Raw genomic sequence first — 57,158 nt, 5'->3', positions numbered from 1 at the left:
TTTGAAAAGCAGCCACGGGGCGAAAGTGGACGAGCCGCGCAAGATCACCTTGCAGCGTAAGACCACTACCAAACTCAAGGTTGGCGGTAGCAAGACCATCAGCGTTGAAGTGCGCAAGAAGAAGACCTTCGTCAAGCGCAGCGCCGAGGAAATCGAAGCCGAACAGCGTCGCGAAGCCGAGGAGCAGCGCGCGGCTGAAGAGGCTGCTCGCCTGAAGGCCGAGCAGGACGCGCGCGAGCGTGCCGAAGAAGAAGCACGCCGTCAGGCTGAGTCGGTCAAGCCTCAGGGCGAGGCCTCTACGCCAGCAGCTGTTGAGCCGGCGATGAGCGCCGAACCTGCACCGGTTGCGGTCGAGCCTGTAGCTCCTGCGCCTGAGCGTAAGAAGGAAGAGCCTCGTCGTGTCGAGAAGCCACGCAGTGATGACGACGAGCGTCGTGATCGCAAGCATGCGCAGCATCGTCCTTCGCTCAAGACCAAGGCTCCGCTGGCGCGTACCGTACGTACCGGTGAAGACGAGGCCGATGGTTTCCGTCGCGGCGGCCGCGGCAAGTCCAAGCTCAAGAAGCGTAATCAGCATGGGTTCCAGAGCCCAACAGGACCTGTAGTGCGCGAAGTGTCGATCGGCGAAACCATCACTGTGGCCGAACTGGCCCAGCAGATGTCGGTGAAAGCGGCCGAAGTCATCAAGTTCATGTTCAAGATGGGCTCGCCCGTCACTATCAACCAGGTGCTGGATCAGGAAACTGCTCAGCTGGTTGCCGAAGAGCTGGGCCACAAGGTCAAGCTGGTCAGCGACAACGCTCTGGAAGAGCAGTTGGCCGAGCTGCTGAAGTTCGAAGGTGAGTCGGTCTCGCGTGCGCCGGTCGTGACCGTGATGGGTCACGTTGACCATGGCAAGACCTCGCTGCTCGACTACATTCGCCGCGCCAAGGTGGCTGTCGGCGAGGCTGGTGGTATCACCCAGCATATCGGTGCCTATCACGTCGAAACCGAGCGTGGCATGGTCACCTTCCTCGACACCCCAGGTCACGCGGCGTTTACCGCCATGCGTGCTCGTGGTGCCAAGGCCACCGACATCGTGATCCTGGTGGTCGCGGCGGATGACGGCGTGATGCCTCAGACGCAGGAAGCCGTCCAGCACGCCAAGGCTGCCGGCGTACCGATCGTGGTCGCGGTGAACAAGATCGACAAGCCGGATGCGAATCCGGACAACATCAAGAACGGCCTGGGCGCGCTCGACGTGATTCCGGAAGAGTGGGGCGGCGACACGCCGTTCATTCCGGTCTCCGCGAAGATGGGTACCGGCGTCGACGAACTGCTCGAAGCCGTTCTGCTGCAGGCCGAGCTCCTCGAGCTCAAGGCAACGCCGTCTGCGCCTGGTCGCGGAGTGGTGGTCGAGTCGCGCCTTGACAAGGGGCGGGGTCCGGTAGCCACCGTGCTGGTTCAGGACGGTACCCTGCGTCAGGGTGACATGGTCCTGTGTGGCGTCAACTTCGGTCGCGTTCGTGCGATGCTCGACGAGAACGGCAAGCCTGTTAAGGAAGCCGGCCCGTCGATTCCGGTCGAGATCCTCGGCCTGGATGGTACGCCGGAAGCCGGTGACGACCTGACCGTTGTGGCCGACGAGAAGAAGGCTCGTGAAGTTGCGTTGTTCCGCCAGGGCAAGTTCCGCGAAGTGAAACTGGCTCGTGCCCATGCCGGCAAGCTGGAGAACATCTTCGAGACCATGGGTCAGGACGAGAAGAAGACGCTCAACATCGTGCTCAAGGCAGACGTGCGCGGCTCGCTCGAAGCGCTGCAGGGCTCTCTCAACGGTCTGGGCAACGACGAAGTGCAGGTTCGTGTGGTGGGTGGCGGTGTCGGTGGTATCACCGAATCCGATGCCAACCTCGCACTGGCCTCCAACGCCGTGCTGTTCGGCTTCAACGTTCGAGCTGATGCGGGGGCGCGCAAGATCGTCGAGGCCGAAGGTCTGGACATGCGCTACTACAACGTCATCTACGACATCATTGAGGACGTCAAGAAGGCGCTCACCGGTATGCTCGGCAGCGACGTTCGCGAGAACATCCTCGGCATCGCCGAAGTTCGTGACGTGTTCCGCTCGCCGAAGTTCGGCGCCATCGCCGGTTGCATGGTCACCGAGGGCTTGGTGCATCGCAATCGCCCGATCCGCGTCCTGCGCGACGATGTCGTCATCTTCGAAGGCGAGCTGGAATCGCTGCGCCGCTTCAAGGATGACGTCGCGGAAGTCCGTGCCGGCATGGAGTGTGGTATCGGCGTGAAGAGCTACAACGACGTCAAGGTCGGCGACAAGATCGAAGTGTTCGAGAAGGTCGAAGTGGCGCGTTCGCTGTAAGCAAGCGTCAATCTGAAAGCTGGAAGCAAGGAGTCGGTGGCCGCCTGAATGCGGTTACTGCTTCGAGCTTCCAGCTTTCGGCTTTTAAACGGGTGGAAATTTATGGCCAAAGAATTCAGTCGTACCCAGCGTATCGGCGATCAGATGCAGCGCGAACTGGCGCTGCTCATTCAGCGTGAGATCAAGGATCCGCGTTTGGGTCTGGTCACCATCACTGCGGTCGACGTCAGTCGTGATCTTTCCCACGCGAAGATCTTCATCACCATCATGGGGCAAGATGACGACCAGGAGGCGGTCAAGGGCAACCTGCGCATCCTTAACGACGCTGCCGGATTCCTGCGCATGCAGCTGGGCAAGAGCATGAAGCTGCGCACTGTTCCGCAACTGCATTTCAACTACGACGCCAGCATTCGTCGTGGTGTCGAGTTGAGCTCGCTGATCGAGCGCGCAGTGGCGGAAGATCGCAAGCACAGCGACGAGCGCGGAGAATAAGCGTGGCACAGGTCAAGCGTGTACGCCGTAACGTCAATGGCATCATCCTGCTCGACAAGCCGCGCGGGTTCACCTCCAATGCTGCGTTGCAGAAGGTCCGTTGGTTGCTCAACGCGGAAAAAGCTGGGCATACCGGAAGTCTCGACCCTCTTGCCACTGGTGTGTTGCCGCTGTGTTTTGGCGAGGCCACCAAGTTCTCGCAGTACCTTCTGGACGCGGACAAGGCCTACGAGACGGTCATGCAGCTGGGGGTCACCACGACCACTGCTGATGCCGAAGGCGAGGTTCTGGAGCGCAAGCCGGTAGCGGTTACCGTCGAGCAGTTGGAGGCGCTGTTGCCGCAGTTTCGCGGTGACATCCTGCAGGTGCCGCCGATGTATTCGGCACTCAAGCGCGATGGCCAGCCGCTGTACAAACTGGCGCGTGCCGGAGAGGTGGTGGAGCGCGAGCCGCGTTCTGTTAATATTGCGCGCTTGGAGTTGCTCTCGCTCGACGGCGACAAGGCGCGACTGGTCGTTGCGTGCAGCAAAGGCACCTATATCCGCACCTTGGTCGAAGACATCGGCCAGTTGCTCGGCTGTGGTGCGCATGTTGCCGAGCTGCGGCGAACCCAGGCTGGGCCGTTCGACCTGTCGCAGACGGTAACGCTCGAAACGCTTGAGCAGTTGCATGGTGAGGGTGGTGCCGAGGCGCTGGATAGTCTCTTGCAGCCGGTGGACAGCGGGCTTGAGCATTGGCCGTTGTTGCAGCTGTCCGAGCACAGTGCCTATTACTGGCTGCATGGACAACCGGTGCGGGCGCCAGAAGCTCCCAAGTACGGCATGGTTCGTGTAAAGGATAACAATGGTCGCTTCATCGGCATCGGTGAAGTGAGCGAAGACGGGCGCATCGCGCCACGTCGGTTGATTCGGTCGGAATGACCGTTACGCGGCGCGTTCGCGCGTTGCGTCAGAGGGTGGCTGTCAGCAGGCACGGTCATTTCTCTTTATTAAACACGGGATGATTCCCGGCCTGTTCACTCAAGGAGCCCTATCATGGCACTGAGCGTTGAAGAAAAAGCCCAGATCGTTAACGAGTACAAGCAAGCTGAAGGCGATACCGGTTCTCCGGAAGTGCAGGTAGCCCTGCTGACCGCCAACATCAACAAGCTGCAGGACCACTTCAAGGCCAACGGCAAAGACCACCACTCGCGTCGTGGTCTGATCCGCATGGTTAACCAGCGCCGCAAGCTGCTGGATTACCTGAAGGGTAAGGACACCACTCGTTACAGCACCCTGATCGGTCGTCTGGGTCTGCGTCGCTAAGACGCGCCCGCGCTGGAAGCCGGAAGCTGGAAGCCTGAAGTTGAAAGTGGGATATCCCCTCGATCAGCTTCGGTCTTCCAGCTTTTGGCTTTCTTGCAGGCCGTTCCGGGCCGACTCCCGGGCGTTCTGCCAATTTCCCCAAGGCAACAAAGAGAAGGAAAAACCGTGAATCCGGTAATCAAGAAGTTTCAATTCGGTCAGTCGACCGTAACCCTGGAAACGGGTCGTATCGCTCGCCAGGCCTCCGGCGCAGTGCTGGTCACCGTCGATGACGACGTCACCGTGCTGGTAAGCGTGGTTGGTGCCAAGACCGCCGATCCGAGCAAGGGGTTCTTCCCGCTCTCCGTGCATTACCAGGAGAAGACCTACGCAGCCGGCAAGATCCCTGGCGGCTTCTTCAAGCGGGAGGCGCGTCCTTCCGAGAAGGAAACCCTGACCTCTCGCCTGATCGATCGTCCGATCCGTCCGCTGTTTCCGGAAGGTTTCCAGAACGAAGTGCAGGTCATCTGTACCGTCGTTTCCACCAGCAAGAAGACTGATCCGGACATCGCCGCGATGATCGGTACTTCGGCCGCCCTGGCTGTTTCCGGTATTCCGTTCGACGGCCCGATCGGCGCGGCACGCGTGGCCTTCCATCCGGAAACCGGCTACCTGCTGAACCCGAACTACGAGCAGCTCAAGGCTTCCAGCCTGGACATGGTCGTGGCCGGCACCAAGGACGCCGTACTGATGGTCGAGTCGGAAGCCAAAGAGCTGACCGAAGACCAGATGCTGGGCGCCGTGCTGTTCGCCCATGACGAGTTCCAGGCCGTGATCAAGGCTGTCGAAGAGCTCGCCGCCGAAGCCGGCAAGCCGCGTTGGGACTGGGTTGCTCCGCAGGCCAACACCGCGTTGCTGGATGCCATCCGTGCCGAGTTCGGCGAAGCCATCTCCCAGGCCTACACCATCACCATCAAGCAGGACCGCTACGCGCGCCTGGGTGAGCTGAAGGACCAGGTCGTTGCCAAGTTCTCCGGTGAAGAAGGCCAGCCGTCTGCCGGCGAAGTGAAGGATGCCTTCGGTGAGATCGAATATCGCACCGTTCGCGAGAACATCGTCAATGGCAAGCCGCGCATCGACGGTCGCGACACCCGTACCGTTCGCGGGCTGAACATCGAAGTCGGCGTGCTCGACAAGACCCACGGTTCGGCACTGTTCACCCGTGGCGAGACCCAGGCCCTGGTCGTTGCGACCCTCGGCACTGCCCGTGACGCGCAGCTGCTCGACACCCTGGAAGGCGAGAAGAAAGACCCCTTCATGCTGCACTACAACTTCCCGCCGTACTCGGTCGGTGAGTGTGGTCGCATGGGCGCTACCGGTCGCCGCGAAATCGGCCACGGTCGCCTGGCCCGTCGTGGCGTTGCCGCCATGCTGCCGAGCGCCGATGAATTCCCGTACACCATCCGTGTGGTTTCCGAGATCACCGAGTCTAACGGTTCCAGCTCCATGGCATCGGTCTGTGGTGCCTCGCTGGCACTGATGGATGCGGGCGTGCCGATGAAGGCGCCGGTAGCCGGTATCGCCATGGGCCTGGTCAAGGAAGGAGAGAAGTTTGCCGTTCTGACCGACATCCTCGGTGACGAGGACCACCTGGGCGACATGGACTTCAAGGTTGCTGGTACCGCCAAAGGCGTAACCGCGCTGCAGATGGACATCAAGATCCAGGGCATCACCGAAGAGATCATGGAAATCGCTCTGGGCCAGGCCCTGGAAGCGCGCCTGAACATTCTCGGCCAGATGAACCAGGTCATCGCCCAGTCACGCAGCGAGCTGTCGGCCAATGCCCCGACCATGCTGGCGATGAAGATCGACCAGGACAAGATCCGTGACGTGATCGGCAAGGGTGGCGCCACCATTCGCGCTATCTGCGAAGAGACCAAGGCCTCGATCGACATCGAAGACGATGGCTCGATCAAGATCTTCGGCGAAACCAAGGAAGCCGCAGAGGCGGCCAAGCAGCGCGTACTGGGCATCACCGCTGAAGCCGAAATCGGCAAGATCTACGTCGGCAAGATCGAGCGCATCGTCGACTTCGGCGCGTTCGTAAACATCCTCCCGGGCAAGGATGGCCTGGTGCACATCTCGCAGATCAGCGATCAGCGTATCGAGAAGGTCACCGATGTGCTGAAAGAAGGTCAGGAAGTGAAGGTGCTGGTGCTGGACGTCGACAACCGCGGCCGTATCAAGCTCTCCATCAAGGACGTTGCCGCCGCTGAAGCCTCTGGCGTCTGACAGCTGGCAGTTGAACAGAAGGGGCCTTCGGGCCCTTTTTGTTTGGTCGTGATATTTATTCAATGCCTGTGCGAGATTGCAAGATGCACGCAGCAGCCGGGGGAAACTTGCAATGTGCAAGTAAACTGTGAATTGCTGGTGTGCATAACTTGTTGATTGTTAAGGATAAAAAAAATAACTTCAAGTTGGCACAGCGCTTGCGCTGTTATTCGTGCATCTGAGGCCGGAGTCATGCCCCAGAAACCACGAGAACAGGAGTGACATCTATGAAGACTACTCAGACACTTACTGCCGCTGCCATCGCCGCTGCTCTTAGCCTGCCGTTCGCCGGCGCCGCTCTGGCCGATACCACGCCTGCCATCGACAAGACCGATACCGTCATGCTGGCCGCCAACACTATGGACGATGCCGGTGATGCTGCTTCCGATACTTGGATCACCACCAAGGTGAAATCCACCCTGCTGGCCGAAGACGCGACTCCCGGCATGGACATCGAAGTGGAAACCAAGGATGGCGTCGTCTCGCTGTCCGGGACCGTAGCTACCGAAGCCGAGAAAGAAGCTGCCGTGGCCAAGGCCAAGGGCATCAAAGGCGTTCGTGAAGTCTCTGCCGACGGCCTGAAAACCGCCGAATAACAGAGCTCTCCTCGCCAGTCGCTGGCGGGGCGCAAATCAGAAAGCCCCACTCTATAGTGGGGTTTTTTGTGTCCTAGTTTCCTCGCTCACTGGTGATCTGCCGGAGACGATTGCCTTCGAATCGCAGGAAATGGAGCATGCCGTTGTTCGGCCCGTAGACCCATTCCTCGACAGGCACCTCCTGTTGGTAGCCATGATCATCAACGATCTCCTTGTAACCGACCAATGCGGCGCTGGATGGCTCGCCGCATTTGCTGCGAACCTCGGCCGTGGTGGCTTCCAGGCTCACCAGGCGGCTGTTGCAGCGATAGGTAGAAGAGGCCTGCGCTTGCAGGGTGACCAGCAACAGGCAAAACAGAAGTGTGGCGGGAACGCGACGGTCCATCGGTATGGCTCCAGGGGATCAGTTGGCTCTGCGGGTTTCGATGCGAACCAGGCGGTTGCCTTCGAAGGTCAGGATGCTGAGCATGCCATTACGCGGACCGTAAACCCATTCCTCCAGCGCGAACTCCTGGCGGTCGTTACGGCTGAGCGTGTAGCCGACAAGATCACGGTGCTGCGGCACGCCGCACTTGCTTTCCACTTCGAAGGCGCGGTTACCCGTGGTGACGAGCTGGCTCCCGCAACGCAGGGTATCGGCGTGAGCCCCGGAAAACGCGGCCAGCAGTACACAAGCAACAACGTATTTACGCGAGATCATCATTCACTCCCCAGGTGCATCGCCGTCGCGACCTTACCGTCGCTTCCCTGTTCGGTTGTGCCAGTGTCCAGCAGGTACACCCGCTCCGAGTCCAGGCCCACGTCTACCAGATAGCCCTTTATCGCGGCCGCACGTTCGCGGCTGAGGCGGCGCAGCAACGCTGCACTGTCCCTCCAGGAATCGAGCACGGCCTTGCGCATCTGTGCGGCGCGCTCTTCGTCGTCGAGTTCGCGCCACTCGGCTGGCGGCTGCTGCTTGAGGCGACTGCGGTAGATGCCTTCCAGCAACGCGGCCTCGTCTTCCGCTTCGACCTGGATCTGACTGGCGTCCGCGGGCACCTTGTCGCCACGACGCTGCAGGATTCGATACTGGGTTTCGCGGAACTCCTGCTGTAGGCGTTGCTCGGCCAGCAGCGCGCCATCGACGGCAGCGGCGCTCATGCCTTCCACCTCCAGGCGTAGAGCCGGACGTTGCTTCAGGGCCGAGGCCAGCGTGCCCAGACGTTTGCGCGCTTCGCTATCCAGCTCGCTGCTGGCCGGTTCGAAGCCGACATGGCTGAGGTCGGCGTCGCTTCCGCCGGCCAGTCCGGCTATGAACTTGAACGGCGCCTGGGCTGCGCGAACCACCAGATTGCGCAGCGTCTGCCAGACGATCGGCATGACGCTGAACTGCGGGTCGTTCAGGTTGCCCTGCACCGGCAATTCGATGGAGATGGTGCCCTTGCTGTCCTTGAGCAGGGCGACCGCCAGCCGAACAGGCAGATCCACGGCATCAGGACTGTCGACCTTCTCGCCAAGTTGCAGCTGCTCCAGAACGACCTTGTTTTCTGCGTTAAGACGACCCTGCTCAATCCGGTAATGCAGATCCAGATTGAGGCGGCCCTTGCGAATCCGGTAGCCGGCGAATTTGCCGGAGTAGGGCGTCAGCGTGGTCAACTCGACCTGGCGGAAGCTCGTGGCGATGTCGAGGCTCTGCAGTGGATCGAAAGGCGTCAGGCTGCCCTTGATGCTGACCGGCGCATACTGATCCACCTTGCCGGCGACATTTACCGAGGCGGCTTTCTGCTCGCGGTTGTCCAGGGTGCCGATATCTCCGTTGAGCGACTGGATGGCGGTGACGAAGGGCGGTCGCAGGCTGAAGTCGGCAAAGTTCGCCGAGCCGTCGGCAATGGCAATGCCGCCGATATGGATAGCCAGCGGCTCGGAGGAGTCTTGTGCCTGTGCGTTGTCATCCCCAGCCTCACTGCGCTCGACCAGCAGGTCGTTGATGTTGGTGCTCAGGTCCGGGTTGATGATGAAGCGCGCATAAGGCTGGCTGAGGTCGACGCGCTCGATTGCCAGGCTGCTCGGGTGCTGGTAGTCGAGGCCGCTGAGTTGCAGGCGCTGCCATTTGACGAAATCGCGATTGTTGATCGTGTCCAGCGTATGCAGCTGAGTGGCGTCTACGCTGCCCCGAACGCTGAAGGCGAGCGGCTCGGTGGACTTCAGCTCGACCTCGAGTTCGCTGGCCAGCAGGCCGCTGCGCACTTCCAGATGGACCAGTGGGCTGAGATAGGCCTGAGCGATGCGCAGGTCGATATCTCGCGTCGTCACCGCCAGCTTGCCGCTCACGGGGCTCATCTGAAGTTGCCCGTTGGCCTGGATGGCGCCTTGCTTACCGACTCCGGTTTCCAGTTCCAGGGAGAAGGGGCTGGTGCCGAGGCTGTCGAACTCGCGGATGTTCAGATCTAGCGGGCCCAGCTCCAGCGCGACTTCATCGTCCGGGACGCGATCGACGAGATGGACCCGGTAGTCGCGCAACTGAGCGTCGCGTAACAACACCTGCCAGGGTGCGTTGGCTCCCTTTGCTGTGTCGTCCGTGGTCGGCGCGTCGGCATCTGTCTTGTCGCTGGTCGAGGCGAACAGTTTCTGCCAGTCGAGTTCTCCGTCCGCTTCCCGGGCCGCCCAGGTTTCCAGATTGCGGCTGCGCAGTTTGCCAATGCTGATCTGCTGCCTGGCCAGGTCCAGCGACGTTTCGCTCAGCTCGAGTCGCTCCATGCGGATCAACTTGTGCCCATCGGTGCTGTCGAGGGCCAGTGGGCCGAGTGCGGCCTTGGCATTCTCCAGTCGCAGCGCGAGGTTATCGCTGAGGTCCAGGCGATAGTTCGTGCTGAACTCGAGACTGCCATCCTTGAGTGTCAGCGGCACGGCATCGCGTACATAGGGCCACAGGTCCTTGAGCTGGAGATCGCTGATCTGCAACTGACCGCTGGATGTCAGTGGTTGCAGGCCGATATCGCCCTGCCAGTCGATGCGCCCACCGCTCGGCCCGCTGGCGGTTAGACGGGCATCGGCGCTGCCGTCGCTGCGGGTGGCGAGGTCGTGCAGTTCGAAATCGAGTGAATCGTAGACCAGGGCAATCGGCTCGCTCGGGCGCTGGTCCAGGAAGGCGAGGCGGCCGCCTGCCAGTTGCAGACGATCCATGCGCAGCGGGAAGATGTCACCGCCCTCGCTGGTCGTCGGCTCTGATTCAGGCACCTCGAACAGCTGGCTGAGATTGAGCGTGCCATCTTCGGCGAAGCGCACCTCGACGTCCGGCTCGATCAGCTCGACATTGGCCAGGTGCAGCGTGCGTTGCCAGAGGCTGTCCCACTGCAGGTCGAGAAAGAGCCGCTCGAAGGCCAGCTGACGATCGTCCTGCTCGCCGATGCGCAGGCCGAACAGCGAGAGCTCGAGGCTGAACGGGTTGAATTCGATACGTTGCAGGCTGGCCGGCACGGTTGCGTAGGCCGCAAGCTGCTGATTGGCGATGCGCTGGGCGATACCCGGCAGGATCAGAAAGCCAAGCAGGCTGTAGCAGATCAGCACGAGCGCCACCCCGGTGAACGCACGCTTCATTCCATTGGGCATGACCGGAAGTATTCCTGGCGGATGGTTGCCTTGGAATATGGCACGCGTACACGGTTCCCCGAATCGAGCGATACGGGCAATGCGCTCAAAGCCGCAGAATCAGGGTCTTCAGTGGGGGCAACCCATCGCGCGAGGGGAAGTCGGCAGCCGGTGCCAGCGCCTGCCATTCGCGTACCGGCCTGCCGGCCTTCTCGGCGCAGCGCAGCACCAGGGGCCGCCACTCATCCATCGATACCTTCGCCAGGTTGTTGCAGCAGATCAGCACCCCATCTTCAGCGGTTGCCAGTAACGCCGGTTTGAGCAGGCTCTGATAGTCGCGCAGCAGGTCCACCGTGCCGAAGGCGCTGCGTGCCCAGGCGGGCGGATCGAGCAGTACCAGATCGAACTGACGTTGTACCAGGCGCGGGTAGTCCGGCAAGGCTCGTCCGCGACGGGCGCTGACCGGCAGACCGGCCAGTTGGCGGATCGCCGGGAAGTAGTCGGAATGTACGAACTGCATTGGCGGCAGGGAAGGGTTCAGCTCGCCGTTTTCCCGGCCCACTGCCAGGTTGCGCTCGGCGAAATCGACATTCCAGACTTCCGACGCTCCGCCTGCGGCGGCGCACAGGCCGACGCCGCAGGTGTAGGAAAACAGATTGAGTACCGACTTGCCGGCGCTGTGTTGCTTGACCCAGCCGCGGGCGTTGCGCAGGTCGAGGAACAGCAGTGGGTCCTGCCCGCTGTGGCGACCTCGCACGCGATAGCGCAGGCCCCACTCATGGGCGACCTGATCTTCCAGCGCCCCGTCCTCAGGTTGATGCGCCTGGTTGCTGCGGTCGATCCGTGAGTTGCTCTGCGAGCGATCGTTGTAGATGAGCTGGAGCGGTTGCCCGAGAAAGTCGGTGGATTCGTCATGGATGCTCTGCAGCGCTTGCGCGTCGAGCGCTTGATGGAAGCTTTGCACCATCAGCTGCGGGCCGTAGCGATCGACCGTCAAGCCGGCCGCGCCTTCCTGGCTGCCATGGAACAGCCGGTAGCAATCGGTGCCTTGCTGCTGCAATTCGTCGAGCAGTGGGCGGCGGCTATCGAAGGCGGCGCGCAGCGCCTGGACGAGGGATGACATGCGCGGCGACTCGAAATAGAAGGGCGCGCAGTCTATCAAGAATCGCTGCGCTGGTTGCCTGGCGCTAGCGTGGCGGCAGGCCCATGCGTCGACGCGCGCGGTGTACGGAGCCGCTGCGTACGGCCCAGCGCACTACCGGCGCGGTGCTGCGAACCCCGGTGCGGATCAGCTGGCGTCGGCTTTCGCTCAGTGTCAGGCCAAGCATTTCCTGAGCCCATTCGGGCAAGAGCTCGACACCAGCGTGCAGCATCAGCGTTCCGAAAGGCCTGAGCAGGGGGCTGGGCGCCGGGGCGGTACGCAGTGTCTGCAGGATTTCCAGCGCACGCTCGTCGCTCCGGAGCTGGGGGCTGGTGCGCTCGAGATAAGCCTCGATCTGCGCGCGCGAACGCGGCACGTCACCGGCGCCGAGGCGCTCGGCGATCAGCGCCACTTCGGCGTAATAGCGATCCTGCTCGGCAGCGGGTAGATCCGGATTGAGGTAGCGCAAGTGGGACTTGAGAAAGCTGCTGACCTCGGCGACGTGCACCCAGGTCAGCAGGTCGGGATCCGACGCGGCGTAGGGACGACCATCCGGCGCCGTACCGGATACGCCTGCATGAATCCGTTTGACCCGCTCGATCAGCCGGTCGGCATCGGCGTGGCTACCGAAGGTAGTGGCGGAGATGAACTGCCCGGTGCGCCGCAGGCGGCCGAGCAGGTCCTCGCGAAAATTAGAGTGATCCCACACACCGGACAGCGCCAACGGGTGCAGCGCCTGCAATAGAAGTGCGGAGATTCCGCCAACCATCATCGAGGTGAAGTCGCCATGCACGCGCCAGCACACGGACTCAGGCCCGAACAGGCCGGGATCGCCCGGAGGATTTTCGTAATCGACACCGCCGATCGCCAGCCCGGTAAGGCTGAGCACGCGGGTTTCGATATGACGGCGAATGAATTCCATGGCGACAGCGCTGTTGGCTTGGCAAGCGGCGATGTTACCTGAACAGACGCAGAGGGCTCGCCAATTGGCGGTGGTAACGGGGGAAGGAGGAGAGACCGGACAGCAGCGCCGCACTGTTGTCCGGTCGAGGGGCGATATCAGCCGCGGTGGCGGCCGCGGAAGAAGTCGATCAGGCCCTGGGTGGAGGCATCCTCTGCGGGCGCAGCATCGAAGCGGGTCATCTGGTTGTAGACGGCCTTGCCCAGATCCTTGCCGAGCTCCACGCCCCACTGGTCGAAGGAGTTGATCCCCCAGATCACGCCTTGGACGAAGACCTTGTGCTCGTACAGCGCGATCAGTGCGCCGAGGCGGCCGGGGCTGATGGTTTCCATCACCACGGTGTTGCTCGGGCGGTTGCCGGGGATCACTTTGTGCGGGGCGAGACGCTGCACCTCGGCTTCGCTGAGGCCCTTGGCGCGCAGTTCAGCCTCGGCTTCTTCGCGCGTCTTGCCGCGCATCAAAGCCTGGCTCTGCGACAGGCAGTTGGCGTAGAGCCACTCGTGGTGATCGGCGACAGGGTTGTGGCTGACCACGGGCACGATGAAGTCGGCCGGGATCAGCGGTGTGCCCTGGTGCAGCAGCTGGTGGTAGGCGTGTTGGCCGTTACAGCCGACACCGCCCCAGATCACCGGGCCGGTGGTGCAGGACACCGGTGTGCCGTCCTGGCGCACGCTCTTGCCGTTGGACTCCATGTCCATCTGCTGCAGGTGTTTGACGAAGTTGCGCAGGTAGTGGTCGTAAGGCAGGAACGCGTAGCTCTGTGCACCCCAGAAGTTGTGGTACCAGACGCCTAGCATCGCCAGCAGCACCGGCATGTTGCTTTCGAACGGCTCGCTGAGGAAATGCTGGTCCATGCTGTAGGCGCCGGACAGCAGATCCTTGAAGTTGGACATGCCGATCGCCAGGGCGATGGGCAAGCCGATCGCCGACCACAGTGAATAGCGACCACCGACCCAGTCCCACATCGGAAAGATGTTCTTTTCGCGGATACCGAATTCGACCGCCGCCTGCTTGTTGCTGGTGACGGCGATGAAGTGGCGGTAGAGCTTCTCTTCGGTGCCGCCCTTGCCCAGATACCAGGTGCGTGCGGCCTGGGCGTTCTTCAGCGTCTCGAGGGTGCCGAACGTCTTGCTGGAGATGATGAACAGCGTGGTTTCGACATTCAGCTTGGCGGTCACTTCGCGGAATTCGCTGCCGTCGATGTTCGCCAGGTAGTGCGTGCGTACGCCGTGCTGGGTGAACGGCAACAGCGCCTCGGATACCAGCTGCGGGCCGAGGAACGAGCCGCCGATGCCGATGTTCACCACGTCGGTGATGGTCTTGTCGCTGAAGCCGCGCCACAGGTTGTTGTGGATGCGGGTGACGATGTCGGTCATCTGCGCCAGCGCGGTGTGCACGTCACGCATGATGTTCTTGCCGTCGACCATCACCGATTCGCCCATCGGGCGGCGCAGGGCGGTGTGCAGCACTGGACGGTTTTCCGAGGCGTTGATGCGCTCGCCTTCGAACATCGCATGGGCTGCCTGCTCGACGCCGGCCTCGCGGGCCAGGTTCACCAGCAGGGTGCGAGTCTCGGGCGTGATGAGGTTCTTCGAGTAGTCGAGAAACAGGCCGCTGCAGGAAACCGACAGATCATCGAAGCGCGTCGGGTCGGCCTTGAATGCTTCGCGCATGCTGAAGTTCTGCATGGCCAGGCGGTGTTCTTCCAGGGCCTTCCAGGACGGCAGGCCGGTGACATCGAGCGGATGCTGGTAGTAGCTCATGGTGATGCGGCTTCCTTTGCTTTGACAGGCCGCTGAACCCCTGCAGTTGCACGCGCAGGCGCGCGTTGGTCGCGACGGGATTCAGTAATGTGTATGACCGTGCGGGCGCGCCGGCACTCCTCCTGAATGCTGCGGATGCTGGCCGAACCCGGCTTTCACCGAGCCGGTGAAGGCACATCCTATGCCATCAGAGTCAGCTCAGACAGGGGAAACCCCCACTCCGTTCCGGACCATTGCCTTCTATTCTGCCCGGGCCTGTGCTTTGGTTCGTCCACCTATCGGCCGTTCAGCCATGTTCAAACGAAAAAGCCCGAAGTGCAGAACACTTCGGGCTTCTATTCGACGACACCTGAACGGTGACTCAGGCGACCTGAACCGGGATGGCGTTGCTGGTATGGCTCAGCTCGCCGTCTGCGCCCATATAGAGCACATGCGGTTTGAAGCTGGCCAGCTCGGCCTCGCTGTAGTGCGCATAGGCGCAGATGATCAGGCGGTGGCCGACACCGGCCTTGTGAGCAGCGGCACCGTTGACCGAGATGATCTTCGAACCTTCCTCGCCGCGGATGGCGTACGTGGTGAAGCGCTCGCCATTGTCGACGTTGTAGATCTGGATCTGTTCGTATTCACGGATGCCGGCCAGGTCCAGCCATTCGCCGTCGATGGCGCAGGAACCTTCATAATCGAGCACCGAGTGAGTTACCTGGGCGCGGTGCAATTTGGCCTTGAGCATGATGGCGTGCATGGCGGGGTCCTCCGGGGGCGCAAGCGGCGCAGAGTGTGCCTTAAGCCTCGAACGTGATCAAGGCTGCGGACAAATGGCTGGGATCAGGCCGATGTGTGGATGTCCACCAGCAGGTTGTCGATCAGCCGCGTCTTGCCCAGGTAGGCGGCGGCGAGGATGACCAGCTCGGTGGAGCCCTCGCTGACCGGTTGCAGGTCGATTGCGTTGCGAATCTCCAGATAGTCCGGACGCAGGCCGGCAGCCTGCAAAGCGCTCAGGCCTTCGGCGATCAGCGCCGGGTAGTCGCGGCGACCGCCCCGGATCGCTACGTCCAGCTGGCTCAGGGTGCGGTACAGCGATGGAGCCGTGGCGCGCTCGTCTGCACTCAGATAGCCGTTGCGTGAAGACAGCGCCAGGCCGTCGGCGGCGCGAACGATCGGCTCGGAGAGGATCTGCACTGGCATGTTCAGATCGCGGACCATGGTGCGGATCACCGCCAGCTGCTGGAAGTCTTTCTGACCGAATACGGCGAGGTCCGGCAGCACCATGTTGAACAGCTTGCTGACCACGGTGGATACACCGTCGAAATGCCCGGGGCGGCTGCCACCGCAGAGACCTTCGGAAACGCCGGGCACGCGAACGATGGTCTGCTGGGCCTGGCCGTGCGGATAAATCTCTTCGACGCTCGGCGCAAAGAGCAGGTGGCAGCCGGCTTCGAACAGCTTGTCCTGATCCGCAGCGAGGGTGCGCGGGTAGTTGTCCAGGTCTTCGTTGGGGCCGAACTGCAGTGGATTGACGAAGATGCTGGCGACCACGAAGTCGGCGCGCTGCCCGGCCTTCTTCACCAGCGCGATGTGGCCGGCGTGCAGGTTGCCCATGGTCGGTACGAAGCCGATGCGCTTGCCTTCCCCACGGGCGCGGGACACTGCGGCACGCAGGTCGGCGATGGTCTTGACGATGTTCATGCGGAGAAACCGTGTTCGACTGCGGGGAATTCGGTGGCCTTGACGGCTTTCACGTAGCCGGCGATGGCGGATGGGATGTCACCGTGCTCGCGCATGAAGTTCTTGACGAACTTCGGTACGCGGCCACCGAGCGAGAGCCCGAGCATATCGTGCAACACCAGCACCTGGCCGTCGGTGTCGCTGCCGGCGCCGATGCCGATCACCGGAATCTGCACCGCCCGGGTGATGCGCGCAGCCAGTTCGCTGGGTACGCACTCGAGCAGCAGCATGGCTGCACCGGCGGCTTCCAGCGCCTTGGCGTCCTCCAGCATCTGAAGTGCCTGGGCTTCCTCGCGGCCTTGTACCTTGTAACCGCCGAAGATGTTGACCGCCTGTGGCGTCAGGCCCATGTGTGCGCAGACTGGAATGCCACGCTCGGCCAGCAGGCGGATCGACTCGGCCAGCCAGGCGGTGCCCTCCAGCTTGATCATGTGTGCGCCAGCCTGCATCAGCACGGCCGAATTGTTCAGGGTCTGCTCGGTGGTGGCGTTGGCCATGAACGGCAGGTCGGCGACGATCATCGCGCCACGATTACCGCGTTTGACGCTGGCGGTGTGATAGGCCATGTCGGCAACGGTGACCGGCAGGGTGCTGTCGTGACCTTGCAGGACCATGCCGAGTGAATCGCCGATCAGAAGCATCTCGACGCCCGCATCGCAGGCGGTCTTGGCGAAGGTGGCGTCATAGCAGGTGAGCATGACGATCTTTTCGCCCTTCTGCTTGAGCCCTTGCAGCGTGGTCAGGGTTACGTCTGGCATGAATGCCGTCCTCTTCGAGCCTCGGAGGTCAGGGTTGCCGCGCGGCGCACCGGTTGGGTGCATGGGGCCGCGGATGGCAGAGGGCGCTTATAGTCCCGGCGGCGACAGAGTAAGTCAATCGCGAGTGTTACCCGCGCGTTACGTTCGTTACCGCGGCGGTGACACCGTCATCGCCAAGCCTCTCGAGACCGCTGAATGGGCAGGCGGTGAGCAGGTCGACGAGTCGGCGACCATCGGCCAGCAGCAACTCCGCCGGAGCGACTTCAGCGAGCGGGTAGAGCACGAACGCGCGGGCTTGCAGGTGATAATGCGGAACCTGCAGACGGGGTTCGGCGATCAGGCGATCGCCGAACAGCAGGATGTCCAGATCCAGCGTACGCGGACCCCAGCGCTCCGCCTTGCGCTCACGGCCCTGGGCCTGCTCGATGCGTTGCAGGGCGTCGAGCAGATCGAGCGGCGCGAGACTGGTGTCCAGTGCGGCCACGGCGTTGACGTAACGTGGTTGGTCGGCTGGTCCGAGTGGGTCGCTGGCATAGAGTGACGATACTGCTGCGAGACTGCTCTGTGGCAAGTCAGCCAGCGCTTGCAGGGCGCCGCGCAGTTGCTGTTGCGGATCGGCCAGGTTGCTGCCCAGGCCGATGTAGACGCGTTCCATTTTACTCGGCCGGGTTGGCGGCGTTGTCGCCCGGACCACGGCGGCGGCGCCCCCCACGACGACGCTTCTTCGCTCCGCCGGCTTCTTCCTTGTTGCTGAGGCCGCGAATCATGTTGCGACGTTCGCTGTCGCTAGCTTCCTGATATTCGGTCCACCAGTCGCCGAGGCCGTTGGTTTTCTCTCCGGCGCTTTCGCGTAGCAGAAGGAAATCGTAGCCGGCGCGGAAGCGCGGATTTTCCAGCAACTGATCGGCGCGGCGCCCCTGGCGACGCGGCAGGCGCTCCTGCATGTCCCAGATCTCGCGCATAGGGATGGTGAAGCGTTTTGGAATCGCGGTGCGCCGGCACTGCTCCCAGATGATGTCGTGCGCCGCTTCCTGCATCGCTGGGATCGGCGGCATGCCACGGTCCTGCAGTTCCAGTACGCGGGCGGGCAGGGCGGGCCAGAGCAACGCGGCAAAGAGGAATGCCGGCGTCACCGGTTTTCCCTGCTGAATGCGCAGGTCGGTGTTCGCCAGGGCGTTGCGGATCAGCGTGCCGGCGTATTCCGGGTTGCGCTCGAGTGCTGCGGCGCTCGCCGGGAACAGCGGGGCGAATAGGTCGTATTCGAGCAGCAGCTCGAAGGTGCGCTCGGCCTTGCCGCCGAGGAATAGCTTGAGCACTTCGTCGAACAGGCGTGCCGAGGGAATGCCGTCGAGCAGGTCGGCGAGGTCGACGATGGGTTCGGCGCTATGCCGTTCGATCTCGAAGTCGAGCTTGGCGGCGAAACGCACGGCACGCAGCATGCGCACCGGGTCTTCCTGGTAGCGCTGCTCGGGGTCGCCGATCAGACGGATCAGGCGATTGCGGATGTCGTGTACGCCACGGGTGTGGTCGAGGATGCGCTCGGTAGTCGGATCGTAATACAGCGCATTGATGGTGAAGTCGCGGCGCTGGGCGTCGTCTTCGAGGGTGCCATAGATGTTGTCACGCAGGATGCGGCCGCTCTCGTTGCGCGAAGCGAGATGGCTGGCGTCGTCGTCATCCTCTTCCGGATGGTTGGCGCGGAAGGTGGCGACCTCGATGATCTCGCGACCGAAATGCACATGCACCAGCTTGAAACGGCGTCCGATCACGCGGGCGTTGCGGAATTCGGCGCGGACCTGTTCAGGGGTCGCGCTGGTCGCGACGTCGTAATCCTTGGGATTCAGCTGCAGCAGCAGGTCGCGCACGCAGCCGCCGACCACATATGCCTCGTAACCCGCCTGCTGCAGTCGTTCGACCACGCTCACCGCGTAACGACTGATCTCGTTGCGATGCAGGGAATGCTGCCGGCTGGACAGAATTTCAGGTGTGCGGCGGGGATGCGGGATGCGGCGCAGAGGAAGACGAAAAGACTGGAACAGCTTTTTCAGCATGGGGGGCAACTGTGTGGCGGAAGACGGGCCGGTGTCGCGAATGGCCGCGAAACCTGCGCGGATTCTAGCACCGAGAGTGCTGGATGTTGAACGATGCGTAGGGAGGTGTCAAAAAGCATCGTGCGCCGCGTCACGCAGGCAGTGCTTGGCGCAGGGCGGAGGCCACGCGATTGTCGAGCAGTAAGACTGCTGTGAAGGAAAATGGGTAAGCCCCGGATAGCACAAAGGGGAGCCGAAGCTCCCCTTTGAATACTGTTGCGTGCTTTATTGTTATTAGTCGCTCAGGCGTTGCTGTTTTTGTTGTTCGCCTGTTCCATCGGGCCGTGGCCGTCAGGAGCACTCCACACTGGGAGCTAATAGCAAACGGATTTCTTTGGTCGCTGACTTTGCCTTGATCTTCGATCCAACCAGTGCGGGCCCTGCTGATGCAGTTTTTTGTTGTTCTCGGCCTGGTCGTGGGGCGAACCCCGTGGCAAGTCCTCTCCAAAAGAATCAGTTAGCTGCGCCTCCGCCTTCTTGTCGTTATTTTGCTGGAGCCGTTACGTCTTGTTCTTATTGTGGGGTCTGCTTGTTATTGTTGTTGTTCCTGTACGTAAGCAGTTGCCGTGCCAGCTTTAGAAAATCCTTATTTATCAACGGCTTGGTAATTATCTAGACTGAGGGGGCAATAAAAAACCGGGGCAGCGTTACCGTTGCTCCCGGTTTTTGTTACGAGTCATGGCGGGCGGTAACAGATTACCCGGCCGCGCTACTCGACTTGCGCCGCGGAATGCCCAGGCGCTGGCGGCGTTCCCACAGACATTTGCGGCTGATGCCCAGCTTGCGAGCCAGCTCGGTCTCGGTCATGTGATCCTGATGCTCGAGCACGAAGTGCTGGAAGTAGTCCTCCAGCGACAGATCCTCGGTCGGCTCGTTGCCCGTGGCAATGCCGCGAATGGTGCCAAGGGGCTCGTCGAAATCGTCGTCCAGTTCGTCCAGCTCGATATCGATGCCCAGCAGCTCGGCATCGATCTCCGGGCTTTCGCTGAGAATGGCTGCGCGCTCGATCGCGTTTTCCAGCTCGCGAACGTTGCCCGGCCACGAGTAGTGACGGATCGCCTGCTCGGCATCGCGGGAAAAATGCAGCTCGTCGCTGCTCATGCGCTCACCCTGGCGTGCCAGGAAGGCTTTGGCGATCTCCAGCACGTCACCACCTCGCTCACGCAGCGGCGGCAGCTTGAGCGCGATGACGTGCAGGCGGTAATAGAGGTCTTCACGGAACTGGCCGGTCTTGGCCAGGGTTTTCAGGTCGCGGTGCGTGGCAGCGATCAGGCGTACGTCGACCTTTTGTGACTGCACCGAACCAACCCGGCGGATCTCGCCTTCCTGCAGGACCCGGAGCAGACGTGCCTGTGCCTCAAGCGGCAGTTCGCCGATCTCGTCGAGGAACAGCGTGCCACCGTCAGCGGCTTCGACCAGCCCAGCGCGGCCAGCGCTGGCGCCGGTGAAGGCGCCTTTCTCGTGTCCGAACAGTTCGGATTCGATCAGCGTTTCCGGGATGGCCGCGCAGTTGACGGAAATCATCGGGGCCTTGGCGCGGCGCGAGAGGTTATGCAGCGCGCGAGCGACCAGTTCCTTGCCGGTGCCCGATTCGCCCTGGATCAGCACGTTGGAGTCGGTCGGGGCGACCTTGCGGATCTTGCCGAACAGGTCCTGCATGGGCGCGCAGTGGCCGATGATGCCGATGTCTTCTCGGTCGGTTGTCGCTGAGGCGGCGCTTGCGCCACGGGAGGGCTGCGCTTGTGTCGCTGCGTTGTGCTGATGGTCGGTGAGGATGCGTGCCACGGTCTGCAGCATCTCGTCATGGTCGAACGGTTTGGCGATGTAGTCGACTGCGCCCATCTTCATCGAGTCCACGGCCGAGCGCAGGCTGGCGTAGCTGGTCATGATCAGCACCGGGGTACCTTCGGCGAGCTTGATCAGCTCGGTGCCGGGGGCGCCGGGAAGTCTCAGGTCGCTGACGATGAGGTCGAAACCCGGGATGCTGTAGCGCTCCTGTGCTTCCTGCACCGAGCCGGCTTCGCTGACCTCGTACTGGTTACGCTCGAGGAGGCGTCGCAGGGCGGAGCGGATGATGGTTTCGTCTTCGACGATCAGAATGTGTGACATCAGTACTCTCTCGACGGTCTGGAGGCATAACCGGCAAAGGGCCGGCACGGCAGTCGCCTCTTCAACTTACGGCATGGGACGCTTCGACATGCCGCGGCAGGGTGATGCGAAAACGGGTGCCGCGCTGTGTTTCCGGGTCGGCCGGGCTGTCGATATCGATCTGGCCATAATGCTCTTCAATGATCGAATAGACCAGCGCGAGGCCCAGGCCGGTGCCTTCGCCAGGGTCCTTGGTGGTGAAGAATGGCTCGAACAGCCGGTCCTGGATGTCCTTCGGAATGCCGCTGCCTTCGTCTTCCACCGTCAGGTACACAGTCTGTTCGGCAACTTCGCTGCTGATGCGGATCAAGCCGCCTTGCGGCGACGCGTCGCGGGCGTTGGATAGCAGGTTGATCAGCACCTGGGCGAGCCGCTGTGGATCGCCCTCGGCGAAGTGCGTCGGATCGCAGATGTTGATGAACTGCACTTCGGTGCGGTTGCGGTTGAGCGAGAGCAGGCCGATGGCGTCCTGCGTCACCTGCGCCAGGCTCACCGGATACAGCTGGTGCTGTCGCTCGCCGGCATGGGCGAAGCTCATCAGCGATTGCACGATGCGCGATACGCGTTTGGTCTGCTCGATGATCTGGCCGCTGATCTCGACGATCTCCCCGTCGCCTTCGCGTTCGTCCCGCAGGTTCTGCGCCAGGCAGGCGATGCCGGTGATCGGGTTGCCGATCTCGTGCGCCACGCCGGCGGCCAGGCGGCCAATGCTCGCCAGGCGTTCGGAGTGAACCAGGCGGTCTTCGAGCTGCTGTGTTTCGGTCAGGTCCTCGACCAGCAGCACGAGGCCGCTGTTGCCCGGTGCCAGTGGCTCGGCAATGGCTGCCTTGTGCAGGTTGAGGCAGCGGCGATGGCCGTTGTGCGCCAGCCGCTGCTTGTGCAGGTGTTCATCGGCCTGCTCGATGAAGTCGCTCAGCAGGCTGCGCCAGGGTTCGGCGATGGTCGTCAGGCGCGAGCCGACGACTTGCAGCGCGGGGATCTCGGTGAGTTCCTCGAGCGCACGGTTCCACATGAGGATTTCCTGATCCTTGGCCAGCGAGCAGACGCCCATGGGCAGCTCCTGCAGTGTTTGCCGGTGATAGCGGCGCAGGGCGTCCAATTCTGCGGCCAGGCCGGTCAGGCGCGAGTGATACTCCTCCAGCCGGCTTTCGATGAAGTGGATGTCCTCGGTGATGTAGCCGTCGGCACCGTTCTTGTAGGCCAGGAAATTCTCGACGATGTCCTGGGCTACGCTGGGGCCCATCAGGCCGGAGAGATTGGCTTCGATACGATCGCGCAGGCGGCGCAGCGCGTAGGGGCGATGCTCGTCGAACGGTAGCTGCAGATCGCGCAGGGCCTGTTCCACCTCCCGTTGCGCGGTCTTGGCGCCCAGTGGCTTGGCCAGCTGGGTGGCGAACTCCTGTGGTGAGGCGGCGATCAGTTCGCGCCGTTGCGGGCGGCGGACGTTCTCTACGGCGCAGGCCTCGGCAGCGCTCTGCTCCTCGGGGCTGGTTTCACTGAAGATCGAGAACAGCGAGAACGCCAGGACGTTGACCGCCAGTGACGCGATTGCCGCCAGGTGCCAGCTGGTGTCGTCCAGTACATAGACGACGTTGAACAGCGGAATGTAGAAGCCGTCCAGGTTGCCCACCAGCGGTAGCAGCATGGTCACTACCCAGACGCCGATGCCGGCCAGCAGGCCCGCGATGTAGCCGCGGCGATTGGCGGTCGGCCAGTAGAGCACGGACAGCACGCCCGGCAGGAACTGCAGGGTGGCGACGAAGGCGACGATGCCGAGGTTGGACAGGTCCTGCTCGGCACCGAGCAGCAGGTAGAAGCCGTAGCCGGCCATGATGATGGCGAAGATCAGGCTGCGGCGCGTCCACTTCAGCCAGCGGTAGATGTTGCCTTCGCTGGATGGCTGATACAGCGGCAGCACCAAGTGGTTGAGCGCCATGCCCGACAGTGCCAGGGTGCTGACGATGATCAGCCCGCTGGATGCCGAGAGACCGCCGACGAAGGCCAGCAGCGCCAGGATTTCGCTCTGTGCGGCGATGCCCAGACCTAAGGTGAAGTACTCGGGGTTGGTGCTGACCCCCAGCTTGAGTCCGGCCCAGAGGATCAGCGGCACGGCCAGGCTCATCAGCAGCAGATAGAGTGGCAGGCCCCAGCTGGCGCCCACCAGGCCGCGAGGATCGAGGTTCTCGGTGAAGGTCATGTGATACATGTGCGGCATCACGATGGCCGAGGCAAAGAACACCAGCAGCAGTGTGCGCCAGGGCCCTTCCTGCAAGGGCGTGTGCAATGCCTGCAGCGCCGACTGGTTCTGCAGCAGCCAGATCTCCAGCTGATGCGGGCCGCCGAATACCACATACAGGGCGTAGAGGCCGATGGCACCGAAGGTCACCAGCTTGACGATGGATTCGAAGGCGATGGCGAACACCAGGCCTTCGTGCTTCTCCCGCGTGGCGATGTGGCGGGCGCCGAAGAGGATGGTGAACAGCATGATCATCAGGCAATAGCCCAGCGCCACGCGCTCCTGCAGCGGCTCCAGAGTGAGAATGCCGATGGCGTCGGCCACCGCCTGGATCTGCAGGGCGAGCAACGGCAGCATGCCGATCAGCATGACCAGCGTGGTCAGCGCCCCGCTCCAGGTGCTGCGAAAGCGGAAGGCGACCAGATCGGCCAGTGACGAGAGCTGGTAGGTGCGGGTGATCCGCAGGATCGGATAGAGCAGCACCGGCGCCAGCAGGAACGCGCCGCAAACCCCCAGATAGGTGGCGAGAAAGCCGTAACCGTACTGGTAGGCCAGGCCAACCGTGCCGTAGAAGGCCCAGGCGCTGGCGTAGACGCCCAGCGACAATGTGTAGGTCAGCGGGTGGCGGATCACCCAGCGTGGAATCAATCCGCGCTCGCTGACCCAAGCGACGCCGAACAGCATGATCAGGTAGGCAACGCTGATCAGGATCAGGTGGCTCAGGCTAAAGCTCGTCTGCATCACGCTGGCTCTGGAGGATGAAGGTCACCACGATGAGGATCAGCCACAGCACGTAGGGCCGATACCAGGCCCCGTTGGGGTCGATCCACCAGTCCATGATGGCGGGGGAGAACAGATAGATCCCCACCACCAGGAGCAGCACCAGTCGGTAGATATACATGCCGGGTCTCGTGTCGGAAGTGGGGCGATGGTAGAGCAGCGGCGGGCGGCAAGCCACCTGCGGCAGGCAAAAGCTGGCGCAGCGTGGCAATCCGCCTAGCGCAGCTGCGATTCGGCCAGTGTCCGTGTGCGAGGGATGCGCTGAGCGTCCCAGTGCAGCACCGCCCAAGCGAGGATGTCGGCTGGCAGTGCGTCGTTCAGCTCTGTGGGCGGTTGCTGGCCCAGCGCGCGCAAAGCACGCAGCAGCAGCGGACAGGCCTCGTGAGGCTGCAAGGGTGGCGAGCGGTAACTCTTGCCCAGCTTGTGTCCATCCGGCTGGATGATCAGCGGCAGATGCAGATAGCGCGGCTGGGGTAGACCGAGCACTTCCTGCAGGTACAGCTGGCGCGGCGTGGAGTCGAGCAGATCGGCACCGCGTACGACGTCGGTTACTCCCTGCCATGCGTCATCCAGCACCACCGCCAGCTGATAGGCGATCAAGCCGTCGCGACGGCGGATCACGAAGTCGCCGACCTCGCGACCCAGATGCTGGCGGAATTCGCCCTGCACGCGGTCGGTGAAGCCGTACGCGCTATCAGGCACCTGCAGGCGTATGGCGGCGTCGTCGAGACCGTGGCCGGCGTTGCGGCAGAAACCCGGGTAGGGGCCCGGATAGCTTTCGAGCTGCTTGCGCGAGCAGGTGCAGGCATACGCCAAGCCTTCATCCAGCAGGCGCTCGATGGCGGCGCCGTAGGCGACCTGACGCTCGCTCTGGCGCAACATTTCGCCGTCCCATTCGAATCCGTAGCTCGACAGCGTCTCGACGATGGCTCGCTGGGCGCCGGGCATCTCCCGTGGCGGGTCGATGTCTTCCATGCGCAGCAGCCAGCGGCCGCCGACCGCGCGGGCGTCAAGATAGGAAGCGAGGGCGGCCACCAGTGAGCCGAAATGCAGATAGCCGCTGGGTGTCGGGGCAAAACGGCCGACGTAGCGATGGGCTTGGGACGGGGCAGGAAAGGGCATGTTGGGGCCGGCGCTATCTGGGATGGCGGGGCGGATGAAACGCTGCAGAGCCTGGAAATGAAGCGGGGCGCCGAAGCGCCCCGTTCGGGATCAGGAACCGATCTGCTTTTCCTTGATCTCCGCCAGCGTCTTGCAGTCGATGCAGAGCGTAGCGGTAGGGCGGGCTTCCAGTCGGCGGATGCCGATCTCGACGCCGCAGGAATCGCACCAGCCGTACTCGTTGTCTTCGATCAGCTGCAGCGTCTCGTCGATCTTCTTGATCAGCTTGCGCTCGCGGTCGCGGGCGCGCAGTTCCAGGCTGAACTCTTCTTCCTGGCTGGCACGGTCGGCCGGATCAGGGAAGTTGGCAGCCTCGTCCTGCATGTGGTGCACGGTGCGATCGACCTCTTCCATCAGCTCCTGTTTCCACTTGTTCAGGATGCCGGTGAAATGGGCGCGCATCTTGTCGCTCATGTATTCCTCGCCCTTGCTTTCCTTATAGGGCTCGAAGGCGCGAATCAGTTGCTTGCTCGACGGTGTTTCTTTGGTAATGGGCATGGATGAACGCCTCTCGCTATGTCCATTGCGCAGGATGATTTGTCCCTTGCCGGCCCGTGCCGGCCCTGCGGCTGCAAGCGGGCGAACTTACCAGATCGGATCGGGGCGCGCTACTCCCGAATCCAACAGTAACTGCAGCGGTATCGGGACCTTGGGTAGAATTCACGTTTCGTTCTCAACAGGAAGGTCAGATGACCTCGTCATACAGTGCGCGCAGCCGCGCAATCGAACCTTTCCACGTCATGGCGCTTTTGGAGCGGGCCAACCAGTTGCAAGTTCAAGGCCACGACGTCATTCATTTGGAAATCGGCGAGCCGGACTTCACCACCGCGGCGCCCATCGTGGCGGCAGGGCAGGCCGCGCTGGCCGCCGGGCACACGCGCTATACCCCGGCGCGCGGCCTGCCGCAGCTGCGTGAAGCTATTGCCGGTTTCTATGCGCAGCGCTACGGATTATCCATTGACCCCGAACGCATCCTGATTACGCCCGGCGGCTCCGGCGCGTTGCTGCTGGCTGCCAGCCTGCTGGTGGACCCCGGCAAGCACTGGCTGCTCGCCGATCCGGGTTACCCCTGCAACCGGCATTTTCTGCGCCTGGTCGAAGGTGCCGCGCAACTGGTGCCGGTCGGCCCGGAGGTTCGTTATCAGCTGACTCCGGAGCTGGTCGAGCGCTACTGGGATCGCGACAGCGTCGGTGCGCTGGTCGCCTCGCCGGCCAATCCCACCGGGACGCTGCTGGATCGCGAGGAGCTGGCTGGGCTTTCGGCAGCGCTGAAAGCGCGTGGCGGCCATTTGGTGGTCGATGAGATCTACCACGGGCTGACCTATGGCGTGGACGCGGCAAGCGTGCTGGAAGTCGACGACGACGCCTTCGTGCTCAACAGCTTCTCCAAATATTTCGGAATGACCGGCTGGCGCCTGGGCTGGCTGGTGGCGCCGCCGGCAGCCGTTCCGGAGCTGGAGAAGCTTGCGCAGAACCTCTACATCAGCGCCCCGAGCATGGCTCAGCACGCGGCCCTGGCGTGTTTCCAGCCGGCGACGCTGGAGATTCTCGAGGCGCGCCGCGGCGAGTTCGCCCGCCGCCGTGATTTCCTCTTGCCAGCCTTGCGGGAGCTCGGCTTCGGTATCGCGGTCGAGCCGCAGGGCGCGTTCTATCTGTACGCCGACATCAGCGCCTTTGGCGGCGATGCCTATGCGTTCTGCCAGCACATGCTGGAAACAGAGTTCGTCGCGATCACCCCAGGCCTGGATTTCGGTCGTTTCCAGGCCGGACATCATGTGCGTTTCGCCTACACCCAGGACCTGCCGCGCCTGGAACAGGCTGTCGAGCGCATTGCCCGCGGCTTGCGCAGCTGGCAATCCTGATGCGTTTCGCGCAACCGCTGGAGCAGGGGCGACTGGTCAGGCGCTACAAGCGTTTTCTTGCCGATATCATCACCGACGAGGGCGAAGCGCTGTGCATCCACTGCCCCAACACCGGCTCGATGCTCAATTGCATGGGCGAGGGTGCGCGGGTGTGGTTCCAGCGCAGCAGCGATCCACGGCGCAAACTGCCGGGGACCTGGGAGCTGGTCGAAACCCCGCAGGGGCGGTTGGCGTGCGTGAACACGGCGCGGGCTAATCCGCTGGTCGAGGAGGCGCTGCTGAACGGGCAGATTGCCGAGTTGGCCGGTTTCACGACGCTCAAGCGCGAGGTGGCTTATGGTGTGGAGAACAGCCGAGTGGATTTTCGTCTCGACTACGCCGGGACTGCCGCCTTCGTCGAGGTGAAGAGTGTCACCCTCGGCTTTGCTGAAACGCCAGTGGCGGCCTTTCCCGACGCCGTAACGACACGCGGCGCCAGGCACCTGCGTGAGCTGGCGACGCTGGCCCGTGCCGGTGTGCGTGCGGTGCAGCTGTACTGCGTCAATTTGAGCGGCATCGAAGCAGTGCGGCCGGCCGAGGAGATCGATCCGGCCTATGCCGCTGCGCTGCGGGAAGCGCAGGCGGCAGGCGTGGAAGTACTGGCTTACGGCGTCGATATTTCCGTCGAGGAGTTGCGTATTACTGGCCGATTGCCGGTATTGCTCTGATGGGCGGACGGTCGTGACGGTTGGAAAATTTTTCTGCCCGGCTCGGGAACAAAGCGCCTTTCGTCTGGCCTCAACGAGGCTGGAAACCACATCCATCACTTACGGGAAGGCTCTGCTCCGCTGTTCGACGCGGCGTTACGACGCGTTCCAGCCCGTTTTCGATGGCTCCTGCGGCGACAGCGCGACATCTCTGATGCGCGTGTAGCACCGTGGATGAAACTAATTTCGGACGCTCGCGCCTGGCGCGGGCGTCGTCGATGAGGCTACAAAGAATGCGAATCCTGGTTTGCGGTGCCGGCGGCCAAGTGGGTCGAGAACTGGTGGAACGGGCAGCAAGTTTCGGGCTGGAGGTGCTGGCGCCTGCACGGGCCCAGCTGGACATCGCGCAACCCGAGCAGGTTGCGGCAGTGATGCGTCAACGTCCTGGGCTGATCATCAATGCGGCCGCCTATACCCATGTGGACAATGCCGAATCTCATCGTGAGCAGGCCTATGCGGTAAACCGCGACGGCGCACGCCACCTCGCCGAGGCGGCCGAGCACGCTGGCGTTCCGTTGTTCCATATATCCACCGACTATGTGTTCTCCGGTGAGGCCGATCGCCCCTATACCGAGAGCGACGAAACCGGTCCGACCGGCGTCTACGGAGCGAGCAAGCTGGCGGGCGAGGAAGCGATCCGAGGGCGTCTGCAATCGCATCTGATCCTTCGCACCAGCTGGGTTTATGGCGTGCACGGGCACAACTTCGTCAAGACCATGCTGCGGCTCGCCCGGCAGCGCGATGCGCTTGGTGTGGTGAGCGACCAGATAGGCTGCCCCACCCAGGCTGGCAGCATCGCTTCGGTGTTGCTCGAACTGGCACGCCGCTACGCAGCCGGCGCGGATCTCGCCTGGGGGGTGTACCACTACAGCGGCGTACCGGCTTGTTCGTGGTATGACTTCGCCGTGGAAATCTTCCGTCAGGGCGAAGGCGCCGGGCTGATCTCGCGGCAGCCGACGGTGTCGCCGATTGCCACGGCGCAGTACCCGACTCCCGCCCGGCGGCCGGCCTGGTCGGTGCTCGACTGCAGCCGCTTCGAGTCGACCTTTGACCTCGCGCCCCGTCACTGGCAGGAAGACCTGGCCGATGTGCTGGCGATCCTGCGTCAGCAGGAGCACCCGGCGATCAGCCGTGAGCGGTCCTCCCGCGCCTGACAGAAAGTGCACGGCAGTTACCCGGCGCCGTGCGATTTCCCTGACCTCCGGTGTATTCTTGCGCCCCCGCGCCAAGGCGTGGCCTGACGTTCGGCTCTAGAAGGGGCGCAGCATGGTAGTGGTGTTGGCAATCCTGCCGATCTTCGGTCTGATCACGCTCGGCTATCTGTTCGGCTGGCGGCAATGGCTCAACAACGAAGGAGCGGCCGGGCTGGCCAGTGTCACCTTCAAGCTGTTCATGCCGGCAGTGCTGTTTACCGGGATCGCCCGCGCCGAGCTGAGTAATGGCATGTCGCCAATGCTGCTGCTGGCCTATTTCGTACCGGTGCTGCTGGTGTTCCTGCTGGTCAATCTGGTCGCTCACCGCCGCGCCGGGCGCGCCACTCCGCTTGGTCTTACGGCCGCCTACTCGAACAACGTATTGGTCGGCATCCCGCTGGTGACCACGCTGCTTGGCGCTGAAAGCCTGGTCTATGTGTTCGCCATCCTGGTGTTTCACAGTCTCGTCCTGTTCTCGCTGCAGAGCTTCTACGCGGCACTGGGTGACGGCGACAAGGTCAGCGCTCCGGCGCTGCTGAGGAATCTGGCGAATCCGCTGATCATCGGTCTGGTGCTCGGTGCCCTGTTGAATCTATCCGGGCTCGAGCTGCCCGAGCCGCTCTGGCGCGTCGCTGTATGGCTGGCGCAGGCGGCATTGCCCTGTGCGCTGATGGTGCTGGGCATAAGCCTGTCGCGCTATCGCCTGCGGCCAAACGGGACGGCGCTGCTGCTGACGCTGGTCAAACTGGCGGCGTTTCCGGCACTGGTCTGGTGGCTGAGCGGGTTGCTGCCAGGGCTGAATCAGGATGCACGCAACGTGCTGGTGCTGCTTGCAGCCTGCCCGAGCGGCGTTAACGTGCTGGCGTTCGTCAAGCATTCCGAGGACACGCGAGCGGTCAGCTCGACCGTGTTTCTCTCGACCGTGACTGCACTCATCAGCCTGCCGCTATGGATGCTGCTTGCGGCTGGCTAGTGGAACGCTCAGCGGTCAGCGACTAGGACTCCGCTGCAGTTTTGACGAACGGCTCCGGGACAGGACTGTCACAAAAATCACAGACCTGAAAAAACCGGAGAGCACGGCATGTTGAAATTCATCGGCGGGACCGCAGGCATCATCTTCATCATCGGCCTGATCGTGGTGATCGGGATATTCAAGCTGCTGTTCTGACGAGCGGGGGCGACAGGCCGGCCGGCGCAAGCCCGCCGGCCTTTTTCATGCGCGGCTATTTGTTAGCTGCGCGGTTCCTGCGCCGAGGTTGCCATGATGTCCTCGAGTCGCAGGCCGGTCAGCCCGTGGATGGTGCGCCAGAGGTAGAAGAAGATCGCCATCATCATCAACATGCTGGGAATGGCGATCATCGGGTAGCTGAGCAGGGTCATGCGGCCCAGTTCGGCGTTGAAGGCTTCGCTGCCGGCGGGGCTGTTGACGATCCATTTGGCCAGCACGTAATTCATGAACGACGAGAAGAAGAAGGTGCCGCTGAGCAGGTAGGTCGCCCGCAGCAGCCGCGTTTCGAAGTGTTCGACCTGGCCGTTTTGCTCGAGCTGTTCGTGGATCTTGTCCACGTTGAGCACTTTAGGGTTGTACAGCAGGGTGCGAATCAGCGGGTAGCGGGTGCGCGTCGAGGCCAGCACGGCGATGCCGATGATGCCGGGAACCGCTGCTTCCTTGATGGCGAGCCACTGGGTATCGAGCTGAAGCAGCCCGATGCCGCCAGTCAGCAGCACGCTGATCAGGCCGAGCAGGGCTATCCAGTTGAACTTGCGGTATTTGGCCAGCTCCCACAGCCCCCAGCCCAGCGGAAAGGCCAGGGCAAGCAGCAGTGCACCGTCTGCGCCGAGGCGGTCTTCACCACTGAGCTTCATCAGGATCAGCGAGGGAATCAGGATGCTGACGGCCAGGTCGATTAGCGGGCGCGGTTTGTGTTCGGCGTGGGTCTGGTCGGTATCGGTCATGACATCGGGTTGGTCTGGAGAGGGCTGCATGATCGCCTGTGTTGCGGTCATTCGCCATACCATCTTCGTCGGGATGGCGATTGGTATCGTTTCCCCAGCATCAATGTTCGGACGCTGCGCTGCGTTTCGCGCGCCATTGGCCGTACTCGAATATCAGTACGACGATCATGGCCAGAGCGAAGGGCAGTAGCAGATAGAAACCGCGGAACACGATGAGTGCTGCCAGCACGTCCACCGTGGGAATTTCCGGAAGGGCGGCTACGAAGGTCAGCTCCAGCACACCGAGCCCGCCGGGTGCGTGGGACAGCAATGCCAGGGTGAAGGAGGCGAGGAATACGCCGAGGATGGTCAGATAGCCCGGGTTGTGTTCCGGCGGCAGCGCGAAGTAGATGATCGCCGCGGCGCAGAGCAGCTCAAGCGGGCCCGCCAGCAGCTGACGGCCGACGATTGGCAGTCGCGGGTACTCGATGTGCCATTTGCCCAGCCGCCACGGTGGCAACTGACGCCATGCGCCGAACGCATAGAGCGCGACCAGCATGAGCAGGGTCGAACCGACGGCGATGGATACCCAGCTGTCGCTATCGACAGCCCGATGAAGAAGCTGCGGTTTCAGAATCAGCACGGCGCCCCCGGCGAGCAGGGTGCCCAGCGCGAAGGTCAGCGAGCAGAAGACGATCAGGATGCCGATTTCCTGGGGCGTCAGGCCCCGGCTGCGGTAGGCGCGATAGCGCACCAGGGCGCCGGAAAACACCGATGCGCCGATGTTGTGCGCCAGCGCGTAGGTGGTGAAGGAACAGAGTGCGATGAACCACCAGGACATCTTCTTGCCCAGATGAGCCATCGCGATGCGGTCGTACCAGGCCAGCGCGACATAGGCGCCCAGGGTCGACAGCGCGGCCAGCAGCCAACGCCGCGCGCCGATCGCCTGCAGGCTGTCGGTGAGCTCGCTGAGTGAGATGTTGCGCACTTCGTGGTACAGCAGGTAGCCGGACAGCAGCACGGCCAGGACTCCGATGAGGGTCCAGGCGACATCGCTCCGCTTCATCATCACGTGGCTCCTTGAGGGAAGAGGATTGGCCACGTCTTGCGCTGAAGCACACTCATCCCTGATCGACCGCCATGCCAAACCTCCACCTGTTCTCGAATCGTCAAACAATCGGCAGCTGGCGACCGGTTTTGTTCAGTTTTTCACCCGAGTGGTCTTCTCGCTCGGACCGGCAGGAGGAGGTTCCGCTTGGATTGGTATCCCGCAGGAGAGCGCCAATGCCTGGGCGGTCGTCTGGACATCGGTAGCCTGAGGCGATGCTGTGCATGTGGTGCAGGGGATGTAGAAGCGGTGCCAGTGGAGATTGGGACGTCGACTGTTGTGAGGGATTGGAAACCTGCGGGGACGGTAGGGCGCGGTCAGTCGACGCTCTCTGCCTGCTTGACGCGAACCCAGTGGTCGACAAGTTCGCGCAGGTTCGAGAGTTCCACCGGCTTGGCCATATGACCGTCCATGCCAGCTTCTCGCGCGCGGTCGCGGTGCTCGCTGAGGATATGCGCAGTCAGGGCAACGACGGGAGTACGCCGGCGCGCATTCCTGACTTCCCATTCACGCAGCTGGTGAGTGGCCTGAAAGCCGTCGAGCACGGGCATCTCGCAATCCATCAGGACCAGGTCATACGGCTGCGCCTTGATCGCCTCCAGCGCCTCTTCGCCGTTGCAGGCGGTGTCCGGTTGCAGGTTGAGTTTGTTCAACATGCCGCGGATGACCTTGGTGGAAATACTGTTGTCCTCGGCGACCAGGATGCGGAAGTCACTCGGGACTTCGAGCGCGGGCAGGTTCTGCGGCACCGTTGCCTGGCGCTGCTGAGTGCCCGGCTGGCGCTGCGCGAGTTCGTCGGCCAAGGTGGTCTTCAGCGTGTAACCGGCGACCGGTTTGGCGAGGATGCGCTTGATACCCGCATTGCGCGCAATGATCTTGCTCGGTGCGCTGCTCATGCCGGTGAGCATGATCAGCAGGACGTCATGGTTGAGGCTGTAATCTTCCTTGATCTTGCTCGCCAGCTGCATGCCGGTCATGCCGGGCATGTCCTGATCGAGCAGGACCACATCGAAGTATTCCTTGAGGTGCGCCTTGGTCCGCAGCAGGGCCAACGCCTCCTTGCCCGACGCAACGGCGCTGACCTCCAGGCCCCAGCCGCTGCATTGCTGGACCAGTACCTTGCGGCAGGTGTCGTTGTCATCGACGATCAGCAGGCGAGTGCCTTGCAGCGGCCCGTCCAGGTCGGCATTGCTCTGCGCCAGCCCTTCACTGGCCAGCGGTAGGCTGATCCACAAGGTGTTGCCCTGACTGGTGCCAGTCTGGATACCGAAATCACCATCCATCAGTTGCACCAGCTGGCGCGCGATGATCAGCCCAAGGCGCCCGCCATGGCGTGTCGCTGCAAGAAAGTCATGACTGTCGACCGCGGCATTGAGCAGCGCATCGCGCTCGAACGCCTCGAGTGGCCGCCCACTATCCTGCACGGTGATGCGCAGGCGCGGGCTCTCGTGCGGTCCGTCGACCGCGGCAATCAGCAACACCTCGCCTTCGTCGGTCTGCTTGAAGGCATTCTCCAGCAGGTTGAGCAGGGTCTGGCGCAGGCGGGTCGGATCGCCGGTCACGACCTGCGGCAGCTGCGGCTGAATAAAGCTGATCAGCTCGACCTTCTGCTGTTCGGCCTTGGCGCGGAAGATGCTCAGACAGTCTTCGATCAGTGCGTTGAAATCGAACTGCACGTCATCCAGCTCGATCTGGCCGGATTCCAGCTTGGAAATGTCGAGAATCTCGTTGATCAGATTGAGCAGTTCGTTGCCGGAGCTATGAATCGTCTGGACGTAGTCGCGTTGCTTGGCCGACAGCGATGTGTCCAGCAGCAATTCGCTCATGCCCAGCACGCCGTTCATTGGCGTTCTCAGTTCATGGCTGATCTTGGACAGGAAATCGGCCTTGGTCTTGAGTTCCGCGCTGCTGACGGCCGCTGCGGTGAATTGGGTGCGGCTGTCGGTCTGGCGCTGCCGTTGACGTTCGAGCAGGGCAAAGCTGAGTAGTAGCCCTGCGAGGGTCGCGAGGCTGAACAGGCCGCCAGTCAGCCAGCCCGGGTCGAGCTGGTCGAAGCCCAGCAACATGGGCATGAAGAAGATCATGCCTACGTTGAACAGGGTCGTTCCGGCCACCACCAGGCGCGCCGGCTGATAGCCCTGGCGCCAGTGATAGATCGCGACGAACAGAGTGCTGCACGATGCGGCCAGCACCAGCGAATAGATCAGCCAGCTGTACCACGGCCACTGACCGAGCAGGATGCTGGCTGCCAGCGCCAGTACCAGGTTGAGTTCGATGCCCAACAGCCAGGTGATCCAGGTTCGCCTGCGGTGATGGAAGAAACCCAGCGTGTAGCCGAGCAGCGCGGCGCTGGCGGCCATCGCCGACAGGTCGGCGATCAGCGGCTGACTGTAGGTCAGCCAGGGCAGCCACGCCGCCATGACCCCGAGATTGGCCATGGCGCAGGCCAGCAGGGCGCCGTGCAGCAGGCTCAGCCAGATATGCGTGTAGCTGAGCGTGTAGGCAAAGCGCAGCAGGTTGTAGATCATCAACAAGGCCAGTGCTCCGAAGAGCGCGCCGAATAGGTAGGCAGGCTTGCTCAGGCTTACCAGGCCGGCTTCATCGATGGTCTTGAACCAGGTCATCACCGGATGGCTGGACTGCAGGCGGATATAGGCCTCGCGTGGCTGCCCGTCATTGGGAAGGCTGAACAGGTACGCCCGGTTGGGCAGTGGCCGGGCGCTGAAGGGACGTAGTTCCCCGGTCGCCGTATGCTGCTCGAGCTTGCCGTCACGCAGCAGGTAGAAGTCCAGATACTGCACTCGCGGTGCAAACAGCCACAGCCACTTCGGTCGTGTCAGTGACGGCAGGCTGACCTGCAGCCAGACGGCTCGGTCGCTGGCCGGAGCGCTGTAGGAGAGTTTTTCGAGACGCTGGAACAGTGCGCGCTGGGAAACCACCTCGTCGAGCGTAAGCCCTCCCGACTGGTCGATCAGCATGCGCCAGTTCTGTGGCACGGAATTGGGTGGAGCGGATAGTGCTGGGGAGGGCGGCGACTGGGTAATGGACGCCAGGGCCGGAAGCGGGATCAGGTTGATCAGCAGCAGGCCGAAGAAAACAGCGATGGCAATCCGGAGCCGACCCACTTGAGAAGTCCGTTCATGTGTGTGACGGCCGATTATAGCCATGCCTTTGTCGGCCTGTAATGCGTGCGGCAGCGATAAAACTTGGCGCCGCACGCATTCCTGGCGCCTGGCTACGCTCAGCTGTCGCGCAGCTCCCGGGAGATGGCGCGATAGCCGATATCTTTGCGATAGAAACAGCCATTCCAGAGGATTTTTTCCGCCAGACGGTATGCCTGCTGCTGCGCCTCGGAGACGGTGCGGCCGATGGCCGTTGCGCAAAGCACGCGGCCACCGGCGGTGACGACCTGGCCCTGGTCGTTCAGAGCGGTACCGGCATGAAACACCTTGCCATCCAGCGCAGCGGCATCGTCCAGCCCTTCGATCACATCGCCCTTGGCGTAATCGCCCGGGTAGCCGCCAGCAGCCAGCACCACGCCGACGGTCGGGCGCGGATCCCAGGTCGCCTCGACCTTGTTCAGCGCCTTGGCCAGCGCGGCTTCGACCAGCAGCACCAGCGAGGATTCGAGGCGCACCATGATCGGCTGGGTTTCCGGGTCGCCGAAGCGGCAGTTGAACTCGATGACCTTCGGCTGGCCAGCCTTGTCGATCATCAGGCCGGCGTAGAGGAAGCCGGTGTAGACGTTGCCTTCGGCAGCCATGCCGCGCACGGTCGGGTAGATCACCTCGTCCATCACGCGCTTATGCACATCGGCGGTGACCACCGGAGCCGGCGAATAGGCGCCCATGCCGCCGGTGTTGGGGCCGCTGTCGCCGTCGCCGACGCGCTTGTGGTCCTGGCTGGTGGCCATCGGCAGCACGTTCTCGCCGTCGACCATGACGATAAAGCTGGCCTCTTCGCCATCCAGGAATTCTTCAATGACTACGCGCGCGCCGGCGTCGCCGAAGGCGTTGCCGGACAGCATGTCGCGCACCGCTTCCTCGGCTTCGGCCAGGGTCATGGCGACGATCACGCCTTTGCCGGCGGCCAGGCCGTCAGCCTTGATGACGATCGGAGCGCCTTTTTCACGCAGGTAGGCCAATGCCGGCTCGACTTCGGTGAAGTTCTGGTAGTCGGCAGTGGGAATCGCGTGGCGGGCCAGGAAGTCCTTGGTGAACGCCTTGGAGCCTTCCAGCTGCGCGGCCGCAGCGGTTGGGCCGAAGATGTCCAGGCTGCGCGAGCGGAACAGATCGACCACGCCTTTGACCAGCGGCGCCTCGGGGCCGACGATGGTCAGTTGTACGTTGGCGGCGGCGAAATCCGCCAGTTGCTCGATGGCCAGTACGTCGATGGCGACGTTCTCGCACTTGGCTTCAGTGGCGGTGCCGGCGTTGCCAGGGGCGACGAAGACCTTGGCAACGCGTGGATCCTGCGCCACTTTCCAGGCCAGGGCGTGCTCGCGGCCGCCGCTGCCGATGATCAGTACGTTCATTGCTGTCTCCCAATGGAGGCGGGCGGGTCGCCCGCTTGGTGGATAAGCGAAGCGTTATCCACCCTACGAATACCGAGGTCGCGATCGGGCTGGTAGATGCAAGGCGCCCGACTCTTCACCCGGCGGAGTTGCCTTCTGGCAATGAGCATGGGGGAAGAGTCGGGCAACACCGCAGATGCCTGTCCGAGTGCGGCCGATTTTAGTGGCGGAAGTGGCGCATGCCGGTGAACACCATGGCAATGCCGGCTTCGTCAGCCGCGGCGATCACTTCGTTGTCACGCATCGAGCCGCCCGGCTGGATCACCGCGGTGATGCCGGCCTTGGCCGCATTGTCGATGCCATCGCGGAACGGGAAGAAGGCGTCCGAGGCCATTACCGCACCCGGAACCGGCAGGCCGGCATGTTCGGCCTTGATCGCGGCGATGCGCGCGGAGTTGACGCGGCTCATCTGGCCGGCACCAACGCCGACGGTCTGGCGGTTCTTGGCGTAGACGATGGCGTTAGACTTGACGAACTTGGCCACTTTCCAGGCGAAGATCAGGTCATGGATTTCCTGCTCGGTCGGCGCGCGCTGGGTGACGATCTTCAGGTCTGCTTCGGTGATCATGCCGATGTCGCGGCTCTGGATCAGCAGGCCGCCGTTGACGCGCTTGTAGTCCCAGCCCGGGCTACGCTCGGCCGGCCATTCGCCGCACTCGAGCAGGCGTACGTTGGCTTTGCTGGCGACGACGTCGCGCGCGGCTTGAGAGACCCTGGGTGCGATGATCACCTCGACGAACTGACGCTCGACGATGGCCTGGGCGGTTTCGCCGTCCAGCTCGCGGTTGAAGGCGATGATGCCGCCGAACGCCGACTCGCTGTCGGTGGCGTAGGCCAGATCGTAGGCCTTGCGGATGCCGCCTTCATCTTCCGGTACCACGGCGACGCCGCAGGGGTTGGCATGCTTGACGATCACGCAGGCAGGCTTGGTGAAGCTCTTCACGCACTCCAGCGCGGCGTCGGTGTCGGCCACGTTGTTGAACGACAGCTCCTTGCCCTGCAGTTGCTTGGCAGTGGCGACGCAGGCTTCGTCCGGCTTTTCGACATAGAAGGCGGCCTGCTGGTGCGGGTTCTCGCCGTAGCGCATGTCCTGCGCCTTGATGAACTGCATGTTGTAGGTGCGCGGAAACAGGCTGCGATTTTCGGTGCTGAGCTGCTCGGTGCTCTGGTCGATGCCGCCCAGGTAGTTGGCGATCATGCCGTCGTAGCCGGCGGTGTGCTCGAACGCCTTGAGCGCCAGGTCGAAGCGCTGGGCGTAGGTCAGCCCGCCGTTCTTCAAGTTGTCGACCACTGCCGCGTAGTCCCCGGCATTGACCACGATGGCGACGTCCTTGTGGTTCTTCGCCGCGCTGCGGACCATGGTCGGGCCGCCGATGTCGATGTTCTCGATGGCGTCCGGCAGGGTGCATCCGGGCTTGGCCACCGTGGCTGCGAACGGATAGAGGTTGACCGCCACCAGATCGATCGGGGCAATGCCGTGCTCGGCCATCACCGCGCCGTCCAGGTCGCGGCGGCCGAGGATGCCGCCGTGAATCTTCGGGTGCAGAGTTTTCACCCGGCCGTCCATCATCTCCGGGAAGCCGGTGTAGTCGGCCACTTCGACAGCAGCAATGCCGTTGTCACGCAGCAGCTTGAAGGTGCCGCCGGTGGAGAGGATCTCGACACCGAGGGCTTCGAGGTCGCGGGCGAAGTCGACGACGCCGGTCTTGTCGGACACGCTGATCAGCGCGCGGCGCACGGGAAGGCGGGTGGTTTGGTCGGTCATTGACGTTTCCTAGAGGCTACAGGCTTGAGTCCGCGAAGCAGGCAGGTGCGGACAGCCGCGCCTGCCAGCTGCCGCGTCAGAGCAGGTCGTACTGTTTGAGTTTCTTGCGCAGGGTGCCGCGGTTCAGGCCCAGCAGCTCGGAAGCCTTGGTCTGGTTACCCTTGACGTAGTGCATCACGGTTTCCAGCAACGGCGCTTCCACTTCGGAGAGTACGAGGTTGTAAACGTCCGTGACGTCTGCACCTTCGAGGCGGGCGAAATAATTGTGCAGCGCTTTCTCGACGCTGCCTCGCAGCGTCTGCCCCGCTTCGCTCGGCGTGTTCAGGTGCTGCTTGAGGTTCACGTTGTCACTCACGGATGTTGTTCCACTTACCAATGTTTCATTCAACAGCGTCATGCGGCCACCTCTGTTCCATCCACCGAGCCAGGCCCTGAGCGTTGTTCGGCAAAGAACTGCTGAATGCTGAAGGCCTGTGCATCCCTGTCTTCCAGATGATTGAAACGGGCGCGGAAGTCCCGCGCGCCCGGCAGTGTTGCGAGATACCAGCCCGCGTGCTTGCGGGCGATACGGACTCCCATCACCTCGCCATAGAATTCATGCAGCGCCTGCACATGCTCCAGCAGGGTGCTTTCAACTTCGTCCAGCGTCGGCGCCGCGAGCAGCTCGCCGGTGCGCAGATAATGCTCCACTTCGCGAAAGATCCACGGGCGACCCTGCGCCGCACGTCCGATCAACAGGCCGTCCGCTCCGGTTGCCTGTAGTATCTGGGCCGCCTTGTGCGGCGAATCGATATCGCCATTGGCGAACACCGGAATCGCCACTGCCTGCTTGATGGCGGCGATGGTGTCGTACTCGGCTTCGCCGGTGTACAGGTCGGCGCGGGTGCGGCCGTGAACGGCAAGTGCTGCGATGCCCGATTGCTCGGCGATACGCGCGACGGTCAGGCCGTTCTTGTTCTGCCGATCCCAGCCGGTGCGAATCTTCAACGTCACCGGAACGGTCACGGCACCGACCACGGCTTCGAGGATATCCGCGACCAGCTTCTCGTCACGCATCAACGCCGAGCCGGCGGCCTTGTTGCAGACCTTCTTCGCCGGGCAGCCCATGTTGATGTCGATGATCTGCGCCCCCAGCTCCACATTGCGCTGCGCCGCCTCGGCCAGCATCTGCGGGTCGCCACCGGCGATTTGCACGGAGCGGGGCTCGGGCTCGTCCGCATGGGGAATGCGCAGACGAGATTTGCGACTGTTCCACAGACGCACATCGCTGGTGAGCATTTCCGAGACCACCAGGGCCGCGCCGAAGCGGCGGCACAACTGGCGGAACGGCTGATCGGTCACGCCGGCCATGGGCGCGAGGATCAATCGATTGGTCAAGGTGTAAGGGCCGATGCGTACCGCTGACATGAAGATTCCCTGCTTGGGGCCTGCTTGTTAGGTAGATCGGGACTGCAAAAAAGGGTGGGCATAATACCCGCTACGCATGACGGGTTAAAGGCTGTTTTGAACAAATTCTGAACAGTGGTCGCCTTATCGCCGGGAGTTTGGACGCGCCCACCGCTCGCGCGATGAGCGCCGGCGGCGGCAGTCTGAACTGCAAGCTCGTCGCTATTTGGGCGAATGGAAACTCAGGCTGTAATTAACTGCCTTTGCTCCTGGGTCGAGGATATCCAGGGCGATATGGATGGGAACCTGCGGTGGCATCTGGGCCTGTCCTGCCAGTTCTCCAGAAAGATATTCGCTGGGCTTGAAGCTGCGGCTGGCGATCAGTTTGCCGTTGAGGTCGGCAAAGCGGATTTCCAATAGCGGAAACGGCTGTGCAAAGGCCGCGCGGTTGTAGAGGATCGCGTCGACGACCAGCGCGCCGGTGAACTCGGGATGGCTGCGCACCACCAGGTTGCTGCTCTTGATCTGGCCAATGTCGACCAGGGCCGGCAGTTCGCAGCCAACGGTCGGGCAGATACGCTCGAACCAGCTGCGATACTGCTGCTGCCTCGACAGCTCATCGTAGTTGTAGGCAACGTACTGGGCACCCAGCGCAAGCAGTGCCAACAGGTTCAGTACGCTCCAGCCGAGCCAGCGTCCCCAGGGTTTCTTCGCTTCCTGCCAGTCCAGTTGCAGTGGCTCATCGTCGAGCTCGAACAGCGGCTCGTCGCGCAGGTCGGGCTCGCGGCGTGTCGCTGCAGAATCTACGGCAGGGGCGAGCTGTTCGGAAGCCGATGGCCTTGCCAGTTCAGGTTCGACCCTTTCGTCGTGCGCCTGCTGGGCCTCGGCGATCGCGAGCGGCGTGGGACTGGCTGCCAATGGGCTCAGCGGTTGCGGAGACTCCGAGGTGACCGGGGTGAAGCTGACCACCTCATCGCTCGGGCTCGCCGGCGACTGCGTGACGCCTTGTTCGGCGCTCAGCAGGATCTCGGCCCAGCTTTCGTCCTGCGTGGAGGATATCTCCGGTAGCGGATCGCGAGGCCTGGTTGCCCCGTCGCCGTTGGCTTCGAGGCTGAGCAGGTCGCGAGATAATTCGCGCTCCTGCCGCTCCAGTTTGGCCAGCTCTTCGTCCAGGTCGAGGCTGTCCAGGTCCAGGTCATCGTGAATCCACAGCGTTTCATCGGCCTTGGCGGTTGGCGCCGGCATGGTAGCCCTGGGATGCTCGGTAGCCTGCGTCTGGATCGACTTGTCGAGGGGAGTTGTCAGTGGTTGCGTTGGGTCCAGCTCATCGCGCAGCAGATGATGGGCGGCGTTGAAGACTTCCATGCAGGCGCCGCAACGCACTGCGCCGCGGGCCGCGCGCAACTGGCTGCGGGCGACGCGAAAGCGGGTGCTGCAGTTGGGGCACTGGGTGATGAAGCTGGTCATGCGTCTTTCCGCGCGAAGGTGCCGGCTAGTCTAGCGTATGCCAGTCGCGCAGCGGCAGGGGCTGCGGCGCCTGTTGTGCAAGTGTGCGGGCGAGGTCGCAAGGCGCTGCTCAGGCACGTCGGACGCCGCTGATGCGTACCCAGCCATCTTTGTCGGCGGTTGGATCGAGCTCGAATGCATCGCTGTAGGCGGCGCGTACCTCTTCGGCCTGTTCGGCGAGGATGCCGGACAGTGCCAGGCGGCCGCCGGGCTTGACCAGTGAGGTGATGCGCGGCGCCAGCGAAACCAGCGGGCCGGCAAGGATGTTGGCGACCACCACGTCGGCAGCCTTTTCCGGCAGCTGTTCAGGCAGGTGGAGCGCGAAACGCTCTGCGGCGATGCCGTTGCGCTCGGCGTTGTCGCGTGAAGCGTCCAGCGCCTGGGTATCGATGTCGGTGCCGACGGCATGCTCGGCGCCCAGCAACAGGCCGGCGATCGCCAGGATGCCCGAGCCGCAGCCGAAATCCAGCAGGGACTGGCCCTGCAGAGGCTGGGCATCCAGCCACTCGAGACAAAGTGCGGTAGTGGGGTGGGTGCCGGTACCGAACGCCAGGCCAGGATCCAGCAGCAGGTTGACCGCGTCGGGCTCCGGCGCCGCGTGCCAGCTGGGGACGATCCACAGGCGGCGGCCGAAGCGCATCGGCTGGAAGTTGTCCATCCAGCTGCGCTCCCAGTCCTGGTCTTCGATCACTTCGATCTGATGCTCGGGCAGCTCGCCGCCGCGCAGCAGCTGCAGGTGGGCGAGCAGGGAGTCCGAGTCGGTGTCGGCTTCGAACAATGCCAGCAGGTGCGTGTGCGACCACAGCGGAGTGGTGTTGAGATCCGGCTCGAAGATAGGCTGATCCTCGGCGTCCATGAAGGTCACGGAAACCGCGCCCAGATCCAGCAGCTGGTCTTCCAGCGCTTCGGCCTGATCGGGGGTGATGGCGAGTCGGATCTGCAGCCAGGACATGGAAGCCTCTCGAATGGGGTCGCGGTAAAAGCCGGCAAGCTTACTGGAGGGGGCGTGTTGCGGCCAGCGTGGGCTCGATTCGCGCCTGGCAGAAACGACAGAGGCCGCCCGAAGGCAGCCTCTGTAGTACAGCGCCGAGCGGGGCTCAGTGCTTGTCCATACCCAGTTTCTTCTCCAGGTAATGGATGTTCACGCCGCCCTTGCAGAAGCCGGGGTCGCGCACCAGATCGCGGTGCAGCGGGGCGTTGGTCTTGATGCCATCGACGATCAGCTCGTCCAGTGCGTTGCGCATGCGGCCCATGGCCTCGTCGCGGTTTGCGCCGAAGGTGATCAGCTTGCCGATCAGCGAGTCGTAGTGCGGTGGAACCGAGTAGCCGTCGTACAGGTGCGAGTCGACGCGCACACCGTTGCCGCCTGGAGCGTGGAAGTGCTTCACCTTGCCCGGGCTGGGCATGAAGGTGCGCGGATCTTCGGCATTGATGCGGCACTCCACGGCATGGCCGCGGATGACCACATCTTCCTGCTTGATCGACAGCTTCTGGCCACCACCGATCAGCAGCATCTCCTTGACGATGTCGATGCCGGTGACCATCTCGGTAACCGGATGTTCGACCTGAACGCGCGTGTTCATCTCGATGAAGTAGAAGTTGCCGTCTTCATAGAGAAACTCGAACGTGCCGGCGCCGCGGTAGCCGATGTCGATGCACGCCTTGACGCAGCGGGCCTGGACCTTGCGGCGGGCTTCTTCATCGATCAGCGGGGCTGGGGCTTCCTCGATCACCTTCTGGTGACGGCGCTGCAGCGAGCAGTCGCGGTCGCCAAGGTGGATGGCGTTGCCCTGGCCGTCGGCCAGCACCTGGATTTCCACGTGGCGTGGGTTGGTGAGGAATTTCTCGAGGTAGACCATCGGGTTGCCGAAGGCTGCGCCGGCTTCATTGCGGGTCAGCTTGGCCGAGGCGATCAGATCCTCTTCCTTGTGCACCACGCGCATGCCGCGACCACCACCGCCACCGGCGGCCTTGATGATCACCGGGTAGCCCACCTCGCGGGCGATGCGCAGCGCTTCCTTCTCGTCTTCCGGCAGTGGGCCGTCAGAACCCGGAACGGTCGGCACGCCGGCCTGCTTCATCGCGTCCTTGGCCGATACCTTGTCGCCCATAAGGCGAATGACGTCGGCGGTTGGGCCGATGAAGGTAAACCCGGACTTCTCCACCTGTTCGGCGAAGTCGGCGTTCTCGGCGAGGAAGCCGTAGCCGGGATGGATGCCGTCGGCGCCGGTGACTTCGGCAGCGGCGATCAGCGCCGGGATGCTCAGGTAGGACTTGGCAGAGGCGGCCGGGCCGATGCAGACGGACTCGTCGGCCAGCGACACGTGCATCAGGTCACGGTCTGCAGTGGAGTGCACAGCCACGGTCTTGATGCCCAGTTCCTTGCATGCGCGCAGAACTCGAAGGGCTATCTCGCCGCGGTTGGCGATCAGTACTTTTTCCAACATCGCTGGCTCTCCGCGGTTCAAACGATGGTGAACAGCGGCTGGTCGTATTCGACCGGCTGACCATTCTCCACCAGGATGGATTCGATGGTGCCGCTGATCTCGGCCTCGATGTGGTTCATCATCTTCATGGCTTCGACGATGCAGAGGATGTCGCCCTTCTTGACGCTCTGGCCGACTTCGACGAACGCCTTGGATTCCGGCGAGGACGCACGGTAGAAGGTGCCGACCATCGGCGAGCGGACCACATTGCCGTTCAGCTTGGGCGCGGCCGGGGCAGCGTCGGCAGCCGGGGCGGCAGCAGCTACCGGAGCAGGAGCCGGTGCAGCCGGAGCCTGAGCGTAGATCGGCTGCTGCATCGCTACCTGCTTGCTGTGGCGGCTGATGCGTACCGACTCTTCACCCTCGTGGATCTCCAGTTCGTCGATACCGGACTCTTCCAGCAGTTCGATCAGCTTTTTGACTTTGCGAATATCCATGAAGCATTGACTCCCAGGTAAGTTCAAAGGGCATTGCTGCTCGCTTCTTCAAGGCTCGGCATGTGCACGAGCCCCTCAGGAAGCAGCGAGTTGTTCCAGGGCGGCCTCCAAGGCCAGTCGGTAGCCGCTGGCGCCAAGGCCGCAGATCACACCCACCGCGATATCGGAAAAGTAGGAGTGATGGCGGAAAGGTTCACGCTTGTGCACGTTGGACAGGTGCACTTCGATGAATGGGATGCTCACGGCCAGCAACGCGTCACGTAATGCGACGCTGGTATGCGTGAATGCCGCGGGATTGATCAGGATGAAATCGACGCCTTCGCTGCGCGCGGCATGGATGCGCTCGATCAGTTCGTACTCGGCGTTGGATTGCAGATGCAGCAGATGATGTCCGCGATCTCGGGCACGCTGCTCCAGATCCTGATTGATCTGCGCCAGCGTCACTTCGCCGTAGACGCCCGGCTCGCGGGTGCCGAGCATGTTCAGATTCGGCCCGTGGAGGACCAGAAGCGTGGCCATCGGTATTCCTTGTTTTTCTGTATGCGCTGATCAGTCGAGGTGGCTGGTCGCGAGAAGGGAAAAACTATGCCCCAAGCAGGGTATGACTGTCCAGTCATGTCGCGATCGAAGGAAATGCCCGCATTATGTCTGAAGATTGCCGCAATGATTCATTGGGCTGAGGATCGTCGGCTTGTCATGGATCGATCCCGCGAAAATGCGTACGTGAGCTAGAGCAGAGGTGCCGCGCGATCCAGACGCTCGCTGAAACCGGGAGCGTCTATCTCGCCGACTACGCGTACTTCGGACATCTCATTGCCACGCCGATCGAAGAACAGGATGGCCGGGGGGCCGAACAGTTTGTAGCGGTCCAGCAGGCTGCGTTGGGCGGCGTTGCTTTCGGTGATGTCGAAGCGGATCAGACGATAGTCGGTCAGCCGCGGTGCCACCTGTGGGTTGGCGAACACCTCGCGTTCGATCACCTTGCAGCTGATGCACCAGTCGGCGTACCAGTCGAGCATCAGCGGTTGGCCGGCGGCGCGGGCGGCGGCCAGTTGGGTATCGAGCTCGGCCGGCGTGGAAATGGTGTGCCAGCCTTCACTGGTCATGCTGCCCGGCGCTGATCCGGCTACGGAGGTTGGCAACGGCCGAAGTGGATCGGAGCCGCCCTGTAGCGCCCCGATCCACGCGGTCAGCGCGTAGACCAGCAATACCAGTCCCATCAGCTGCGCGAGCTTCTGCCTGGGCGTCTTGCTGGTGAATTCCAGAGTCCCGAGAAATACGGCGCTGCCGGCCGCGAGCAGGCCCCACGCCGCCAGAGCAAGCGGACCGGGCAGTACGCGCTCGAGCATCCAGACTGCGACGGCAAGCAGCAGTACGCCGAATACGTTGCGCACGCTGATCATCCATGGGCCGCTCTTGGGCAGTAGCGCGCCACCGCCGGTGGCGAACAGCACCAGCGGTGCGCCCATACCCAGGCCCAGGGCGAACAGCTTCAGGCCACCGCCTAGCGCATCGCCGCTGGCACTGATGTACAGCAGTGCGCCGGCCAGCGGAGCGGAAACACAAGGCGATACCAGCAGACTGGACACGGCACCGAGCAGCGCCGCTCCGGTAAACGAGCCGCCGCGTGCGTTGCCGGCAAGACGGTCGAGTCGACTGCTGAGTGCCTGTGGTAGGCGCAGCTCGAACAGCCCGAACATGGCCAGGGCGAAGGCGACGAAGAATAATGCGAAGGGTACAAGAACCCAGGGTGATTGCAGGCGCGCCTGCAGATTCAGCTCGGCGCCGAATACGCCCATGAGCGCGCCGAGCAGGGCGAAGCCGCCAGCCATTGGCAGTACGTAGGCCAGCGACAGCAGGAAGCTGCGCATTCCGCCGGGCTGGTCGCGCAGCACGACGCCGGTGAGAATCGGCAGCATCGGCAGCACGCAGGGGGTGAAGGTCAGGCCCAGACCGGCGAGGAAGAATAGCGCGATGGAGCGCCAGGAGAGGTCGCGTTCGCTGGCCTGCTGGCTGGTTGGCTCTTCGGTGGTCGCTCCGCTGGGGGCGCCAGCAACGTCGCCGATGGGGAGCGATTCGGTTTCCGGCGGGTAGCACAGGCCTTTATCGGCACAGCCCTGGTAGGAGACCTGCAGGACGAAGGGGCGGTTGTCCGGGTTCGTCAGCGGTAGCTCGACATCGACAGTGCCGTAATAGGCTTCGATCTCACCGAAATAGTCATCGACCTTGGGCACGCCGGCGGGCAGCTTCGGCTCACCGATCACGACACCTGACTGGTCGGTCTTGAAGGCGAAACGATGACGGTAGAGGTAGTAGCCCTCCGCTGCGACGAAACGCAGGGTGATCTGTTCAGGCGTAGCTTCAACGAGACTCAGTCGAAAGGCTTCGCGTACCGGCAGGAAATCGCTGCTGTTGTTCAGCGCACCGCCAAGACTGGCGCTGGGCTTGTTGTCGAACAGGCCGGCGTGGGCAGGAAGCACGAATAGCAGGAGCAGCAGACTCAGCAGGCGAAGCATGGCGATCTCACGGTAAAGCTGTGGCGGCATGATAACCAAGCCCGACGCCCGGCGCCCGTGCTCAATTGTCGCTCTGCCGATCAGTTTGCAACCAGATGCTGTCCTTGTCCTCGACTGCATCCAGCTGGCGCAGCGTCTGGCCGTCGCAGGGGCCGGCCACGCACTCACCGGATTCGATGAGAAACAGCGCGCCGTGAGTGGCGCATTGCAGCAGGCTGCCACTGTCGTCGAGGAACTGGTCGGGACGCCACTCCAGCGGAACGCCGCGGTGTGGGCAACGGTTCTCGTACAGGTATGTCCGGCCATCCCGGCGAACGGCGATCACTTTCAGCTCCCCGACCGTGAAGCCGCGGCTCTGCCCTTCGAGAAGCTCGGATGTCGCGCACAATCTGATCATCGGGTCCTCCACCATAAGCTGGAATTATCCCGCAGCCGGCGAGGAAGTGCAGTCGGATAATTTTTGCCGGGCTGGCGGCTGCGGCGGCGGGCTCTTATCCTTCGCCGCACATACCGCTTGGCAAAGCAATCCGATGGGTAGTCCGGTTCCTGTGCGCTTTCTGTTCTTCGTACTCGGCTTGTTGTTGCTGGTCGCGATCTGGTTGTCGCTGGCGCTGGGACCGCTGAGCCTGGCGCTGGGCGACAGTCTGGCTGCGGCGCTGCGCTTGGTAGGCGTGCCGATCGAAGCGTCCGGGCTCGAGCAGGCCGAGCTGATTCTTGCGCAGATCCGCCTGCCGCGGACCTTGCTGGGCTGCGCCGCCGGGGCAGTACTGGCGCTTTGCGGGGTGGCGATGCAGGGGCTGTTCCGCAACCCGCTGGCCGATCCAGGGCTGGTCGGGGTTTCCAGCGGTGCTGCGCTGGGTGCGGCGGTCGCCATAGTCGGTAGCACATTCATTCCGGCGTTGCCTGCGGGGTGGGAGCCCTACCTGCTGTCGGTCTTCGCCTTCGTTGGCGGGCTGGGCGTGACCTTGCTGGTTTACCGACTCGGCCGGCGCGACGGGCAGACCCACGTCGGCACGATGCTGCTGGCCGGCATTGCGCTGACCGCGCTGGCCGGTGCAGTGGTTGGGTTGTTCAGTTATCTGGCCGACGACAGAACGTTGCGCTCGCTGACCTTCTGGAATCTCGGCAGTCTGAACGGCGCCAGTTATGCACGGCTATGGCCGCTGCTGCTGATCACCATCGCCGTCGCACTGTGGCTGCCGCGGCGGGCGAAAGCCCTGAATGCGTTGTTGCTCGGCGAATCGGAAGCGCGTCATCTCGGTTTCGATGTGGAGCGGATCAAGCGTGAACTGGTGGTCTGCACGGCGCTGGGTGTCGGCGCAGCGGTGGCTGCTACCGGTCTGATCGGCTTTATCGGATTGGTGGTTCCGCACCTGATGCGCCTGTTGGTCGGTCCCGATCACCGCTTACTGCTACCAGCTTCGGCACTTGCTGGCGGCAGCTTGCTGCTGCTTGCCGATGTCGCCGCGCGGCTGGTGATAGCGCCGGCGGAGCTGCCGATCGGCATTGTCACTGCGTTGCTCGGCGCACCCTTCTTCCTTTATCTGCTGTTGCGGGAGCGCCTCTGATGCTGGTGGGCCGCGATCTGACCGTGCGCCGTGGCGCGATAACGGCGCTGCAGGATGTTTCCCTCGAGCTGCGCCCAGGGCAGGTGTTCGGCGTGCTCGGCCCGAACGGTGCGGGCAAGAGCACGCTGCTGGCGACATTGTCCGGCGAACTCAGGCCATCCATGGGGCAGGTCTTGCTGCAAGGGCGTGCGCTTGGCGGCTGGGCGGATGTCGAGCGCGCGCGCTGCCTGGCCGTGTTGCCGCAGAGTTCGACGCTCAGCTTTGCCTTCCGCGTGGCGGATGTGGTTGCCATGGGGCGCCTGCCTCATCGCACCGGACGCGACGCCGATGCCGCCATCGTTGCAGCGGCGCTTGCTGCGGCAGACGCGCAGCACCTTGCAACGCGCAGCTACCTTGAGCTGTCCGGTGGCGAACGTCAGCGCGTGCACCTCGCCCGGGTGCTGGCGCAGCTGTGGCCGGCCGCGGCAGGACAGGTGCTGATGCTCGACGAGCCTACGTCGATGCTCGATCCTTCGCACCAGCACAGTATTCTCAAGGCGGTCAGGACCTTTGCCGCGCAAGGCGCCGCCGCGCTGGTGATCCTGCACGATCTGAATCTGGCAGCGCGCTACTGTGATCGGTTACTGCTGCTAAAGGACGGCCGGCCAATCGTGGCAGGGCCACCCGATGAAGTGCTGCGAGCCGAGCCGCTGCGAGCGGTATTCGGTCTGGATGTGCTGGTTCAGCGGCATCCGGAACTCGGTCACCCACTGATCATTGCCCGTTGAGGAGGTTCATCGTGCGCATTCTTGCGTTGCTTGTGCTGGGTTTGCTGACGGGATGCCATTCGCTACCGCCGCTGCCTGAGTGGCAAAGTCCAGAAGGACGTGAGCATCCGGACCTCGGTCTGATCATCGATCTGCGCAGCGACACGGTACTTACGCCAGCGCAGCTGGTGGCGGACCTGCAGACGTACGATCGGTTGCTGGTTGGTGAACGGCACGACAATCCGGATCACCACGCGCTGCAGCTCTGGTTGCTGCGGGCGCTGGCCGAAGAGCGTCGCCAAGGCAGCCTGTTGCTGGAAATGCTCGAGCCCGAACAGCAGGCGCTAGTCGATGAAGTGCGGCGCGAGGTGGGTGAGGGCCGAGCGCCAGCCGATCTTCCTGAGGCGCTGGGTTGGCAGAAGGGCTGGGATTGGGGTCAGTACGGGCCGCTGGTTTCACACGCGCTTGCGCAACCATATCCATTGCTGCATGCCAATCTCGGGCGCGACGAAATCATGTCGATCTATCGTGCCGCACCGTCATTGCAGGGACGCAAATCCGCGGCCGCGGCGGTGAGCGAGGCGTTGCTGGCGCAGATCGAGGTCTCTCACTGCGGGATGCTGCCGGCATCCCAGCTGCCGGCGATGCTGGCGGTGCAGCAACAGCGTGATCGACGCATGGCCGAGCGAGTGCTCGCCGCAGCCGAGCCAACCATGCTCCTGGCCGGCGCGTTCCATGTGCGACGAGACCTGGGTGTGCCGCTGCATATCGAAGATATTTCCGGGAAGCCAGTCGGGGTGTTGATGCTTGCCGAAGTGGGCGAGGCAGTAAGCGCGGCGCAGGCCGACTACGTCTGGTACACCCCGGCTCAGCCTGGGCAGGATCATTGCGAACAACTTCGCAAGCATGCCAAGTAGGTGGGGCGAAGATATCTGCAGGCAAAAAAAAGACCCGGCAGAGCCGGGTCAAAACCGTGATTAGCCTGATGAGGAGATAACCTGAAGGATCGACTGCCTGAGCCTTCAGCTATCGGCTGACCTCGCGATCAGTTGCGATAATAATAACAATTCTCATTTCTGCGTCAACAGGCTTTCGTAAATAAATTTGTGCGTCTCGACCACCTGTTTCAGATGGCGACATTGACGCGCAGGTGGGTGACTTCCTTGTTCAGCAGGTCGATGCGCCGCGCCATGCTTTCAATGAGGCTGTGAGCGATGCGGGGATTGCTTTGCGTCAGACCGAGAAACTGCTCTTTGGGAATGACCATTACCGTGCAAGGCTCGCTAGCCACCACCGTTGCGCTGCGCCGCTCGCGGGTGAAAACCGCCATGGCGCCGAAAATCTCGTCCTTCTGCACGTCGCCCACTTTCTGTCCGTCGACGATCGCATCCGCATGACCTTCAATAATGATGAAGACGTTGTCCGCTTCGTCGCCCTGGCGAATCAGTTCTTCACCGACAACGAAATGCTTGAAGCCGGTCGAAGGGCGAATCTCCGGTTGTTTGAGTCGTGCAAGTGCATCGCCAAGCAACGCGGTATGGCCAATCAGGTACTGGGTGAATAGCTCCTGCCGATGTTCGTCAGCATGAATGTGCTGAAACGCGGCGTTGCGCGAGTAGGGAATCAGGCTGATGGGCTCGTCACTGCAGTAGCGGCATGCCGGCAGGGCGCCGGACTGGCGCAAGCCAACCAGATCGCCCTCCTGAAGATAGAACAGCGCCTTGCCGTCGATCAGCGCATGCAGTAGCCCGGTCTCGATGATGAAAAGTTGCTGTGCCGGCAGCTCGGCGCACAGATCGTCGGTGTGCTTGAGTTCAAGGTTGGGGCCTGAGGGCTGCAAGCCTTCGAGCAATTGGGTGGGGATGGTTTGCAGGCGGTTGATCAGGCGATCGGCGTAGGCCGGTTGCTCCCCGAGTAAATACATGTCGGTAATCCTTGAACGAACGGGCAGACGATTGGCAGGGTCACGTCGGCGCACAATAGGCTCGAGCGAGGGCCTGAGTAAATCTCGCCGAGCAGAGGTTGTGAGCTAGCTCTAGTTGTCGCGATCGGCGCCCAGATTCCGATTCAGCTCTTCCTTCAGCGGGATCGGCAGCTGCTGCCACGGGACATCTCTCAACGCCCCCTCGATGGCATACAGCAGAACCTTCGAAGCCCCGAAGCCGCGTGCCTTCACAGCGCGATAGGAGCTCACCGCGCCCAATCGTCGGAGGTCCGCAGCGGTGTGGATTCCCGATGCATGCAGCCATTGCACCGAGGTCTTGCCGAGATTGCGGAGCGAAAGCAGTTCGTCGTGCATGGCGGCGTCCTTGCGGTGCTAGCGGTTGGGGAAGCCTGTCAGAAAGTGTAGCGGCCAGCGGATAAGCCTCCGCTGACCTGCCTGGCCCCATGCAGACGTCAATTGGGGCTCGATTGATGTGATGGGGTCGCGACCATGCCGCTGCTGCCATTGCTTCACGGCAGACCAGGTGCGCAGATAGCCCATCAGTTCGCGGAGATCCCAGTGCGCTTCGAGGGCGAAGGGCGGCGGTTCGATACGTGGAAAGGGAGGCTGGATATCACGGTAACCGGCATCGACGCTGCTGCGACCAGCTGGCCAGCAACCGGCGAGTGTTTCGTAGTAGAGCCTGTGGATGATCGCGTCCACTGCGGCCGATATCTCCAGCAGGCTGTAGCACCAGGCGCAGAACAGGCCGTTCGGCTTCAGTGCGCGCCGCGCCTGATTAAAGAATGCCGGCGTGGCGAACCAGTGCAGGGCTTGTGCGACTACCAGCAGATCGAGCTGTCCGCTGCGCAATGGCAGATGCTCCGCATCGGCGACGAAACGCTGCACGTTTAACCAGGTGTCGCCAGCCGCGAGCTGTTCGGCGCTCGCGTCGCAGGCCAGGACCCGATGGAAGTGTCGTGTCAGCGGGATGCTCGCTTGCCCGTTGCCGGCCGCAAGGTCGAGCGCGGTGTCGGTGGCCGCGCATTGGCTGGCGAGCCAGTTGAACAGCGCCTCGGGGTAGGTCGGGCGGAAGCGTGCGTAGTCGGTGGAGCGGCTGGAGAACAGCTGGATGCTGTCACTGGCCGGCTTTGGCGCGGGTGATTCGCTGGCAGACATAGCGGTGTTCCACGATTGGAATACCGGGAGTATAGAAGCACCGCCGCACTCTGCTGGCGGCGGTGCCTGGCGGTCAGAGGCCGGGCAGGTGCTGACGGATACTGGCGACCAGCTCGTCGAGGCTGCCGGCGTCCTGGGTGTCGACCCGACGGCTATGCAGTCGCTCGCTCTCGTTCAGCGCCTCGCGGCTGGCCTGCTGGGCATGCACTACCTCCATGGTCGCGTCGGATGGGTCAAGCCCCTCGGCCTGGCGTTGCGCCAGCCACTGCGCGATCACCGCATCCGGCGCCTGGCAATCGAGTATCAGGAAGGGCACGCCAGTGGTCTCGGCCGCCTGCCAGGCATCCTGGCGCTGCTGCTGCTTCAGGTATGCCGCGTCGATCACCACGGAAAAGCCAGCCTGCAGCGCAGTCGTTGCCAGCTGGTGCAGCCGCTTGTAGGTCTCATCGCTGGCCTGCTGGCTGTAGATGCCGGCATCGAGGTGGCCCTGCTGGGCTTCGGGCTGCTCGCCATGCAGGCGCTTGCGTTCGATATCCGAACGCAGGCGTATCGCGCCAAGGGCCTCGACCAGGCGTAGTGCAACGTGGCTCTTGCCTACGGCGGACACGCCGTGGGTGATGGCGAGGAAGCGCGAGGGAATGGCGCTGTAGCTTTCGGCCAGATTCGCGTAGCTGCGGTACTGCCGTACGATCACCTTGCGTTGCACCGCGTCCTGCTCCTGATACAGACGGAACAGGCTGACCTTGGCGCGGACCAGTGCGCGATAGGCCTTGTACAGATTCAGCAGCGCCAGCGCTGCGTAGTCGCCGGTGTGCTCCAGCCAGCCATTGATGAACCTGCGCGCCTGGCACTTCAGGCCACGATCCTCGAGGTCCATGGCCAGGAAGGCTGCGTCCGAAGCCACATCGATCAGGCGGAACGGCTCGTTGAACTCGATGCAGTCGAACAGCACCACCTTGCCATCGATCAATGTGGCATTGCCCAGGTGAAGATCGCCGTGACATTCGCGGACGAAACCTTCCTGGCAGCGCTGGTCGAGCAGCGGACGCAGGCGCTCGATACTGGTTTCGGTCCATTCCTCGAGCGCATCCAGCTGGCGGAGATCTTCGGCTTCGCTGAGCAACGGGCGAATCTGTTCGAAGTTCTGCCGCATCGGCGCAACGATCGCATCGGCACTGCTCAGTGCATGACCGGCAGGCACCTGCGGGGTGCCCTGGTGGAAGCGGGCGATCTGCTCGGCAAGGGCGTCAATGTGCGCGTCCGTCAACTCGCCGCGCGCCTGCAGTTCGGCCAGTAGCTGGGTTTGTGGGAACTCGCGCATCTTCAGCGCATATTCGAAGGGCTCGCCTGTACCATCGATCTCCGGTGCATCCGGCGATCCGCTGATGGGAACGACTTCGAGATACAGATCCGGCGCCATGCGCTGATTGAGCCGTAACTCTTCTTCGCAGAAATGCTTGCGCGAGGCGAGGTCGGTGAAGTTGAGAAAGCCGAAGTCCACTGGCTTCTTGATCTTGTAGGCAAAGGTGCCGGTGAGGATGACCCAGGAAATGTGGGTCTCGATTACCCGAAAGCCCTCGCTGGGATGCGGGTACAGGGCAGGATTCTGCAGGGCGGCGATCAATGCTTGGCTCACGGTCATTCCTTGTTGAAGTTCTTGAACGGGGCGTGCGAGTCCACTGCGAAGCAGTCCACACAGTCGAAAAGTCGCAGGCATTATGGCCGCTGTGCGTTGCGCTGCAAACCGCTGAGAGGCCGTCGGTCCGCGCCTGCAAAGTGCGTATAATGCGCCGCCATGACTAAATCTCGCTCCCCCCGTACACGCTCCAGACGCCGCTCCGCTGGCGCTCGCCCCTGGTTGGGCTGGGCGGTCAAACTGTCCATTGTCGGCCTGGTGATCCTGGCCGGTTTCGCCATTTATCTCGATGCCGTGGTGCAGGAGAAATTCTCCGGCAAGCGCTGGACGATTCCGGCCAAGGTCTATGCACGACCGCTGGAGTTGTTCGTCGGGCAGAAGCTCGATAAGACCGATTTTCTCGCCGAGCTGGATGCGTTGGGCTATCGCCGCGAAAAGGCTGTCAGCGGTCCGGGTGGCGCGTCGGTGGCTGGTAATGACATCGAACTGCACACCCGCGGCTTCCAGTTCTACGAAGGTGCCGAACAGTCGCAGCGGCTGCGAGTACGCTTCTCTGGCGATTTCGTCGCCGGCCTCAGCGCTGCCAATGGCGGCTCGCTACCGGTGGCGCGGCTGGAGCCGGTGTTGATCGGTGGGCTGTACCCCGCGCACAACGAGGATCGCATCCTGATCAAGCTCGATCAGGTGCCGCCGTATCTGGTGGAAACGCTGGTCGCCGTGGAGGATCGGGAGTTCTTCAATCACTTCGGTGTATCGCCCAAGTCCATTGCCCGCGCCGTCTGGGTCAACCTTACTGCAGGCCAGGTTCGCCAAGGGGGCAGTACGCTGACCCAGCAGCTGGTGAAGAACTTCTACCTGACCAACGAGCGCAGCCTTAGCCGTAAGGCCACCGAGGCGATGATGGCGGTGCTGCTGGAGCTGCACTACGACAAGGAAGACATTCTCGAAGCCTACCTGAACGAAGTGTTTCTCGGTCAGGACGGTCGCCGTGCCATTCACGGCTTCGGTCTGGCGAGCCAGTACTTCTTCGGCCAGCCGCTGGCCGAGTTGAAGTTGCCGCAGGTGGCATTGCTGGTCGGCATGGTGAAAGGGCCTACCTACTACAACCCTCGACGCAATCCCGAGCGGGCGTTGGAGCGGCGCAACCTGGTTCTCGACCTGCTCGCCGAGCAGCAGGCGGTCAGCGCCGAGGACATAGCAAAAGCCAAGCAGGCACCGCTGGGCGTGACCCAGCGTGGCAGCATGGCCGACAGCTCCTATCCGGCCTTCCTCGACTTGGTCAAGCGTCAGCTGCGTGAGGACTATCGGGACGAGGACCTCACCGAAGAAGGTCTGCGTGTCTTCACCAGTTTCGATCCGGTGATCCAGCTCAAGGCCGAGCAGGCCATGAGCGAAACCCTCAAGCGTCTCGGCAAGAGCACCGAAGGCGTCGAAGGCGCAATGATCGTGACCAATCCTGAGACCGGTGAAATTCAGGCCCTGCTCGGTAGTCGCCAGCCGGGTTTCGCGGGGTTCAATCGCGCGCTCGATGCGTCACGGCCGATCGGCTCGCTGATCAAGCCGGCCATCTACCTGGCTGCCCTGGAAAAGCCCAGCCAGTACACGCTGACCAGTCTGCTCGAAGACGAGCCCTTCTCGGTCAAGGGCGCCGACGGGCAGATCTGGAAGCCGCAGAACTATGGGCGTCAGGCTTATGGCACGGTTTACCTGTATCAGGCACTCGCCAATTCCTACAATCTGTCCACGGCGCGGCTCGGGCTCGACCTGGGTGTGCCGAATGTACTGAAGACGCTTGTGCGGCTGGGTGCATCGCCACAGTGGCCAGCGTATCCGTCGATGCTGCTCGGAGCGGGCGGTTTGCGGCCGATCGAAGTTGCCGATATGTATCAGACCCTGGCCAACGGTGGCTTCAACACTCCGTTGCGTGGCATTCGCAGCGTGCTGACCGCGGACGGTGAGCCACTCAAGCGGTATCCGTTCCAGATTCAGCAGCGCTTTGATCCGGGTGCCATCTACCTGACTCAGTACGCCATGCAGCGTGCCATGCGCGAAGGAACGGGTCGTTCTGCCTACAACCGTCTGCCGCAGTCGCTGAATCTCGCTGGCAAGACCGGTACCACAAACGACTCGCGTGACAGCTGGTTCGCAGGCTTCAGCCAGGATCTGCTGGCAGTGGTCTGGTTGGGTCGTGATGACAATGGCAAAACTTCGCTGACTGGGGCGACCGGCGCGCTGCAGGTGTGGAGCGATTTCATGCGGCGGGCCGATCCGCTGCCTTTGCAGATGCCAGTGCCGGACAACGTGACATATGCCTGGGTGGACGCGCGAAGCGGCCTGGGTACGGATGAGCGTTGCCCCGATGCGGTGCAGATGCCCTATATTCGCGGCAGCGAACCGGCCCCCGGACCTGGCTGCGGCATTCAGGCGCCGGCGGAGTCGGTCATGGATTGGGTGCGTGGCTGGTTGGAGTAACTGCCGCAGAGGTCGCGTGCTTCGTGATTCTACGTTGAGAGGTCTGAATTGGTGAACAAGCAGTGGATGGCCGTTGTTGCAGCGGTGACGCTGGTACAGGGGTGCGCGACAGTGGATCGTGGTTCGATTCCCGTGGTGGACTCAGGCGCTCCCGTTTCCGAGGAGGTGGCGGCTCGCCAGGGATACCGCGCGCCAGCCGCGGTCGCGACGCCAAGGCAGCAGCAGGAGGATTCTGGGGTGGTGGTGATGGTGCCGCAAGGCAGCTCTGCACCGCTTGAGACGTTCGCCGCGCCAGATGCACCCTTTGCCGGGTCGAGTGGAACGACAGGCGGAGATCAGCCTGCGTGGCAGCCGGCATCGTCAATCTCGGCGCCGGCCAGCACGCAGCAGCAACCGAGCATGCCCACCGGTATCCCGTCCTCCGGCAGCAGCAGCGGCCTGGCCGCCGACGAGCAGCTGGATGGCCCTGTGCTCGCGCTGTTGACTACGGCTCAACAGCAGCAGGGCGGTGGTGACCTGAATGGTGCGGCTTCCAGTCTCGAACGTGCGCAGCGTATTGCGCCGCGCGAGCCGCAGGTCCTTTATCGTCTGGCCCAGGTCCGGTTGGCGCAGGGGGATGCCACTCAGGCGGAGCAGCTGTCGCGCCGGGCATTAAGCTATGCCAGCGGGCGCCCGGCGCTGCAGGCCAGCCTCTGGGAGTTGATTGCGCAGGCACGCGAGCGGCGGGGGGGG

50 protein-coding genes (1 of these 50 running past the window's edge) are annotated in these 57,158 nt (G+C 63.0%); 16 read left to right on the top strand and 34 right to left on the bottom strand.

What is annotated here, in order from left to right:
• The 6 genes from infB to F753_RS41615 form a co-directional block, all read left to right on the top strand.
• Positions 1 to 2,356, top strand: partial view of a translation initiation factor IF-2 gene (gene infB / locus F753_RS41640; RefSeq protein WP_023446159.1) — the 3' portion only. Its footprint begins 146 nt before the window's first position; 2,356 of the gene's 2,502 nt are visible here — the last part of the coding sequence; its start codon lies beyond the left edge, outside the window; the stop codon is at positions 2,354 to 2,356.
• A 102-nt stretch (positions 2,357 to 2,458) separates the two neighbouring features.
• Positions 2,459 to 2,848: a 30S ribosome-binding factor RbfA gene (gene rbfA, locus F753_RS41635; RefSeq protein ID WP_003280893.1), complete on the top strand. Its 390-nt coding sequence runs from the start codon at positions 2,459 to 2,461 to the stop codon at positions 2,846 to 2,848.
• A 2-nt stretch (positions 2,849 to 2,850) separates the two neighbouring features.
• On the top strand, positions 2,851 to 3,768 hold the full coding sequence (gene truB, locus F753_RS41630; protein WP_023446158.1) for a tRNA pseudouridine(55) synthase TruB: 918 nt from the start codon (positions 2,851 to 2,853) through the stop codon (positions 3,766 to 3,768).
• Positions 3,769 to 3,882: 114 nt separating this feature from the next.
• The gene (rpsO, locus tag F753_RS41625; RefSeq protein ID WP_003293213.1) at positions 3,883 to 4,152 is read left to right on the top strand and encodes a 30S ribosomal protein S15; all 270 of its coding nucleotides are present in this window, start codon (positions 3,883 to 3,885) and stop codon (positions 4,150 to 4,152) included.
• A gap of 165 nt (positions 4,153 to 4,317) precedes the next feature.
• Positions 4,318 to 6,423, top strand: coding sequence for a polyribonucleotide nucleotidyltransferase (pnp, locus tag F753_RS41620; RefSeq protein ID WP_023446157.1), 2,106 nt, complete (start codon positions 4,318 to 4,320; stop codon positions 6,421 to 6,423).
• A gap of 266 nt (positions 6,424 to 6,689) precedes the next feature.
• Complete coding sequence (locus tag F753_RS41615; protein ID WP_014819242.1) at positions 6,690 to 7,058, top strand: BON domain-containing protein; 369 nt, start codon at positions 6,690 to 6,692, stop codon at positions 7,056 to 7,058.
• A 73-nt stretch (positions 7,059 to 7,131) separates the two neighbouring features.
• Here F753_RS41615 and F753_RS41610 read toward each other — a convergent pair whose 3' ends face one another.
• From F753_RS41610 to dksA, 16 genes are all read right to left on the bottom strand, one after another.
• Complete coding sequence (locus F753_RS41610) at positions 7,132 to 7,443, bottom strand: DUF2845 domain-containing protein (RefSeq protein ID WP_023446156.1); 312 nt, start codon at positions 7,441 to 7,443, stop codon at positions 7,132 to 7,134.
• Positions 7,444 to 7,461: 18 nt separating this feature from the next.
• A complete protein-coding gene (locus F753_RS41605) occupies positions 7,462 to 7,758 on the bottom strand; it encodes a DUF2845 domain-containing protein (protein ID WP_023446155.1) in 297 nt (98 codons plus the stop codon).
• Entirely contained in the window at positions 7,758 to 10,646 is a 2,889-nt protein-coding gene (locus F753_RS41600) for a DUF748 domain-containing protein (RefSeq protein ID WP_031298079.1), read from the bottom strand. The genes F753_RS41605 and F753_RS41600 overlap by 1 nt, the downstream gene beginning before the upstream one ends.
• A gap of 85 nt (positions 10,647 to 10,731) precedes the next feature.
• The gene (locus F753_RS41595) at positions 10,732 to 11,748 is read right to left on the bottom strand and encodes a class I SAM-dependent rRNA methyltransferase (protein WP_023446153.1); all 1,017 of its coding nucleotides are present in this window, start codon (positions 11,746 to 11,748) and stop codon (positions 10,732 to 10,734) included.
• A 64-nt stretch (positions 11,749 to 11,812) separates the two neighbouring features.
• On the bottom strand, positions 11,813 to 12,688 hold the full coding sequence (locus F753_RS41590) for an oxygenase MpaB family protein (RefSeq protein WP_023446152.1): 876 nt from the start codon (positions 12,686 to 12,688) through the stop codon (positions 11,813 to 11,815).
• A gap of 137 nt (positions 12,689 to 12,825) precedes the next feature.
• Complete coding sequence (pgi, locus tag F753_RS41585; protein ID WP_014819248.1) at positions 12,826 to 14,490, bottom strand: glucose-6-phosphate isomerase; 1,665 nt, start codon at positions 14,488 to 14,490, stop codon at positions 12,826 to 12,828.
• 361 nt (positions 14,491 to 14,851) lie between these two features.
• Complete coding sequence (panD, locus tag F753_RS41580) at positions 14,852 to 15,232, bottom strand: aspartate 1-decarboxylase (RefSeq protein WP_023446151.1); 381 nt, start codon at positions 15,230 to 15,232, stop codon at positions 14,852 to 14,854.
• Positions 15,233 to 15,315: 83 nt separating this feature from the next.
• On the bottom strand, positions 15,316 to 16,176 hold the full coding sequence (gene panC / locus F753_RS41575) for a pantoate--beta-alanine ligase (RefSeq protein WP_023446150.1): 861 nt from the start codon (positions 16,174 to 16,176) through the stop codon (positions 15,316 to 15,318).
• Positions 16,173 to 16,973, bottom strand: coding sequence for a 3-methyl-2-oxobutanoate hydroxymethyltransferase (panB, locus tag F753_RS41570; RefSeq protein ID WP_014819250.1), 801 nt, complete (start codon positions 16,971 to 16,973; stop codon positions 16,173 to 16,175). The genes panC and panB overlap by 4 nt, the downstream gene beginning before the upstream one ends.
• Before the next feature lie 127 nt (positions 16,974 to 17,100).
• On the bottom strand, positions 17,101 to 17,628 hold the full coding sequence (folK, locus tag F753_RS41565) for a 2-amino-4-hydroxy-6-hydroxymethyldihydropteridine diphosphokinase (protein ID WP_014819251.1): 528 nt from the start codon (positions 17,626 to 17,628) through the stop codon (positions 17,101 to 17,103).
• A gap of 1 nt (position 17,629) precedes the next feature.
• A complete protein-coding gene (locus F753_RS41560) occupies positions 17,630 to 19,024 on the bottom strand; it encodes a polynucleotide adenylyltransferase PcnB (RefSeq protein WP_023446149.1) in 1,395 nt (464 codons plus the stop codon).
• A 735-nt stretch (positions 19,025 to 19,759) separates the two neighbouring features.
• Positions 19,760 to 21,172: a sigma-54-dependent transcriptional regulator gene (locus F753_RS41555; RefSeq protein WP_014819253.1), complete on the bottom strand. Its 1,413-nt coding sequence runs from the start codon at positions 21,170 to 21,172 to the stop codon at positions 19,760 to 19,762.
• 61 nt (positions 21,173 to 21,233) lie between these two features.
• Positions 21,234 to 24,188, bottom strand: coding sequence for a sensor histidine kinase (locus F753_RS41550; RefSeq protein ID WP_023446148.1), 2,955 nt, complete (start codon positions 24,186 to 24,188; stop codon positions 21,234 to 21,236).
• Positions 24,172 to 24,348, bottom strand: a complete 177-nt coding sequence (locus F753_RS49610; RefSeq protein ID WP_003284901.1) for a hypothetical protein — start codon at positions 24,346 to 24,348, stop codon at positions 24,172 to 24,174. Before F753_RS49610 ends, F753_RS41550 begins: the two co-directional genes overlap by 17 nt.
• Before the next feature lie 95 nt (positions 24,349 to 24,443).
• The gene (gluQRS, locus tag F753_RS41540) at positions 24,444 to 25,349 is read right to left on the bottom strand and encodes a tRNA glutamyl-Q(34) synthetase GluQRS (RefSeq protein WP_023446147.1); all 906 of its coding nucleotides are present in this window, start codon (positions 25,347 to 25,349) and stop codon (positions 24,444 to 24,446) included.
• 90 nt (positions 25,350 to 25,439) lie between these two features.
• Positions 25,440 to 25,886 (bottom strand): RNA polymerase-binding protein DksA, encoded by a 447-nt coding sequence (gene dksA, locus F753_RS41535; protein WP_003284903.1) that lies wholly within the window; start codon positions 25,884 to 25,886, stop codon positions 25,440 to 25,442.
• Positions 25,887 to 26,077: 191 nt separating this feature from the next.
• On the opposite strand from dksA, the gene F753_RS41530 reads away from it, so the two are divergent.
• From F753_RS41530 to F753_RS50370, 5 genes are all read left to right on the top strand, one after another.
• Positions 26,078 to 27,250 carry a pyridoxal phosphate-dependent aminotransferase gene (locus F753_RS41530; RefSeq protein WP_023446146.1) on the top strand — a complete coding sequence of 391 codons (1,173 nt, stop codon included), beginning with the start codon at positions 26,078 to 26,080 and terminating at the stop codon, positions 27,248 to 27,250.
• On the top strand, positions 27,250 to 27,957 hold the full coding sequence (gene sfsA / locus F753_RS41525) for a DNA/RNA nuclease SfsA (RefSeq protein ID WP_023446145.1): 708 nt from the start codon (positions 27,250 to 27,252) through the stop codon (positions 27,955 to 27,957). The genes F753_RS41530 and sfsA overlap by 1 nt, the downstream gene beginning before the upstream one ends.
• 272 nt (positions 27,958 to 28,229) lie before the next feature.
• A complete protein-coding gene (gene rfbD / locus F753_RS41520) occupies positions 28,230 to 29,150 on the top strand; it encodes a dTDP-4-dehydrorhamnose reductase (protein WP_023446144.1) in 921 nt (306 codons plus the stop codon).
• Between the two features lie 112 nt (positions 29,151 to 29,262).
• On the top strand, positions 29,263 to 30,162 hold the full coding sequence (locus F753_RS41515) for an AEC family transporter (protein WP_023446143.1): 900 nt from the start codon (positions 29,263 to 29,265) through the stop codon (positions 30,160 to 30,162).
• 108 nt (positions 30,163 to 30,270) lie between these two features.
• A complete protein-coding gene (locus F753_RS50370) occupies positions 30,271 to 30,357 on the top strand; it encodes a small membrane protein YohP (protein WP_443977743.1) in 87 nt (28 codons plus the stop codon).
• 62 nt (positions 30,358 to 30,419) lie between these two features.
• Here the strand turns inward: F753_RS50370 and F753_RS41510 are convergent, their stop codons facing one another.
• From F753_RS41510 to F753_RS41445, 14 genes are all read right to left on the bottom strand, one after another.
• Positions 30,420 to 31,145 (bottom strand): VC0807 family protein, encoded by a 726-nt coding sequence (locus F753_RS41510; protein ID WP_023446142.1) that lies wholly within the window; start codon positions 31,143 to 31,145, stop codon positions 30,420 to 30,422.
• 100 nt (positions 31,146 to 31,245) lie between these two features.
• Positions 31,246 to 32,193, bottom strand: coding sequence for a lysylphosphatidylglycerol synthase transmembrane domain-containing protein (locus F753_RS41505; RefSeq protein ID WP_023446141.1), 948 nt, complete (start codon positions 32,191 to 32,193; stop codon positions 31,246 to 31,248).
• 356 nt (positions 32,194 to 32,549) lie between these two features.
• A complete protein-coding gene (locus tag F753_RS41500) occupies positions 32,550 to 35,357 on the bottom strand; it encodes a hybrid sensor histidine kinase/response regulator (RefSeq protein ID WP_023446140.1) in 2,808 nt (935 codons plus the stop codon).
• A 116-nt stretch (positions 35,358 to 35,473) separates the two neighbouring features.
• Positions 35,474 to 36,766: a phosphoribosylamine--glycine ligase gene (gene purD, locus F753_RS41495; protein ID WP_023446139.1), complete on the bottom strand. Its 1,293-nt coding sequence runs from the start codon at positions 36,764 to 36,766 to the stop codon at positions 35,474 to 35,476.
• Positions 36,767 to 36,965: 199 nt separating this feature from the next.
• The gene (purH, locus tag F753_RS41490; RefSeq protein WP_023446138.1) at positions 36,966 to 38,570 is read right to left on the bottom strand and encodes a bifunctional phosphoribosylaminoimidazolecarboxamide formyltransferase/IMP cyclohydrolase; all 1,605 of its coding nucleotides are present in this window, start codon (positions 38,568 to 38,570) and stop codon (positions 36,966 to 36,968) included.
• A gap of 76 nt (positions 38,571 to 38,646) precedes the next feature.
• A complete protein-coding gene (fis, locus tag F753_RS41485; RefSeq protein ID WP_003279911.1) occupies positions 38,647 to 38,967 on the bottom strand; it encodes a DNA-binding transcriptional regulator Fis in 321 nt (106 codons plus the stop codon).
• Positions 38,964 to 39,977: a tRNA dihydrouridine synthase DusB gene (gene dusB, locus F753_RS41480; protein WP_023446137.1), complete on the bottom strand. Its 1,014-nt coding sequence runs from the start codon at positions 39,975 to 39,977 to the stop codon at positions 38,964 to 38,966. The genes fis and dusB overlap by 4 nt, the downstream gene beginning before the upstream one ends.
• Positions 39,978 to 40,178: 201 nt before the next feature.
• Positions 40,179 to 41,423, bottom strand: a complete 1,245-nt coding sequence (locus F753_RS41475) for a DUF3426 domain-containing protein (protein ID WP_023446136.1) — start codon at positions 41,421 to 41,423, stop codon at positions 40,179 to 40,181.
• 109 nt (positions 41,424 to 41,532) lie between these two features.
• Positions 41,533 to 42,414, bottom strand: coding sequence for a 50S ribosomal protein L11 methyltransferase (gene prmA / locus F753_RS41470; protein WP_023446135.1), 882 nt, complete (start codon positions 42,412 to 42,414; stop codon positions 41,533 to 41,535).
• Between the two features lie 145 nt (positions 42,415 to 42,559).
• On the bottom strand, positions 42,560 to 43,909 hold the full coding sequence (accC, locus tag F753_RS41465; protein ID WP_015275919.1) for an acetyl-CoA carboxylase biotin carboxylase subunit: 1,350 nt from the start codon (positions 43,907 to 43,909) through the stop codon (positions 42,560 to 42,562).
• A 17-nt stretch (positions 43,910 to 43,926) separates the two neighbouring features.
• Positions 43,927 to 44,385 (bottom strand): acetyl-CoA carboxylase biotin carboxyl carrier protein, encoded by a 459-nt coding sequence (gene accB / locus F753_RS41460; RefSeq protein WP_023446134.1) that lies wholly within the window; start codon positions 44,383 to 44,385, stop codon positions 43,927 to 43,929.
• 75 nt (positions 44,386 to 44,460) lie between these two features.
• The gene (aroQ, locus tag F753_RS41455) at positions 44,461 to 44,904 is read right to left on the bottom strand and encodes a type II 3-dehydroquinate dehydratase (protein ID WP_023446133.1); all 444 of its coding nucleotides are present in this window, start codon (positions 44,902 to 44,904) and stop codon (positions 44,461 to 44,463) included.
• A gap of 209 nt (positions 44,905 to 45,113) precedes the next feature.
• Complete coding sequence (locus F753_RS41450; protein ID WP_023446132.1) at positions 45,114 to 46,931, bottom strand: protein-disulfide reductase DsbD; 1,818 nt, start codon at positions 46,929 to 46,931, stop codon at positions 45,114 to 45,116.
• Positions 46,932 to 46,962: 31 nt separating this feature from the next.
• Positions 46,963 to 47,298, bottom strand: coding sequence for a Rieske (2Fe-2S) protein (locus tag F753_RS41445; protein WP_023446131.1), 336 nt, complete (start codon positions 47,296 to 47,298; stop codon positions 46,963 to 46,965).
• Between the two features lie 133 nt (positions 47,299 to 47,431).
• Here F753_RS41445 and F753_RS41440 point away from each other — a divergent pair, with 133 nt between their 5' ends.
• The 3 genes from F753_RS41440 to F753_RS41430 are packed head-to-tail and all read left to right on the top strand — an operon-like array spanning position 47,432 to position 50,132.
• Positions 47,432 to 48,469, top strand: coding sequence for a FecCD family ABC transporter permease (locus F753_RS41440; RefSeq protein ID WP_023446130.1), 1,038 nt, complete (start codon positions 47,432 to 47,434; stop codon positions 48,467 to 48,469).
• Positions 48,469 to 49,236: a heme ABC transporter ATP-binding protein gene (locus F753_RS41435; protein WP_023446129.1), complete on the top strand. Its 768-nt coding sequence runs from the start codon at positions 48,469 to 48,471 to the stop codon at positions 49,234 to 49,236. Before F753_RS41440 ends, F753_RS41435 begins: the two co-directional genes overlap by 1 nt.
• Positions 49,237 to 49,247: 11 nt before the next feature.
• The gene (locus F753_RS41430; protein ID WP_023446128.1) at positions 49,248 to 50,132 is read left to right on the top strand and encodes a ChaN family lipoprotein; all 885 of its coding nucleotides are present in this window, start codon (positions 49,248 to 49,250) and stop codon (positions 50,130 to 50,132) included.
• 209 nt (positions 50,133 to 50,341) lie between these two features.
• Here F753_RS41430 and F753_RS41425 read toward each other — a convergent pair whose 3' ends face one another.
• The 4 genes from F753_RS41425 to F753_RS41410 form a co-directional block, all read right to left on the bottom strand.
• Positions 50,342 to 51,139, bottom strand: a complete 798-nt coding sequence (locus F753_RS41425; RefSeq protein WP_023446127.1) for a Crp/Fnr family transcriptional regulator — start codon at positions 51,137 to 51,139, stop codon at positions 50,342 to 50,344.
• A gap of 111 nt (positions 51,140 to 51,250) precedes the next feature.
• Positions 51,251 to 51,514 carry a TfoX/Sxy family protein gene (locus F753_RS41420; protein ID WP_014819277.1) on the bottom strand — a complete coding sequence of 88 codons (264 nt, stop codon included), beginning with the start codon at positions 51,512 to 51,514 and terminating at the stop codon, positions 51,251 to 51,253.
• An 18-nt stretch (positions 51,515 to 51,532) separates the two neighbouring features.
• Entirely contained in the window at positions 51,533 to 52,318 is a 786-nt protein-coding gene (locus F753_RS41415; RefSeq protein WP_023446126.1) for a class I SAM-dependent methyltransferase, read from the bottom strand.
• A gap of 73 nt (positions 52,319 to 52,391) precedes the next feature.
• Positions 52,392 to 53,954, bottom strand: a complete 1,563-nt coding sequence (locus F753_RS41410) for a bifunctional aminoglycoside phosphotransferase/ATP-binding protein (RefSeq protein ID WP_031298073.1) — start codon at positions 53,952 to 53,954, stop codon at positions 52,392 to 52,394.
• Between the two features lie 159 nt (positions 53,955 to 54,113).
• On the opposite strand from F753_RS41410, the gene mrcB reads away from it, so the two are divergent.
• Together mrcB and F753_RS0125130 are read left to right on the top strand one after the other, a co-directional pair.
• Positions 54,114 to 56,426: a penicillin-binding protein 1B gene (mrcB, locus tag F753_RS41405; RefSeq protein ID WP_031298072.1), complete on the top strand. Its 2,313-nt coding sequence runs from the start codon at positions 54,114 to 54,116 to the stop codon at positions 56,424 to 56,426.
• A gap of 66 nt (positions 56,427 to 56,492) precedes the next feature.
• Positions 56,493 to 57,158: tetratricopeptide repeat protein (locus F753_RS0125130; RefSeq protein ID WP_084799394.1), on the top strand; the 666-nt coding region annotated here is incomplete at its 3' end.

It is taken from the genome of Stutzerimonas chloritidismutans AW-1, assembly GCF_000495915.1.
GTDB lineage: Bacteria > Pseudomonadota > Gammaproteobacteria > Pseudomonadales > Pseudomonadaceae > Stutzerimonas > Stutzerimonas chloritidismutans.
Note: the sequence above shows the minus strand (reverse complement) of the source record. Positions and strands in the feature narration are given on the sequence as shown.

Bases quoted from the DNA above. Each gene is read 5' to 3' on its own strand.
- F753_RS41505 (WP_023446141.1), bottom strand. From the start codon at position 32,193: ATGATGAAGCGGAGCGATGTCGCCTGGACCCTCATCGGAGTCCTGGCC.
- dksA (WP_003284903.1), bottom strand. From the start codon at position 25,886: ATGCCCATTACCAAAGAAACACCGTCGAGCAAGCAACTGATTCGCGCC.
- sfsA (WP_023446145.1), top strand. From the start codon at position 27,250: ATGCGTTTCGCGCAACCGCTGGAGCAGGGGCGACTGGTCAGGCGCTAC.
- accC (WP_015275919.1), bottom strand. From the start codon at position 43,909: ATGTTGGAAAAAGTACTGATCGCCAACCGCGGCGAGATAGCCCTTCGA.
- rpsO (WP_003293213.1), top strand. From the start codon at position 3,883: ATGGCACTGAGCGTTGAAGAAAAAGCCCAGATCGTTAACGAGTACAAG.
- aroQ (WP_023446133.1), bottom strand. From the start codon at position 44,904: ATGGCCACGCTTCTGGTCCTCCACGGGCCGAATCTGAACATGCTCGGC.
- F753_RS41425 (WP_023446127.1), bottom strand. From the start codon at position 51,139: ATGTATTTACTCGGGGAGCAACCGGCCTACGCCGATCGCCTGATCAAC.
- panC (WP_023446150.1), bottom strand. From the start codon at position 16,176: ATGAACATCGTCAAGACCATCGCCGACCTGCGTGCCGCAGTGTCCCGC.
- F753_RS41475 (WP_023446136.1), bottom strand. From the start codon at position 41,423: ATGACCAGCTTCATCACCCAGTGCCCCAACTGCAGCACCCGCTTTCGC.
- prmA (WP_023446135.1), bottom strand. From the start codon at position 42,414: ATGTCCTGGCTGCAGATCCGACTCGCCATCACCCCCGATCAGGCCGAA.
- F753_RS41510 (WP_023446142.1), bottom strand. From the start codon at position 31,145: ATGACCGATACCGACCAGACCCACGCCGAACACAAACCGCGCCCGCTA.
- F753_RS50370 (WP_443977743.1), top strand. From the start codon at position 30,271: ATGTTGAAATTCATCGGCGGGACCGCAGGCATCATCTTCATCATCGGC.
- F753_RS41555 (WP_014819253.1), bottom strand. From the start codon at position 21,172: ATGTCACACATTCTGATCGTCGAAGACGAAACCATCATCCGCTCCGCC.
- F753_RS41530 (WP_023446146.1), top strand. From the start codon at position 26,078: ATGACCTCGTCATACAGTGCGCGCAGCCGCGCAATCGAACCTTTCCAC.
- F753_RS41600 (WP_031298079.1), bottom strand. From the start codon at position 10,646: ATGCCCAATGGAATGAAGCGTGCGTTCACCGGGGTGGCGCTCGTGCTG.
- F753_RS41550 (WP_023446148.1), bottom strand. From the start codon at position 24,188: ATGCAGACGAGCTTTAGCCTGAGCCACCTGATCCTGATCAGCGTTGCC.
- F753_RS41435 (WP_023446129.1), top strand. From the start codon at position 48,469: ATGCTGGTGGGCCGCGATCTGACCGTGCGCCGTGGCGCGATAACGGCG.
- F753_RS41615 (WP_014819242.1), top strand. From the start codon at position 6,690: ATGAAGACTACTCAGACACTTACTGCCGCTGCCATCGCCGCTGCTCTT.
- panB (WP_014819250.1), bottom strand. From the start codon at position 16,973: ATGCCAGACGTAACCCTGACCACGCTGCAAGGGCTCAAGCAGAAGGGC.
- rfbD (WP_023446144.1), top strand. From the start codon at position 28,230: ATGCGAATCCTGGTTTGCGGTGCCGGCGGCCAAGTGGGTCGAGAACTG.
- purH (WP_023446138.1), bottom strand. From the start codon at position 38,570: ATGACCGACCAAACCACCCGCCTTCCCGTGCGCCGCGCGCTGATCAGC.
- F753_RS41450 (WP_023446132.1), bottom strand. From the start codon at position 46,931: ATGCCGCCACAGCTTTACCGTGAGATCGCCATGCTTCGCCTGCTGAGT.
- mrcB (WP_031298072.1), top strand. From the start codon at position 54,114: ATGACTAAATCTCGCTCCCCCCGTACACGCTCCAGACGCCGCTCCGCT.
- fis (WP_003279911.1), bottom strand. From the start codon at position 38,967: ATGACGCTGTTGAATGAAACATTGGTAAGTGGAACAACATCCGTGAGT.
- dusB (WP_023446137.1), bottom strand. From the start codon at position 39,977: ATGTCAGCGGTACGCATCGGCCCTTACACCTTGACCAATCGATTGATC.
- F753_RS41610 (WP_023446156.1), bottom strand. From the start codon at position 7,443: ATGGACCGTCGCGTTCCCGCCACACTTCTGTTTTGCCTGTTGCTGGTC.
- F753_RS41560 (WP_023446149.1), bottom strand. From the start codon at position 19,024: ATGCTGAAAAAGCTGTTCCAGTCTTTTCGTCTTCCTCTGCGCCGCATC.
- accB (WP_023446134.1), bottom strand. From the start codon at position 44,385: ATGGATATTCGCAAAGTCAAAAAGCTGATCGAACTGCTGGAAGAGTCC.
- gluQRS (WP_023446147.1), bottom strand. From the start codon at position 25,349: ATGCCCTTTCCTGCCCCGTCCCAAGCCCATCGCTACGTCGGCCGTTTT.
- F753_RS49610 (WP_003284901.1), bottom strand. From the start codon at position 24,348: ATGTATATCTACCGACTGGTGCTGCTCCTGGTGGTGGGGATCTATCTG.
- F753_RS41440 (WP_023446130.1), top strand. From the start codon at position 47,432: ATGGGTAGTCCGGTTCCTGTGCGCTTTCTGTTCTTCGTACTCGGCTTG.
- F753_RS41605 (WP_023446155.1), bottom strand. From the start codon at position 7,758: ATGATCTCGCGTAAATACGTTGTTGCTTGTGTACTGCTGGCCGCGTTT.
- panD (WP_023446151.1), bottom strand. From the start codon at position 15,232: ATGCACGCCATCATGCTCAAGGCCAAATTGCACCGCGCCCAGGTAACT.
- F753_RS41415 (WP_023446126.1), bottom strand. From the start codon at position 52,318: ATGTCTGCCAGCGAATCACCCGCGCCAAAGCCGGCCAGTGACAGCATC.
- F753_RS41595 (WP_023446153.1), bottom strand. From the start codon at position 11,748: ATGTCATCCCTCGTCCAGGCGCTGCGCGCCGCCTTCGATAGCCGCCGC.
- folK (WP_014819251.1), bottom strand. From the start codon at position 17,628: ATGGAACGCGTCTACATCGGCCTGGGCAGCAACCTGGCCGATCCGCAA.
- F753_RS41515 (WP_023446143.1), top strand. From the start codon at position 29,263: ATGGTAGTGGTGTTGGCAATCCTGCCGATCTTCGGTCTGATCACGCTC.
- pgi (WP_014819248.1), bottom strand. From the start codon at position 14,490: ATGAGCTACTACCAGCATCCGCTCGATGTCACCGGCCTGCCGTCCTGG.
- rbfA (WP_003280893.1), top strand. From the start codon at position 2,459: ATGGCCAAAGAATTCAGTCGTACCCAGCGTATCGGCGATCAGATGCAG.
- F753_RS41590 (WP_023446152.1), bottom strand. From the start codon at position 12,688: ATGGAATTCATTCGCCGTCATATCGAAACCCGCGTGCTCAGCCTTACC.
- F753_RS41420 (WP_014819277.1), bottom strand. From the start codon at position 51,514: ATGCACGACGAACTGCTTTCGCTCCGCAATCTCGGCAAGACCTCGGTG.
- purD (WP_023446139.1), bottom strand. From the start codon at position 36,766: ATGAACGTACTGATCATCGGCAGCGGCGGCCGCGAGCACGCCCTGGCC.
- F753_RS41445 (WP_023446131.1), bottom strand. From the start codon at position 47,298: ATGATCAGATTGTGCGCGACATCCGAGCTTCTCGAAGGGCAGAGCCGC.